57 protein-coding genes and 1 pseudogene (1 of these 58 cut by a window edge) are annotated in these 55807 nt (G+C 62.0%); 26 read left to right on the top strand and 32 right to left on the bottom strand.

Annotated elements, in window-relative coordinates; genetic code table 11:
- The 5 genes from lgt to VWZ81_RS01700 all read left to right on the top strand — a co-directional run.
- On the top strand, positions 1–307 hold the 3' end of the coding sequence (gene lgt, locus VWZ81_RS01720) for a prolipoprotein diacylglyceryl transferase (RefSeq protein WP_416541894.1). The gene continues 596 nt to the left of window position 1, outside the view; only the last 307 of its 903 coding nucleotides appear in the window; its start codon lies beyond the left edge, outside the window; its stop codon occupies positions 305–307.
- On the top strand, positions 304–1371 hold the full coding sequence (locus VWZ81_RS01715) for a class I SAM-dependent methyltransferase (RefSeq protein WP_416541893.1): 1068 nt from the start codon (positions 304–306) through the stop codon (positions 1369–1371). Before lgt ends, VWZ81_RS01715 begins: the two co-directional genes overlap by 4 nt.
- Positions 1368–2135 carry a peptidoglycan editing factor PgeF gene (pgeF, locus tag VWZ81_RS01710; protein ID WP_416535010.1) on the top strand — a complete coding sequence of 256 codons (768 nt, stop codon included), beginning with the start codon at positions 1368–1370 and terminating at the stop codon, positions 2133–2135. Before VWZ81_RS01715 ends, pgeF begins: the two co-directional genes overlap by 4 nt.
- A gap of 195 nt (positions 2136–2330) precedes the next feature.
- A complete protein-coding gene (locus tag VWZ81_RS01705) occupies positions 2331–2483 on the top strand; it encodes a hypothetical protein (RefSeq protein ID WP_340546220.1) in 153 nt (50 codons plus the stop codon).
- Positions 2484–2757: 274 nt separating this feature from the next.
- Positions 2758–3534 (top strand): Hint domain-containing protein, encoded by a 777-nt coding sequence (locus tag VWZ81_RS01700; protein ID WP_416535008.1) that lies wholly within the window; start codon positions 2758–2760, stop codon positions 3532–3534.
- A gap of 111 nt (positions 3535–3645) precedes the next feature.
- On the opposite strand, the gene VWZ81_RS01695 is transcribed toward VWZ81_RS01700, so the two are convergent.
- Entirely contained in the window at positions 3646–4146 is a 501-nt protein-coding gene (locus VWZ81_RS01695) for an Lrp/AsnC family transcriptional regulator (protein ID WP_340546222.1), read from the bottom strand.
- A gap of 241 nt (positions 4147–4387) precedes the next feature.
- On the opposite strand from VWZ81_RS01695, the gene trxB reads away from it, so the two are divergent.
- From trxB to VWZ81_RS01680, 3 genes are all read left to right on the top strand, one after another.
- Complete coding sequence (trxB, locus tag VWZ81_RS01690; protein WP_416535007.1) at positions 4388–5329, top strand: thioredoxin-disulfide reductase; 942 nt, start codon at positions 4388–4390, stop codon at positions 5327–5329.
- A 5-nt stretch (positions 5330–5334) separates the two neighbouring features.
- Positions 5335–5667, top strand: a complete 333-nt coding sequence (locus VWZ81_RS01685; protein WP_416539132.1) for a ribonuclease E inhibitor RraB — start codon at positions 5335–5337, stop codon at positions 5665–5667.
- Positions 5668–5851: 184 nt separating this feature from the next.
- Positions 5852–7927, top strand: coding sequence for a bifunctional sulfate adenylyltransferase/adenylylsulfate kinase (locus tag VWZ81_RS01680; RefSeq protein ID WP_416541892.1), 2076 nt, complete (start codon positions 5852–5854; stop codon positions 7925–7927).
- Positions 7928–7990: 63 nt separating this feature from the next.
- Here VWZ81_RS01680 and VWZ81_RS01675 read toward each other — a convergent pair whose 3' ends face one another.
- The 4 genes from VWZ81_RS01675 to VWZ81_RS01660 all read right to left on the bottom strand — a co-directional run bounded on the left by VWZ81_RS01675 (position 7991) and on the right by VWZ81_RS01660 (position 10640).
- Complete coding sequence (locus VWZ81_RS01675; RefSeq protein WP_416541891.1) at positions 7991–8854, bottom strand: hypothetical protein; 864 nt, start codon at positions 8852–8854, stop codon at positions 7991–7993.
- 13 nt (positions 8855–8867) lie between these two features.
- A complete protein-coding gene (locus VWZ81_RS01670) occupies positions 8868–9749 on the bottom strand; it encodes a PhzF family phenazine biosynthesis protein (protein WP_416541890.1) in 882 nt (293 codons plus the stop codon).
- A gap of 247 nt (positions 9750–9996) precedes the next feature.
- Positions 9997–10221 (bottom strand): DUF1150 family protein, encoded by a 225-nt coding sequence (locus tag VWZ81_RS01665; protein WP_340546228.1) that lies wholly within the window; start codon positions 10219–10221, stop codon positions 9997–9999.
- Between the two features lie 5 nt (positions 10222–10226).
- A complete protein-coding gene (locus VWZ81_RS01660) occupies positions 10227–10640 on the bottom strand; it encodes an Hsp20 family protein (RefSeq protein ID WP_072505182.1) in 414 nt (137 codons plus the stop codon).
- Positions 10641–10818: 178 nt separating this feature from the next.
- On the opposite strand from VWZ81_RS01660, the gene VWZ81_RS01655 reads away from it, so the two are divergent.
- The 3 genes from VWZ81_RS01655 to VWZ81_RS01645 all read left to right on the top strand — a co-directional run bounded on the left by VWZ81_RS01655 (position 10819) and on the right by VWZ81_RS01645 (position 12740).
- Entirely contained in the window at positions 10819–11043 is a 225-nt protein-coding gene (locus tag VWZ81_RS01655; protein ID WP_340546229.1) for a YdcH family protein, read from the top strand.
- Between the two features lie 127 nt (positions 11044–11170).
- Complete coding sequence (gene purE / locus VWZ81_RS01650; protein WP_416541889.1) at positions 11171–11671, top strand: 5-(carboxyamino)imidazole ribonucleotide mutase; 501 nt, start codon at positions 11171–11173, stop codon at positions 11669–11671.
- On the top strand, positions 11664–12740 hold the full coding sequence (locus VWZ81_RS01645) for a 5-(carboxyamino)imidazole ribonucleotide synthase (RefSeq protein WP_416541888.1): 1077 nt from the start codon (positions 11664–11666) through the stop codon (positions 12738–12740). Before purE ends, VWZ81_RS01645 begins: the two co-directional genes overlap by 8 nt.
- A 150-nt stretch (positions 12741–12890) precedes the next feature.
- On the opposite strand, the gene VWZ81_RS01640 is transcribed toward VWZ81_RS01645, so the two are convergent.
- From VWZ81_RS01640 to VWZ81_RS01610, 7 genes are all read right to left on the bottom strand, one after another.
- Positions 12891–14039, bottom strand: coding sequence for an alpha-D-ribose 1-methylphosphonate 5-triphosphate diphosphatase (locus tag VWZ81_RS01640; protein ID WP_416541887.1), 1149 nt, complete (start codon positions 14037–14039; stop codon positions 12891–12893).
- Positions 14036–14869, bottom strand: coding sequence for an esterase/lipase family protein (locus VWZ81_RS01635; protein ID WP_416541886.1), 834 nt, complete (start codon positions 14867–14869; stop codon positions 14036–14038). Before VWZ81_RS01635 ends, VWZ81_RS01640 begins: the two co-directional genes overlap by 4 nt.
- A gap of 98 nt (positions 14870–14967) precedes the next feature.
- Positions 14968–15849: a DMT family transporter gene (locus VWZ81_RS01630; protein ID WP_416541885.1), complete on the bottom strand. Its 882-nt coding sequence runs from the start codon at positions 15847–15849 to the stop codon at positions 14968–14970.
- 92 nt (positions 15850–15941) lie between these two features.
- Positions 15942–16835, bottom strand: coding sequence for an HNH endonuclease (locus tag VWZ81_RS01625; RefSeq protein WP_416541884.1), 894 nt, complete (start codon positions 16833–16835; stop codon positions 15942–15944).
- 307 nt (positions 16836–17142) lie between these two features.
- Positions 17143–18792 carry a chaperonin GroEL gene (groL, locus tag VWZ81_RS01620; RefSeq protein ID WP_416534997.1) on the bottom strand — a complete coding sequence of 550 codons (1650 nt, stop codon included), beginning with the start codon at positions 18790–18792 and terminating at the stop codon, positions 17143–17145.
- Positions 18793–18867: 75 nt separating this feature from the next.
- On the bottom strand, positions 18868–19155 hold the full coding sequence (locus VWZ81_RS01615) for a co-chaperone GroES (RefSeq protein WP_340546237.1): 288 nt from the start codon (positions 19153–19155) through the stop codon (positions 18868–18870).
- Between the two features lie 169 nt (positions 19156–19324).
- Positions 19325–20035 carry a DUF2161 domain-containing phosphodiesterase gene (locus VWZ81_RS01610; protein ID WP_416541308.1) on the bottom strand — a complete coding sequence of 237 codons (711 nt, stop codon included), beginning with the start codon at positions 20033–20035 and terminating at the stop codon, positions 19325–19327.
- Between the two features lie 213 nt (positions 20036–20248).
- Here VWZ81_RS01610 and VWZ81_RS01605 point away from each other — a divergent pair, with 213 nt between their 5' ends.
- Positions 20249–21169: a manganese-dependent inorganic pyrophosphatase gene (locus VWZ81_RS01605; RefSeq protein ID WP_416541883.1), complete on the top strand. Its 921-nt coding sequence runs from the start codon at positions 20249–20251 to the stop codon at positions 21167–21169.
- Positions 21170–21835: 666 nt separating this feature from the next.
- On the opposite strand, the gene VWZ81_RS01600 is transcribed toward VWZ81_RS01605, so the two are convergent.
- Positions 21836–23803, bottom strand: coding sequence for a methyl-accepting chemotaxis protein (locus VWZ81_RS01600; RefSeq protein ID WP_416541882.1), 1968 nt, complete (start codon positions 23801–23803; stop codon positions 21836–21838).
- A 140-nt stretch (positions 23804–23943) separates the two neighbouring features.
- Between VWZ81_RS01600 and VWZ81_RS01595 the strand changes: the two genes are divergently transcribed.
- The 5 genes from VWZ81_RS01595 to VWZ81_RS01575 all read left to right on the top strand — a co-directional run bounded on the left by VWZ81_RS01595 (position 23944) and on the right by VWZ81_RS01575 (position 27919).
- Positions 23944–24819 (top strand): TIGR01459 family HAD-type hydrolase, encoded by an 876-nt coding sequence (locus VWZ81_RS01595; RefSeq protein ID WP_416541881.1) that lies wholly within the window; start codon positions 23944–23946, stop codon positions 24817–24819.
- Positions 24820–24965: 146 nt separating this feature from the next.
- Positions 24966–25409 carry a MaoC family dehydratase gene (locus VWZ81_RS01590; RefSeq protein ID WP_416534992.1) on the top strand — a complete coding sequence of 148 codons (444 nt, stop codon included), beginning with the start codon at positions 24966–24968 and terminating at the stop codon, positions 25407–25409.
- A gap of 75 nt (positions 25410–25484) precedes the next feature.
- Positions 25485–26417 carry a bifunctional riboflavin kinase/FAD synthetase gene (locus tag VWZ81_RS01585; protein ID WP_340546243.1) on the top strand — a complete coding sequence of 311 codons (933 nt, stop codon included), beginning with the start codon at positions 25485–25487 and terminating at the stop codon, positions 26415–26417.
- A complete protein-coding gene (locus tag VWZ81_RS01580) occupies positions 26414–26884 on the top strand; it encodes a YcgN family cysteine cluster protein (protein ID WP_340546244.1) in 471 nt (156 codons plus the stop codon). Before VWZ81_RS01585 ends, VWZ81_RS01580 begins: the two co-directional genes overlap by 4 nt.
- Positions 26885–27919, top strand: coding sequence for a threonine aldolase family protein (locus VWZ81_RS01575; RefSeq protein ID WP_416541880.1), 1035 nt, complete (start codon positions 26885–26887; stop codon positions 27917–27919). It abuts the gene before it with no gap.
- A gap of 67 nt (positions 27920–27986) precedes the next feature.
- Here VWZ81_RS01575 and VWZ81_RS01570 read toward each other — a convergent pair whose 3' ends face one another.
- Positions 27987–28889, bottom strand: a complete 903-nt coding sequence (locus VWZ81_RS01570) for a LysR family transcriptional regulator (RefSeq protein ID WP_416541312.1) — start codon at positions 28887–28889, stop codon at positions 27987–27989.
- Positions 28890–28981: 92 nt separating this feature from the next.
- Here VWZ81_RS01570 and VWZ81_RS01565 point away from each other — a divergent pair, with 92 nt between their 5' ends.
- Positions 28982–29410 (top strand): hypothetical protein, encoded by a 429-nt coding sequence (locus VWZ81_RS01565; RefSeq protein ID WP_416541879.1) that lies wholly within the window; start codon positions 28982–28984, stop codon positions 29408–29410.
- A gap of 114 nt (positions 29411–29524) precedes the next feature.
- Here the strand turns inward: VWZ81_RS01565 and VWZ81_RS01560 are convergent, their stop codons facing one another.
- The gene (locus VWZ81_RS01560; RefSeq protein ID WP_416542440.1) at positions 29525–30379 is read right to left on the bottom strand and encodes an alpha/beta fold hydrolase; all 855 of its coding nucleotides are present in this window, start codon (positions 30377–30379) and stop codon (positions 29525–29527) included.
- A 215-nt stretch (positions 30380–30594) separates the two neighbouring features.
- Between VWZ81_RS01560 and VWZ81_RS01555 the strand changes: the two genes are divergently transcribed.
- Positions 30595–31614, top strand: coding sequence for a ribose-phosphate pyrophosphokinase (locus tag VWZ81_RS01555; RefSeq protein WP_340546248.1), 1020 nt, complete (start codon positions 30595–30597; stop codon positions 31612–31614).
- 138 nt (positions 31615–31752) lie between these two features.
- On the top strand, positions 31753–32130 hold the full coding sequence (locus tag VWZ81_RS01550; protein WP_416541878.1) for a GFA family protein: 378 nt from the start codon (positions 31753–31755) through the stop codon (positions 32128–32130).
- Here the strand turns inward: VWZ81_RS01550 and VWZ81_RS01545 are convergent.
- The 7 genes from VWZ81_RS01545 to VWZ81_RS01515 form a co-directional block, all read right to left on the bottom strand.
- Entirely contained in the window at positions 32127–32477 is a 351-nt protein-coding gene (locus VWZ81_RS01545; RefSeq protein ID WP_416541877.1) for an H-type lectin domain-containing protein, read from the bottom strand. The genes VWZ81_RS01550 and VWZ81_RS01545 overlap by 4 nt on opposite strands.
- Before the next feature lie 183 nt (positions 32478–32660).
- Positions 32661–33074 (bottom strand): F0F1 ATP synthase subunit epsilon, encoded by a 414-nt coding sequence (locus VWZ81_RS01540; protein ID WP_340546251.1) that lies wholly within the window; start codon positions 33072–33074, stop codon positions 32661–32663.
- An 11-nt stretch (positions 33075–33085) separates the two neighbouring features.
- Positions 33086–34510 (bottom strand): F0F1 ATP synthase subunit beta, encoded by a 1425-nt coding sequence (gene atpD, locus VWZ81_RS01535; protein ID WP_340546252.1) that lies wholly within the window; start codon positions 34508–34510, stop codon positions 33086–33088.
- A 20-nt stretch (positions 34511–34530) separates the two neighbouring features.
- Positions 34531–35412 carry a F0F1 ATP synthase subunit gamma gene (locus tag VWZ81_RS01530; RefSeq protein ID WP_340546253.1) on the bottom strand — a complete coding sequence of 294 codons (882 nt, stop codon included), beginning with the start codon at positions 35410–35412 and terminating at the stop codon, positions 34531–34533.
- 14 nt (positions 35413–35426) lie between these two features.
- The gene (gene atpA, locus VWZ81_RS01525) at positions 35427–36965 is read right to left on the bottom strand and encodes a F0F1 ATP synthase subunit alpha (protein ID WP_340546254.1); all 1539 of its coding nucleotides are present in this window, start codon (positions 36963–36965) and stop codon (positions 35427–35429) included.
- Positions 36966–37526: a F0F1 ATP synthase subunit delta gene (locus tag VWZ81_RS01520; RefSeq protein WP_340546255.1), complete on the bottom strand. Its 561-nt coding sequence runs from the start codon at positions 37524–37526 to the stop codon at positions 36966–36968.
- A 584-nt stretch (positions 37527–38110) separates the two neighbouring features.
- Positions 38111–38857, bottom strand: a complete 747-nt coding sequence (locus tag VWZ81_RS01515; protein ID WP_340546256.1) for a class I SAM-dependent methyltransferase — start codon at positions 38855–38857, stop codon at positions 38111–38113.
- 65 nt (positions 38858–38922) lie between these two features.
- On the opposite strand from VWZ81_RS01515, the gene gloB reads away from it, so the two are divergent.
- From gloB to VWZ81_RS01495, 4 genes are all read left to right on the top strand, one after another.
- The gene (gloB, locus tag VWZ81_RS01510; protein ID WP_416541876.1) at positions 38923–39696 is read left to right on the top strand and encodes a hydroxyacylglutathione hydrolase; all 774 of its coding nucleotides are present in this window, start codon (positions 38923–38925) and stop codon (positions 39694–39696) included.
- 182 nt (positions 39697–39878) lie between these two features.
- Positions 39879–42200, top strand: a complete 2322-nt coding sequence (gene clpA, locus VWZ81_RS01505) for an ATP-dependent Clp protease ATP-binding subunit ClpA (RefSeq protein ID WP_340546258.1) — start codon at positions 39879–39881, stop codon at positions 42198–42200.
- 6 nt (positions 42201–42206) lie between these two features.
- Complete coding sequence (locus VWZ81_RS01500) at positions 42207–43172, top strand: M23 family metallopeptidase (protein ID WP_416541875.1); 966 nt, start codon at positions 42207–42209, stop codon at positions 43170–43172.
- A 207-nt stretch (positions 43173–43379) separates the two neighbouring features.
- A complete protein-coding gene (locus VWZ81_RS01495; RefSeq protein WP_416541874.1) occupies positions 43380–43949 on the top strand; it encodes a DUF2087 domain-containing protein in 570 nt (189 codons plus the stop codon).
- 16 nt (positions 43950–43965) lie between these two features.
- Here the strand turns inward: VWZ81_RS01495 and VWZ81_RS01490 are convergent, their stop codons facing one another.
- The 3 genes from VWZ81_RS01490 to VWZ81_RS01480 all read right to left on the bottom strand — a co-directional run bounded on the left by VWZ81_RS01490 (position 43966) and on the right by VWZ81_RS01480 (position 47728).
- Positions 43966–45933, bottom strand: coding sequence for a peptidoglycan -binding protein (locus VWZ81_RS01490; protein WP_416541873.1), 1968 nt, complete (start codon positions 45931–45933; stop codon positions 43966–43968).
- A 3-nt stretch (positions 45934–45936) separates the two neighbouring features.
- On the bottom strand, positions 45937–47118 hold the full coding sequence (locus tag VWZ81_RS01485) for a biopolymer transporter ExbB (protein WP_340546262.1): 1182 nt from the start codon (positions 47116–47118) through the stop codon (positions 45937–45939).
- A 79-nt stretch (positions 47119–47197) separates the two neighbouring features.
- Positions 47198–47728: a gamma-glutamylcyclotransferase gene (locus VWZ81_RS01480; RefSeq protein WP_416541872.1), complete on the bottom strand. Its 531-nt coding sequence runs from the start codon at positions 47726–47728 to the stop codon at positions 47198–47200.
- A 67-nt stretch (positions 47729–47795) separates the two neighbouring features.
- Here VWZ81_RS01480 and VWZ81_RS01475 point away from each other — a divergent pair, with 67 nt between their 5' ends.
- Positions 47796–48797 (top strand): DUF2125 domain-containing protein, encoded by a 1002-nt coding sequence (locus VWZ81_RS01475; protein WP_416549200.1) that lies wholly within the window; start codon positions 47796–47798, stop codon positions 48795–48797.
- Here VWZ81_RS01475 and VWZ81_RS01470 read toward each other — a convergent pair.
- From VWZ81_RS01470 to hisC, 3 genes are read right to left on the bottom strand one after another with little or no spacing between them, the layout of a single operon-like run.
- Positions 48794–49669 carry an extensin family protein gene (locus VWZ81_RS01470; RefSeq protein ID WP_340546265.1) on the bottom strand — a complete coding sequence of 292 codons (876 nt, stop codon included), beginning with the start codon at positions 49667–49669 and terminating at the stop codon, positions 48794–48796. The two genes, VWZ81_RS01475 and VWZ81_RS01470, sit on opposite strands and share 4 nt — an antisense overlap.
- Positions 49666–50586 carry a prephenate/arogenate dehydrogenase family protein gene (locus VWZ81_RS01465; protein ID WP_416541870.1) on the bottom strand — a complete coding sequence of 307 codons (921 nt, stop codon included), beginning with the start codon at positions 50584–50586 and terminating at the stop codon, positions 49666–49668. Before VWZ81_RS01465 ends, VWZ81_RS01470 begins: the two co-directional genes overlap by 4 nt.
- Entirely contained in the window at positions 50583–51668 is a 1086-nt protein-coding gene (gene hisC / locus VWZ81_RS01460) for a histidinol-phosphate transaminase (RefSeq protein ID WP_340546267.1), read from the bottom strand. Before hisC ends, VWZ81_RS01465 begins: the two co-directional genes overlap by 4 nt.
- A 152-nt stretch (positions 51669–51820) precedes the next feature.
- On the opposite strand from hisC, the gene VWZ81_RS01455 reads away from it, so the two are divergent.
- Complete coding sequence (locus tag VWZ81_RS01455) at positions 51821–52282, top strand: Lrp/AsnC family transcriptional regulator (RefSeq protein ID WP_340546268.1); 462 nt, start codon at positions 51821–51823, stop codon at positions 52280–52282.
- A gap of 62 nt (positions 52283–52344) precedes the next feature.
- On the opposite strand, the gene VWZ81_RS01450 is transcribed toward VWZ81_RS01455, so the two are convergent.
- The 4 genes and pseudogenes from VWZ81_RS01450 to VWZ81_RS01435 all read right to left on the bottom strand — a co-directional run.
- On the bottom strand, positions 52345–52929 hold the full coding sequence (locus tag VWZ81_RS01450; RefSeq protein ID WP_416539151.1) for a PA14 domain-containing protein: 585 nt from the start codon (positions 52927–52929) through the stop codon (positions 52345–52347).
- 206 nt (positions 52930–53135) lie between these two features.
- A complete protein-coding gene (rpsD, locus tag VWZ81_RS01445) occupies positions 53136–53756 on the bottom strand; it encodes a 30S ribosomal protein S4 (protein ID WP_072505221.1) in 621 nt (206 codons plus the stop codon).
- A 280-nt stretch (positions 53757–54036) separates the two neighbouring features.
- On the bottom strand, positions 54037–55122 hold the full coding sequence (locus VWZ81_RS01440; RefSeq protein ID WP_416541869.1) for a Hint domain-containing protein: 1086 nt from the start codon (positions 55120–55122) through the stop codon (positions 54037–54039).
- Positions 55123–55372: 250 nt separating this feature from the next.
- Positions 55373–55663, bottom strand: a pseudogene (locus VWZ81_RS01435) (transposase); the annotation flags it as partial.
- Positions 55664–55807 lie beyond the last annotated feature (144 nt).

The following is a 55807-nucleotide window of genomic DNA, read 5'->3' as shown; positions in this document are numbered from 1 at the left end:
TGAGGCGCTGCTGGAAGGGCTGATCCTTGGTGCGGTGCTCTTGTGGCTGGTCTACCGGCGCGCGGCGCTGACCCACCCAGGCCGGGTGACCGGCGTGTTTCTGGCAGGCTATGGCGCGGCGCGCTTCGCGGTTGAATTCATGCGCCAGCCCGACGCCCAATTCGTAACCGCAGAGAACCCCCTGGGGCTGGCCTGGCATATCGGCGGCTACGGTCTGACCATGGGACAGCTGCTGTCGCTGCCGATGATCGCCATCGGCCTCATTCTGGTGCTGCGCAGCCGACGCATGGCGGTGGTTCCGGCATGAGCCTGAGCGACCATATCACTGCCCGCATCCGTGCCGAGGGGCCGATTTCGGTCGCGGATTACATGGCCGAGGCGCTGCTGCATCCAAGCTATGGCTATTACACCACCCGCGACCCACTGGGGGCCAAGGGGGATTTCACCACAGCCCCGGAAATCAGCCAGATGTTCGGAGAGCTGATCGGGCTGGCGCTGGCACAATGCTGGCTGGATCAGGGCCAACCTCAGCGGTTCACATTGGCCGAACTGGGTCCCGGTCGCGGCACCCTGATGGCTGATCTGCTGCGCGCCACAAAAGGCGTGCCCGGGTTTCACGCCGCCATGCAGATTGCCCTGCTGGAGGCCTCCCCCACCCTGCGCGCCCGTCAGGCGAGGCAACTGGCAGGCCATGACCCGGTCTGGTACCCGAATATCGCCGAGCTGCCCGAGCAACCGCTGTTTCTAATCGCAAATGAGTTCTTTGATGCGCTGCCGGTGCGGCAATTTCTGCGCGATGGCGATGGCTGGCGCGAAAAATCAGTGGGTCTTCAGGATGGCACGCTCAGCTTTGGCCTTGGCGCGGTGGCGCCACAGCCCGCGCTGGCGCATCGCCTTGAGGACACCCGCGACGGTGATCTGGTCGAGCAGTGTGAAGCCGCGCAACCGATGGTTCAGACCATCGCCACCCGGATCGCGCGCTACGGCGGAACCGCGCTTATTGTCGATTACGGCGATTGGCGTTCGCTGGGGGATACGTTGCAGGCCCTGCGCGCCCATGCGCCAAGCGATCCGCTGAAGGATCCGGGCAGCGCCGATCTGACCACCCATGTCGATTTCGAAGCGCTTGCACTGGCTGCGAAATCTGCGGGCTGTGCCTATAGTCGGCTGACCCCGCAAGGCGTGTTTCTGGAGCGTCTGGGCATCACCGATCGGGCACAGGCGCTGGCGGCGCGGCTAAACGGCGACGCGCTGCAATCTCTGATTGCGGCGCATCGACGGTTGACGCATCCTGAGGAAATGGGAAACCTGTTCAAGATACTGGGGATTTTCCCCGAAGAGACCGCACCCCCACCGGGATTGAACGCATGACGCTGGAAATTCTCATCTCCGAGCTGCTCAATGGCACCAAACACGGCTTCTTTACCCGTCGCGGCGGGGCCTCTTCGGGTATTTTTGCCGGATTGAATTGCGGGCTTGGCTCGTCGGATCAGCGCGAAGCGGTGCAGATCAACCGGATGCGCGTCGCCGCAGCGATGGAGGCATCGCCCGAGGCGCTTGGCCGGGTGAATCAGGTGCATTCCGCCAATGTCCTGACCATCTCCGATCCCCGGCAGGACAATATTCAGGGCGATATTCAGGCTGATGCCATGGTCACCAATGTGCCCGGCGTGGTGCTGTCGATCCTGACCGCCGACTGCCAGCCGGTTCTGTTTCACGACCCGGAGGCCAATGTGGTCGGCGCAGCTCATGCCGGGTGGCGCGGCACGCTTGATGGCGTGCTGGAGGCCACATTGGACGCGATGGAACAGCTGGGCGCGCGGCGGCAGGCCACCCGCGCGGTTATCGGCCCGTCGATCTCGCAGCGCGCCTATGAGGTCGGCCCTGAGTTCTTTGACGACTTCATGATGCAGGATCCGGAAAACGCACGGTTCTTTGCCAATGGCGAGGGCGATCGCTACCTCTTTGATCTGCCCTCCCTGGGTCTGCACAAACTGCGCAGCGCCGGCGTGGCCGAGGCCGCATGGACCGGACATTGCACTTACTCCGACCCGGAACGGTTCTATTCCTTCCGCCGCGCGACCCATCACAAAGAGGTCGACTACGGGCGCCTGATCTCCTGCATTCGCCTGTAGGCGCCGCGACCTGCAATTCGCGGCCCAATGTGACCACCGAAGCGCGCCCGCGCGGGGGCTGAGTGCGCGCGGATCACTGCGGCGTTCCTGTGATTTCCACAGATCGGCCACATTCCCGGCGCATTGGCAGGCGACAAAAGACGGGACTAAAGCGCGGGCCGCAGAATGCTGCCCCGCTCCTACAGGAGACGCCTCATGAAACCAAAATCGCGCTTCATCAAATCCATTGTAGCTGCCGCCAAGACCGAAGAGGTGCGCCTACCCTGGACGCGTGGCGCCACCCGGCAGATCGCGATTGAGCGGCGTCGCGAGACTCTCCGGCGCCCGGCCCAGGCCAAGAGCGCCTGAGATCATTGAAGAGGCGTCCCTGCAATCTCGACGGCCCCCTCTCACGACGGGGCCGGGAATACCCGCCTGACACCGTCCACCGGTGATCACCTCCGGCGGCGGCCTCTGCCCAAGACAGGACCGCCGCATTTACCTGCCCGATTGGGCGCATTGCCCCGGACCGCGCGTATTGCGACCGGGGCGCCCGACAGGGACCAAGCGATTCCGGCGCGCCTTCTGCTCATCGCGCTGCCGGGGTTGATGCAAGTACAGTCATGAGAGAGGCACGTTCGCCATGACCATACCCCAGTCGCTGCGACGCGCAGCTGCCAATGCGGTCGAAGCCAATGCTCTGCTACAGGACCCTGCTGCCCAGCGCGGCGGGACCCGGCCACAGCTGCGCCGTTACGATGTCTGTAGCCTGCTGCCAAACGGCCAGATCGCCGAGACACGCCATGTCGCACCGTCGCTGCCATTGTTCGAAGACGCCTTTACCGCCTTTTGCCGCGGATCCCTGATCGAGACCACGCAGGGGCCCATTGCAATCGAGGATCTGCTGCCGGGCGATGAGCTGATCACCTTTGATGGCGATCCCCTCCCCCTGTTGTGGAAAGGCAGCACCAGCCTTGTCCCATCGCGCAGCGGGCAGCACGGTCGCAGCCACCGGCTGACCAGCTTTACCGCCGATAGCCTTGGCGAGGCAAAGCCGATGTCGACGGTTGTCGCAGGCCCCGCCGCGCGGCTGTTGCAACGGGCACCTCTGCCGGGGATCAAGCTGGACAATGCCGCCTCGCTGGTTCCGGTGCAGCAATATCATGACGGGATGAGTATTTTCGAAACCGCGCCCCCGACCGCCGTGGACCTCTTTCATCTGTGCCTGCCGCGCCATGCGGCGATCAGTGTCGGCGGTCTGCCGTTCGAAACCTATCACCCCGGCCCGGAGGCCCTGAAACTGGTGAGCCACGCCATCCGCACGCTCTATCTGAACCTGTTTTCGCATGTCGAATCGATCGCAGGCTTCGGCCCGCTGGCCTATCCCCGGATCCTGCTGCAAGATCCCGATATGAATTAAGCCGGGTCCGCCGACCGCTGCGGCGGTCGCCCCAAACGAAAAAAGCGCCCGCATTGCGAGGCGCTTTTTCTGATCAGACTGGCCTGACCGATTTCTGCGAGGCTCTGCCCCTCAGGCTTCGCGCGCGAGCCGTTGCTCCAGCACATCAAAGGGAACGCCGGGTTCGTCCTTGGCCCCCCGGATCACCAGCGACGTCTTGACGCTGGCCACATTCGGCGTCGTCAGCAGATCGCCGGTCAGAAAGCTCTGGAAGGTGCTGAGATCGGGCGCGACGCATTTCAGGATGAAATCCACCTCGCCGTTCAGCATGTGGCACTCGCGCACCAGCGGCCAGTCGCGGCATTTCGCTTCAAAGGCGCTCAGCTCGGCCTCGGCCTGGCTCTCCAGCCCCACCATGGCAAAGACCTGCACTTCGAACCCCAGTTCGCGTGCGTTGACCTCCGCATGGTATCCGCGGATCAGCCCGGCCTCCTCAAGCGAGCGCACCCGGCGCAGGCACGGCGGTGCGGAAATACCCACACGCTTGGCCAGTTCAACATTGGTCATACGACCGTCGGCCTGTAACTCCGACAAAATCTTGCGATCAATCGGATCAAGGCGTGTTGTGACCATCTGGAAGCTCCTGTTGAATTTTCCGTTTGTTATACCAGCATCCGTAACGCACGCAATATTATTTCAGACGCGCGCAACAATATTTGCCGTTGACAAGATGAGACCTCAGCATCTTAGCCCAGGCATCAAAACCGGGGGCATCCGACATCGCTGAAGCCGGGGCTTTAAGACATCGCCGGGTGCAGTTATATGCATTGCCTGACGGCGGCAAGACCGCCCTTTCATCGACTGGGGAAATGAGATGAGCGACACGCGCCACACCAAGGTTCTGATCATCGGGTCCGGCCCGGCAGGCTACACCGCCGGCGTCTACGCCAGCCGCGCCATGCTGGAGCCGATTCTGGTTCAGGGCATTGAGCCGGGCGGCCAGCTGACCACGACTACCGAGGTAGAGAACTGGCCTGGCGACACCGAGGTTCAGGGCCCGGATCTGATGGTGCGGATGCAGGAGCACGCCAAGACGATGGGCTGCGAGATCATCGGGGACATCATCACCGATCTCGACACCACCTCGCGCCCATTCGTGGCCAAGGGTGACAGCGGCACCGTCTACACCGCCGATGCGGTCATTCTGGCAACCGGCGCGCGCGCCAAATGGCTCGGCCTGCCGTCCGAGGAGAAGTTCAAGGGCTTTGGCGTCTCCGCCTGCGCGACCTGCGATGGTTTCTTCTATCGCGGCCAGGAGATTGTGGTGATCGGCGGCGGCAATACCGCTGTGGAAGAGGCGCTGTTCCTGACCAATTTTGCCTCCAAGGTGACGCTGATCCACCGCCGCGACGAGCTGCGCGCAGAGAAAATCCTGCAAGACCGCCTGATGAAGAACGAGAAGATTGAGCCGCTGTGGTTCCACCAGCTGGAAGAGGTGATCGGCACCGAGAACCCGCTGGGCGTCGAGGGCGTGCGGGTGAAGAACGTGAAGACCGGCGAAATCACCGAAATCTCCTGCAAGGGCGTCTTTGTCGCCATCGGCCATGCGCCTGCCAATGAATTGGTCAAGGACGTGCTGGAAACCCACAATGGCGGCTATGTGAAGGTAACGCCCGGCACCACCGAAACCTCCATCCCCGGCATTTTTGCCGCTGGTGACCTGACCGATCACAAATATCGTCAGGCGGTGACCTCCGCCGGCATGGGCTGCATGGCGGCGCTGGATGCCGAACGCTTCCTCGCAGAGCAGGAGTGAGCGCGGTGGCGCATGATTTCGACACCCAGAAGGCCGAGACATTCTCGGCCTTCTCCGATTTGCAGGCCGAGGGTGACCTGCCGTTTGAGGCGGATCTTGATCTGTTCTTTGTCGCTGAAGAGGCCAAGGACTGGATGCCCCTTGCCGAGGCACTGGCCGATCTGGGCTTTTATACCCAATGGGCAGAGGCCGAGGGCGATGATCCCGCCACATTGATCGCGACGATGCCCGAACAGATCCTGTCCGCATCAGCGATCTGGATGGTCGAAGAGGTCGCAACCCGGACTGCACTTGACCATGGGTTTCGGCCAGACGGCTGGGGATTTGCCGAGGATTGAGCCCAAGGCAGCCCCGGCTGCCAGACCCCTGTCCCGGCCCGTCGGGGACAACAGACCGCCCGTTCCGCTTGCGTTGCAATAGGGGAACGGCGGTCTTTTTCGCGAAACTCAAAAGCGTTTTGACTTTGCTGCGACTGCAAAGCATGACATGTGTTCACCCATGAACACACTTTGAGTCGACCCGATGCCATCCCGATCCACACCACTCAGCCATGAGGACGAAGACCTGCTCTTTCGTATCCTCAGCCAGCTCGACAAGGCGCCAGACGCCTCGCAGCGGACGACGGCGACGGCTGTCGGGATATCACTTGGGCGGCTCAATGCACATCTACGCGCAGCCGCAGAAGCCGGTCTTGTCAAGGTCAGCCATCGCGCAGGTCCCGACAAACGTCAACGCTTCGCCTATGCGCTTACCACCCGAGGTGCTGCCGAAAAAATCCGGCTCACCGATCAGTTTCTCGCCCGCAAGTTCGCCGAATACGACGCGCTTCACGCTGAACTCACTGGGACCACCAGTGGCCTCGTCCCCTTCAAGTACAGGACCAAGTTGATGCAGAATAATCTTGCCCCCATCCCGGAGCTTTATGTCTCCTATGACTCCGCCCAAAAGCTGAAGGTCGAGGCCGCAGAGCTGAAGAGCCATGACCTGAGCCCGCGCCAGATCTGCGATCTGGAGCTGCTGATGAACGGCGGCTTCAACCCGCTGAAAGGGTTTCTGAGCGAAGCAGACTACAACGGCGTTGTCGAAAACATGCGCCTTGCGGACGGCACCCTCTGGCCGATGCCGATCACGCTGGATGTGTCCGAGGATTTTGCCGCATCGCTGGAAATCGGCGAAGACATCGCCCTGCGCGATCAGGAAGGTGTCATCCTTGGCACCATGACCGTGACCGATCGCTGGGAGCCGAACAAATCGCGCGAAGCCGAAAAGGTGTTCGGCGCTGATGATGACGCCCATCCGGCGGTCAACTACCTGCATAACACCGCAGGCAAGATCTATCTGGGCGGCCCGGTGACCGGCATCCAGCAGCCCGTCCACTATGATTTCCGCGGACGTCGCGACACTCCGAACGAGCTGCGCGCCTATTTCCGCAAACTGGGCTGGCGCCGCATCGTGGCCTTCCAGACCCGCAACCCGCTGCATCGGGCACATCAGGAACTGACCTTCCGCGCCGCGCGCGAGGCCCAGGCCAACCTGCTGATCCACCCGGTTGTCGGCATGACAAAACCGGGCGACGTCGATCATTTCACCCGCGTACGCTGCTACGAGGCGGTGCTGGACAAGTATCCGGCGGCCACCACATCCATGTCGCTCTTGAACCTGGCAATGCGTATGGCCGGCCCGCGCGAGGCGGTCTGGCACGGGCTGATCCGCAAAAATCACGGCTGCACCCATTTCATCGTTGGTCGCGATCACGCAGGCCCCGGCAAGAACTCCGCCGGTGAAGATTTCTACGGCCCTTATGATGCGCAGGATCTGTTCCGCGAGCATCAGGAAGAAATCGGCATCGAAATGGTCGACTTCAAACACATGGTCTATGTGCAGGAACGCGCCCAATACGAACCCAACGACGAGATTGAAGATCGCGACAATGTCACCATCCTGAACATCTCCGGCACCGAACTGCGCCGCCGCCTGCAAGAAGGCCTGGAGATCCCCGAGTGGTTCTCCTTCCCCGAGGTTGTGAATGAGCTGCGCAAGACCAAGCCGCCACGTTCCAAGCAGGGCTTCACCGTGTTCTTCACCGGGTTCTCCGGCTCCGGCAAATCCACCATTGCAAATGCTCTGATGGTCAAGCTGATGGAAATGGGCGGCCGTCCGGTGACGCTGCTCGATGGCGACATCGTGCGGAAAAACCTCAGCTCCGAACTGGGCTTCTCGAAAGAGCACCGCGACCTCAACATCCGCCGCATCGGCTATGTGGCCTCCGAGATCACCAAGAACGGCGGCATCGCCATCTGCGCGCCGATCGCGCCTTATGCCACTACCCGCCGCGCCGTGCGTGAGGATGTGGAGCAGTTCGGTGCTTTCCTGGAGGTGCATGTTGCGACCTCGATCGAGGAATGCGAGCGCCGCGACCGCAAGGGTCTCTACAAGCTGGCTCGTGAAGGAAAGATCAAGGAATTCACAGGGATTTCCGATCCCTATGATGTCCCCGTTGATCCGGAGCTGCGTGTCGAGACCGAGAATGTCGACGTCGACAACTGCGCCCATCAGGTTCTGCTGAAGCTGGAGAACATGGGGCTGATCGCAGGCTGATCCACCCGCAAGACTGACAGAAGGCCGCCCGATCGGGCGGCCTTTTTCGACTCACACATGGGGTTAAAGGCTGGCCCGAAGCGCCTCCGCCGCGCGGCGCTCAATACTGCCATATCGCGCAGCCTCCGGCTTAAGCGCCCTGAGCGTCGGCAGCCGCGCCGTGTAATCATCCTGCGATATCATCGCGATGGCCGCGCGTATCTCTTCGCCGGTCGAGCAGATCATCATTCCGGCAGGATCAAAGAAATCGCTGATATTCGGGCAGCCCCAATAGATCGGCACCGTTTCGCAGAGAACCGCGTCGATGAGCTTCTCTGAGAAATAATTCCGTTCGCGGACATTCTCGATCACCACACTATAGCGGTAGGGCGCCAGCCCGTCGGATTTTGTCTCAAACGGCTGGTATCCACGCCCGAGGATGGCCACCTCGGGCGTGCTGCGCCTCAGATGTTCGACCACGTCATGGCGCAGCTTGTGGCCCGGATGGTTCCGCTTGGCTGAGGCGATGATTGAAAGATCGGCATGTTTCTCTATCACCAGCTCCTGCCACTCAGGCACCCATGTGGTGCCGAAGGGCAGGAAAAGCCCGTTGCCGATGCCTGCCAGCAAGTCCTCATTATAGCTGAACACCCGAAAGAACTGCCGCCAGGTCCAGGGCAGCAGCCGGTGGTGCAACGACGACATGATTTTGGGCTCCATCACCATCATGGAGATCCCCGCCCGACAGGGCCAGCGCCCCGGCAGGTGCATTCCGGTTTTTGCCCAGACAATCAGATGGTCTTGCGCTGCAAGATCCGAGACCCGCCCGCCGATCAGATCGCCGGGGCAACCGAACGGCCAGTGCAGGCTTGCAAGCTCGCGATTGGCAAAGGCCCGGTTCAGCTTTGCCCCATAGGGCACCACCGCAATGGCAGGCTCGCGCGTCACAGTCCGCCCTCTGTCAGCCGAGGTCTGGCAGATCTACGGTGCCGCGCATCAGAACATAGCCCCGGCCCGCCACCCGCACGCCCTCAATCGCATCCGCCGGGCCAACCCGCGTCACCACAGCCTGACCGGGACGGCCAAGACCATGTCCCTGCTCGGCAATGAAACGGTCGGGCTCCATCAGACCGTGGTGCCACAGATAGGCGGCCATGGCGCCGGTCGCCGAACCGGTAAATGGATCCTCCGGCGGGCTCGGCGGGGCCATCAGCAGCCGCGAGAATGTGTCCCCCTCGGCGGTGGCACCGCTCAAGGTCACCAGAAACGGTTCCATCATGTCGATACCGTCGGCACCCATTGCCGCCCCCAGCCGGGCCAGAGCCGGCACATCCAGCGTCGCGGCCTCAAGCGCGGCACGGTCCCGCAACACCGTGATACAGAACGGCAATCCGGTCGACACCCGCTGCGGTCGGCCAACAATCGCCTCCACCGGCAGCGAAACCGCCGCCGCGACCAGCTGCGGATCGGCAAAGGCGCCGAATTCTGGCGCGATCTGGGTCATTTCAATGAGATCATCCGCCATGCTCACCCGCACCAGACCGGCTCCGGTCTCCAGCGTGATCGCATCGCCCTCCATCAGGCCACGGTCGCGCAAGGCTGCCACGGTGGCAATGGTCGGATGGCCTGCAAAAGGGATCTCGCGGCTGGCGAGGAAATAGCGCACCCGCACATCGGCAACCTGTGACGGGCCGGTGAAGGTGCATTCCACCAGCGAGGTCTCGCGCACATAGGCCATGCAGATCTCATCGCTCAGCCCGGCGCCGCCATGGACCACCGCGCAGCCGTTGCCACCAAAGGCCCGGCCCGAAAAGGCATCTACCCAGTCAAAATCGTATCGCAATGTACCCTCCCCGGCGTGATCACGGTCCTGCGTCAGCAAGATCACGCCGCACGCGGCATCGCAAGCGGATTTGGGCCCGGAGTTGCCGCCTGCCCCTTTGATTGCACCTGCGCGCAGCGCCTGCCGGACAGCCTGAGAGCCCCGCCGCAGCTGTCAGCCACCCAACAAAAAGGGCGCCATGGGTATGGCGCCCGATCCGCTTGCAATCACCTGCGCTGGCGTTGCTCACGCCGTGCGGCAGTATCTATTAGTGCACCGGCACCGGCGCATAATCATGCTGCCGCGCCAGAACAAAGGCCATTTTCCGGTCGCTGACCAGGGCCAGCTGTTCACCAGCGGCATCATGCACCGCATAGAGGTGGCTGCGCCCGGCGGCACCGGCCTGAACCTCCGCAGGGAGATCCGCGACATCAACCGCCTTGACATAGACAATGCGGCTGTCGGCATCGTTGAACTGATAGGCTGTATGCATCTGTCTTACCCCTTCTTGATATTGATCGTCTGAACCACGGTTTCGGGCCGCGATCGGGTCAGGTCGACATGCAAGAGGCCATTTTCCATAATGGCCTCCCCCACCTCGACCCCATCCGCCAGCACAAACATGCGCTGAAACTGCCGCGCGGCAATGCCCCGGTGCAAAAACACCCGGCCATCGCTGTCATCGCTCTGGCGTCCCCGGATGACCAGTTGACGGTCCTCGACGGTGATCGCCAGATCCGCCTCGCCGAAGCCGGCCACCGCCAGCGTGATGCGATAGGAATGATCTGAGGTTTGTTCGATATTATAGGGAGGATAGCCCTCGTTCCCGGATTTGGCCGAGCGTTCCAACAGGCGTTCCAGCTGCTCAAATCCCAACATATGCGGATACGAGCCAAGTGTGAGTTTAGACACGGGTTTCGTCCTTGATTCTAAAGCGACGTATGGTGACGGCCCCATTATGGCGACCGCTTCCCTAAGAATATGGATGTTTTATCTGTTTTCACAAGCCCAAGGCACCGCGGCGCTGGCGCAAAAGCCTCTAAAAGCGTAATATTCGCCAAAGATTAACCCGCCAGCCGACGAGTCGCCAATGAACGCACCAACCGATATCTCCATGAAAACCGATGATGTTTTACAGGTGGAGCTGGAGGTCTTTCGCAGGCAACACCGCGATCTGGACGAAGCAATCGTGGCCCTGCAGGAGCGCGGGACCAGCGATCAGCTGACCATTCAGCGATTGAAGAAGCAGAAGCTGATCCTGAAAGACAAGATTGCCTTGATCGAAGACCGGCTGACACCGGATATCATCGCCTGATCCCCGATCCAGCCAACGCGCCCGACAGCTCCAATGCCGCATTGCGCGATGCACAGGGTTCTCTATAGTGCGCGCTTCCTCCAACCCAGCGGGTTCGCAGGCCCGCGGCATGACAGGATCCGAGCCTATGCCAGAGCATACCGCCGACATCAAAGTGGGCATCATCATGGGCAGTCAGTCCGACTGGCCAACCATGAAAGAAGCCGCCACCCTCCTCGACGAACTGGGCGTGCCTTATGAGGCCAAGATCGTCTCGGCCCATCGCACCCCGGACCGGCTGTGGAGCTATGGCAAATCTGCCGCCGAACGTGGTCTGCAGGTGATCATCGCAGGCGCCGGCGGGGCCGCCCACCTCCCCGGTATGGTCGCGTCGAAAACCCGCATTCCGGTGGTTGGTGTGCCGGTTCAGACCCGCGCCCTCTCCGGTGTTGATTCGCTTTATTCCATCGTGCAGATGCCCAAGGGCTTCCCGGTTGCGACCATGGCCATCGGCGCCGCCGGTGCAGCAAATGCCGGATTGATGGCCGCCGGAATTCTGGCCTTGCAGGATCCCGAACTTGCCCGGAGTCTCGACGACTGGCGCGCGGCTCTTTCCGCTTCGATCCCAGAGGAACCGGTTGATGACTGATCGTTTGAACACAGGCGCCACCATCGGCATTCTCGGTGGTGGCCAGCTGGGCCGCATGTTGTCGGTCGCCGCCTCCCGTCTCGGCTTTCGCACGCATATCTTCGAGCCGAGTGCAAATCCCCCGGCCGCAGATGTCGCCCATAAGGTGACAACCGCGAGCTATGAGGACGCGGACGCGCTGGCAGGCTTTGCCGCCTCTGTTGATGTGATCACCTATGAGTTCGAGAACATCCCGACGTCGGCGCTGGACCTGCTGGAACAGCACAAACCCATCCGCCCCGGCCGTGAGGCCCTGCGGATCAGCCAGGACCGGTTGACCGAAAAGACCTTTCTGCAGGATCTCGGCCTGAGCACCGCAGCTTTTGCCGATATTGCCGATCAGGCCAGCCTAGACGCGGCGCTGGCAACAATCGGCACCCCCTCGATCCTGAAAACACGCCGCTTCGGTTATGACGGCAAGGGGCAGGCCCGGATCAAGGCGCCTGAAGACGCAGCCACCGCGCTGAGCGAGATGGCAGGCGCCCCTTCGATCCTGGAAGGGTTTGTCACCTTCAGCCATGAGATTTCAGTGATCGCCGCGCGCGGCGTCAGCGGCGAGATCGCCTGTTTTGATCCCGGTGAGAACGTTCACCGCGACGGCATTCTTCATACAACGACAGTGCCCGCGCGCCTCAGCGCCGGACAGCGTATGGACGCGGTCCTGATGGCGGGCAAGATCCTGAATGCGCTGGAATATGTGGGCGTCCTCGGGGTCGAACTCTTTGTCACGCCACAGGGGTTGATCGTGAATGAAATCGCTCCCCGGGTGCATAATTCCGGCCATTGGACGCAGAATGGCTGCGCCGTGGATCAGTTTGAACAACACATCCGCGCAATTGTTGGCTGGAGCCTTGGCGATGGGCAGCGGCACAGCGATGTGGTGATGGAGAACCTGATCGGTGCCGATGTGGACCGGATCCCTGAGCTGGCTCAGGAAACCCGCTGCGCCATCCATCTCTACGGCAAGACCGAAGCCAAGCCGGGCCGCAAGATGGGCCATGTGAACCGGGTGCAGCTGCCACAGACCTGACCAATTGGGGCTCTGCCCCAAACCCCGGGATATTTTGAGCCAGAAGATGGCGGCAGGGCAGTAAAAGCGGCCCGGCCGGTTTTACGCGCCGCAAAGAGGGCCATCCGGCCTGATGCGCGGCGCTCCCCTCCCGGCGACGCGGCGGATCTGTCAGACCAGAAAGCGGCCTGCCACATCGCCGTTCATATAGCTGACCCTGCCGCCCGAGAGCGTGGCTGCAACACCACCCTGGGCGTCAAGGATCACGAGATCGGCGCGTTGTCCGGGCCTTAGCTCTCCGCGATCCTCCAGCCCGAGGATACGCGCCGGGCCTGCTGACACCAGCCTCCAGGCTGAAGCAAAATCCAGAACACCGGTTTTCTCAAGCATCAGAGCCGCCCGGCGCGGACTGGGGTAGTGATAGTCGGAGGCGAGCGCATCGCAGAGCCCCATGGCGATCAGATCAAGCGCCGAGGCATTGCCCTTGTGTGAGCCTCCGCGCACCACATTGGGTGAGCCGAGGATGACAGGGTCGCCCGCTGATGTCGCGGCCTCTGCGGCCTCCATTGTTTCGGGAAACTCGGAGATCCGCGCGCCGCGGTGGCGCCAGGTGATGCGGTCATCCGCTGTATGGTCATCATGGCTGCCCAAACAGACGCCTGCGGCCTGAAGCTTTGCGGCCAGCTGATCCAGCGCCGCGGGCACTTCGGGTCTGCGGGCATGCATCTGCTGCAACATCTGCCAGTGAACCTCCGGATTACGCCCTGCCTTGAGCGCCTGGCCGGTCAACCGCGGGGGCTTTTTTCCTTGCGCAAGCCGGTCATGAGGTAGGTGATCGTTGAAGACGACATAGGGGACCTGCCACCCCGCGATCAGTGCCGGCAGATCATCGTAGGCCTCCAGCAGGTGGATTTCAAACCGCAGCTGCGGAATCAGATCGGTAACGACACGGGGTTTTGCGGATTTGATCCCTTCAAAGACCTGATCTGCAAAGTCGGGACCGCGCAGCCCCCCCTCCCAGGAGTAGAACTGGGCAAGAACACCGGTTGTGATGCCGTTTGCCGCCAGTTCTGCCTCTGCGGCGATCACCCCTTCGACCATCTGTTTCATGGCACCGCGCCGGGGCGCGAGGTGACGTTCGAACCCATCGCCGTGACAGTCAACGATCCCCGGAAGGATCCGATATCCGGTCAGGTCAATCTGCCGCCCCGCCCGCTCGGCCTGGATCCGACCTGCTGCCAGCGCCAGCACGCCACCGCGCTCCATCCCGTCCGGGCGCAGTACATCTGCACCGGTCAATGTCAGTTCAAGCGTGCTCATGGCCGGGCCTCCCCTTGCAGCTGATCCCCATCGGCGCTGCACCGACCACCGGCACAGGCCTCCTCTATCTCACCCGTGATGGACTCAAACCATGTCAGATCGGGGTCAAAGCGCCCCCTGTCGAGGAAATGCAACGCCTGCGCAATGACCTGCGGATTATTCATCATGAAAGTATGGGTCACGGGCAACACGATGTGATCCGCCATGCCCTCCAGATATGTGCTCTTCACCGACACCTTGCCGTCATCCGGCCCCGGAATGATGGCCGAAAACACCGGGTTGAGCGAGAAGCGCCCGGCGATGATCCCAACCGGGAAACTGGCAGCAGGCAGCTGGTTGGGCAGGCTGTCCTCGCCGGTTCCCAGCTGCAGCCCCGCAGGCCCGTTCAACAGGCCAAAGACCTCCCAGTCGCCCAGTTCGTCCACCAATTCGCTGCCGTGGTTGGGAGGGGCCAGCATCACCACCCGCCCCAGCGCCTCTGGCCGGTTTTCCCGCAACCAGTGGCGCAGCAGGATGCCGCCCATCGAATGGGTGATAAAGTGGATCTGCTCGCCTTGTGATATCTGCTCCGCACATTGCCCGACCGCATCCGGCAGCGTCTCCGCGGCAAGCACCGCCACCGGTTTGTCGGTTGACGGGTACCCGGGTGTCACGACCTTGACGCCGCGCGCCTCCAGCACCTGCCCCATAACCGCCAGCGAGATTTCGCTGCGCGCCAGACCGTGCAGCAGGATCGCGCAATCTGCACGGGCCAATCCCGGAGCAAGACACAGGATCGCGGCGACACATGCCGAAATACTGGCTAAGAAAGTGGTGGAATGTCGGGTCATTGTGCTCGCGGTCTCAAGGGGTCGTGACACCGCAGATAGGGGCATTTCACCTCAACGGAAAGAGCAGACCGCGATTCCCAGAGCCGTGACGCGGCGCCTTAGCCCTCTTTGCCCGCCGGGATGCCAGCCGCCCGCCTGCGCCCCGGCCCAGACAGGACGACGATTGCAATACCGCCCAGAACAGTGATCGCGCCAATGGTCAGCTGCAGGCCAATCACCTCTCCCAGCACAACCGCACCGGCGAGGATCGCGATCACCGGCACCGACAGCTGAACCGTGGCAGCCACGGCGGGCGCAAGCTGTGGCAAGACGTGATACCAGAGCGCATAGCCAAGGCCCGAGGTTACTGCGCCGGACACAATGGCCAGCACCACGCCCCATGGAGAGATGACGACGTCCGCGCCGAAGATCAGCACTGCGGGCACCATGATCACGCTCGCCGCCGCGAAATTCACAGCCGTTGCCGCCAGTGGCGCCTTTGCGCCCCGTCCGAGCAGACTGTAGCCCGCCCATCCAAGACCGCCCAGCGCCATCAGGCATGAGGCCCCCAGCGGCGCCGCTGGCACACCGTCGGTCGGCCAGACCACCGCAGCAAGCCCGACCAGAGCAATTGCCGCGCCAGCGACCTGCCCCGGCGCGACCGGACTGCCCCGCAGCGCCCCCCACAGGAACATCGACACCTGCACCACGCCGAACAGGATCAGCGCGCCAAGCCCTGCATCCAAGTCCTCATAGGCGATGGAGAACCCGACGATATAGGTCGTAAGCGCCGCCGCCCCCCAGAAGGTCTGGCGTCGATCACGTCTCAGCGACAGCCCGCTGAGGGCACAGAGCCCAACCAGCGTGACCGCCCCGGACAGCACGCGCAAAAGGCCAAAGCTTGTAGCCTCCATATGCCCGCCTCCGATCGCCAGTCGGCTGAGGATGGAATTGGCGGCAAAGGCCACCATGGTGAGGAAGACAAGAAGAAACAGGCGCATGAACTGGCTGCTATCGTGCAAACCAACTTCGGGCCAGTGATATTTTCGTGTCAGAGATCTAGCTTCGACTGAACATGTGCCCCGAAGCGCCTCTAACCCTTAAAGACATTCTCCCGATGCCAGCGGAGATATGATCTGTGTGGTTTGAATGCGGGGTTCACAGGCTCAATCAATCGCCGGTCCGGCAGCAGCAAACGATCCAGCGTCGCGTCATCCACCGCCTTCTTCGCAACAAGCACCTCATTGTCGTCACTGATCGACAAAAGACCTCGGTCAAACATCCAATGCACCGTTCCCGACAGGGCCAGCCCATTGCGCACCGTGTCCGGACCAGATTCCGAAACCGGCACGATATGGGCGGCCTCGACCTCCGGCCGCCCGCCGCCATTGCGCAACTCCAACCCCGACACCGAACAGCGGCCGCCATAGGCATGTTTGACCTGTCTTGCAAAACTGCGATCCCGGAAGGCCCGCTGGGACAGCAGCATTTCGCGAGGTCCATTTGGGGATTCAAAAGCGACCTGTGCTTCGGCAAAACCAGGTTCCGCGGTGAAATCCCCGGTTCGCGGAATGGCATTCGGCTCTTCGCGCGCAGTCAGGCCGGCATTGATAATGCGCGCAAAATCCGCGTCGGAGATCAGCCGCACCGCGCTTGTGTTGCTGCCGCGCGACCGTGGCAGCCCGGTTTCATAGGGTCCTTGCCCCTCTACCCATCGGGGAACAAAATTCTCAAAGGACAGCTCGCTGCCTGTGTCCAGCAGCGCATAGGCCAATGCTGGGTCCTCAGGGTCATCCTGCACCTTCAGGACACGCTGTACAGCATGGTACCCTTTACCGCCGCCGCGCCGCCCCTCGTAGAAGATGACCCAGTCGCCCACGGTTTGCTCGACCCGGCTCAAATAGAGCTTCTTCGGGAAATGATACGCTTTTCCAGGCTGGTCGTCATAACCCGAATGCGAGGACTGAATAAAAACTGCTTTGACCATGGCGGCAACTTTAGGCCTTTGTTTCGAAAACGAAAAGAGAAGAGACAAGAGGCATCATCCCCTCTTTCTGGCCAAACATGCCGACGCTGCGACGCCCCCCCCTCATTCACCTTTCCAAAAATACTCCCGCCGGAGGCAGGCCCGCAAGGCGGGCCTTCTCTCTCCCCGCCGAAATGAAAAGGGGCCGCCCGACGGCAGCCCCTAATTCTTCCAGTCATCAGCGGTGGGCTTCCGGCGAATTGGCCCAGATAACAAACCTGCAGCCAATCGCCTTTTGCCTCATCCCAAATCCCAAGGGGATTTGTGATTACATCATGCCGCCCATGCCGCCCATGCCGCCCATGTCGGGCATGCCGCCACCTGCCGCGCCTTCTTTGGCGGGCTTGTCGGCAACCATGGCTTCGGTGGTGATCAGCAGGCCTGCGACCGAGGCTGCATCTTCCAGCGCGGTGCGGGTCACTTTGGCGGGGTCGATCACGCCGAAGGAGAACATGTCACCATATTCATCAGTCTGGGCGTTGTAGCCAAAGCTGCTGTCAGAGGATTCACGGATCTTGCCCGCAACCACGGCACCGTCAACACCGGCGTTCTCGGCGATCTGGCGCAGCGGCGCTTCGATGGCCTTGCGAACGATCATGATACCGGCGTTCTGGTCGGAGTTTGCACCTTCCAGACCGTCCAGTGCCTTGCCGGCCTGAACCAGAGCAACACCACCACCAACGATGACGCCTTCCTGCACGGCTGCGCGGGTTGCGTTCAGAGCATCGTCGACGCGGTCTTTGCGCTCTTTCACTTCCACTTCGGTCATGCCGCCGACGCGGATCACGGCAACACCGCCTGCCAGTTTGGCAACGCGCTCTTGCAGCTTCTCACGGTCGTAGTCAGAGGTGGTCTCTTCGATCTGGGTGCGGATCTGGGCAACGCGTGCTTCGATCTCGGCCTTCTCGCCAGCGCCGTCAACGATGGTGGTTTCGTCTTTGGTGATTTCGATTTTCTTGGCGGTGCCCAGCATGTCCATGGTGACGGACTCGAGCTTCATGCCCAGATCTTCGGAGATGACCTGGCCGCCGGTCAGGATTGCGATGTCCTGCAGCATGGCCTTGCGGCGATCGCCGAAGCCCGGAGCCTTGACAGCAGCAATTTTCAGACCGCCGCGCAGCTTGTTGACAACCAGGGTTGCCAGCGCTTCGCCTTCGACGTCCTCAGCGATGATCAGCAGCGGTTTCTGCGACTGGATCACCTGCTCAAGCAGCGGAACCATTGCCTGCAGCGACGACAGTTTCTTCTCGTGCAGCAGGATCATGCAGTCGTCGAGTTCTGCAACCATCTTGTCGGGGTTGGTGACGAAATAGGGCGACAGGTAGCCGCGGTCGAACTGCATACCTTCGACAACAGTGGTCTCGGTTTCCAGACCCTTGTTTTCTTCGACGGTGATAACACCTTCGTTGCCGACTTTCTGCATCGCGTCAGCGATCTGACGGCCGATTTCTGCTTCACCGTTGGCGGAGATGGTGCCAACCTGCGCAACTTCGTCGCTGTCCTTCACGTCGCGGGCCGAGGCTTTGATCGCTTCAACAACCTTGGAGGTTGCCAGGTCGATGCCGCGCTTCAGGTCCATCGGGTTCAGACCGGCTGCAACCTGCTTCAGGCCTTCTTTGACGATGGCCTGGGCCAGAACGGTTGCGGTGGTGGTGCCGTCACCGGCTTCGTCGTTGGTGCGGGAAGCAACTTCCTTCACCATCTGGGCGCCCATGTTCTCGAACTTGTCTTCCAGTTCGATTTCCTTCGCCACGGACACGCCGTCCTTGGTGATGCGCGGTGCGCCGAAGGATTTGTCCAGAACCACGTTGCGGCCTTTCGGGCCCAGGGTCACTTTCACGGCGTCGGCCAGAATGTTGACGCCACGCAGCATACGGTTGCGGGCATCGGTGTCGAATTTGACGTCCTTAGCAGCCATTTTTTACTCTCCTAGAGAAATTCTGTGGGTTTAAGCGATCAGAGATCAGAGCAGACTTGGGAAAAACCCGGTGTCTTACTCGATGATGCCCATGATGTCGCTTTCCTTCATCATCAGCAGCTCTTCGCCGTCGACGGTGACCTCGGTGCCGGACCATTTGCCGAACAGGATCTTGTCGCCAGCCGAAACAGCCATTGCGATCAGCTCGCCGCTGTCCTTGCGTGCGCCTTCGCCGGTTGCGACGACGACGCCTTCGCTCGGCTTTTCCTTGGCGGAATCAGGGATGATCAGACCACCGGCGGTTTTTTCTTCGCTTTCGGTGCGACGGACCAGCACGCGGTCATGAAGCGGTTTCAATGCCATCTTTGTAGCTCCTTAAAGGCTCAAAGGTTGTTGTCTCGCCCCCCTGCTCCCCGCAGAGGGTGTTAGCACTCAATACTGCCGAGTGCTAACGAAGGAATAGCTAGGCAGGGCGTGCGGTCCTGTCAACAGGTTGGTTGGGAAATATTATGGCAATATTCTGCCGCGGCCATCACGCAGGGCCCACCTCGGCCGCTGTCCCATCGTCGGCCCCCAGCGCTTCCCAGCTATGCGCCCAATGAACCAGCCCCGCCTGACCGGCCTCGGTCAGTTGATAAATGCCGGTGGCGACCCGCATGAACCAGCCATAGTGATTGCTCGCCATGATCCGGGTGGCCTGCGGGACGCCCGCTGCCCTAGCCACTGCGGCCCCCTTGCTCGGCCCGTGGTCTGCCAGATGGGCGGCACAGCGCAGGGCGTCCTGGCGATAGGCGGTCACGATCCCGTGGCGAGTGGCCCCACCGGCATTCGGATCCCCCTGCAGGCGCTGGAATTCGCGCAGCAGCCGCGCCTGTTTCTTGGCAGATTTTCGCGGCGCATAAGGCCCCGGATCACACTGGACCTCCGTCCGACCATCCGGCAGAACCGTGATCAGCCCCAGCCCTAGACGCCGACACATCGCCAGATTGTCCTTCAGCACCCGCCGCGCCTGGCGGCCAGCGGGTTTCGGCACAGCGATATAAACGAGGTCGCTCAGCGCAAGCCGCGTGATCGCCTGATGGAACAGCGACAGTGAAAACCGCAACTTCAGCTCGACAATAACCGGTGGTTCATCGCCCCGGCAGGCAACCACATCAGCGGCCCCCACCTCCCCCTTCACGGTATACCCCTGCTGTTCCAACAGGGCCTTCACGGGCGGATAAAGCTGATCTTCGCGGGTCATGGCGCAATGCTACCCCCAGCCGCAGCCGAGGAAAAGCCATTCGCCAAATCAGGGCTATGATCCGCAGCCATTGGCGCCCTTGGCGCGCCTGCGCTGCCCTGGTCTGCACGGACGGCATAGCTGCATTGACGAGACAACGGGCCGGGGTGACAAGATCGCCGCCCCCACCTATAAGACGCGCAAAATTCCGGCATCTGCATAGGACACACTTCAATGACTACCTTCGTCTTCGGCCATAAATCCCCCGATACCGATTCCACCGGCTCCGCCATCATCTGGTCGTGGTATCTGAACCAGATCAAAGGCGTCGAAGCCGCTCCGAAATTGCTGGGCGAGCCCAACACCGAAGCGGCCTTCATGCTGCAACACTGGGGGCTGGAAAAGCCGGAGATCATCAGCGATGTGGCCGATGATCAGCCTGTCGTCATCGTCGACACCAACAACCCGGCTGAACTGCCCGCCAATATCAATGGTGCTGACGTTCGTGCGATCATCGACCATCATAAACTGGTCGGCGGGCTGGAAACCAAAGGCCCCATCGACATCCGCATCGAGCCGGTCGCCTGCACCGCGACCATCATGTGGAAAATGATCGGCAGCGATCTGGCGCAGGCACCACGCGACATCAAAGGCGCGATGCTGACCTGCATTCTGAGCGACACGCTGGAATTCCGCTCGCCGACCACCACCCAGGAAGACAAAGCCGTGGCCTATAGCCTGGCCGAAGATCTCGGCGTCGATATCGCCACCTATGCCGCCGAGATGTTTGCCGCGAAATCCGATGTTTCGGCCTTCTCCGACGCAGAGCTGCTGCGGATGGATTCCAAGGAATACGCGGTCGAAGGCACCAAATTCCGGGTCTCGGTTCTGGAAACCACCGCTCCCGCCGTGGTGCTGGATCGCAAGGCGTCGCTGATGGAAACCATGACAACCGTCGCTGCCGAAGATGGCGTTGATCAGGTTCTGCTCTTTGTGGTGGATATCCTGAAGGAAGAAGCCACCCTTCTGGTGCCCAACGACCTGGTGAAAACCCTCGCCGCCAAGAGCTTTGGCGCCACAGCGGAGGGCGATAGCGTTGTGCTGCCGGGGATCATGAGCCGCAAGAAACAGATCATCCCCAATCTGGCAATCTAAGGCCCGGCGCCTTCGAGCCTATGAAATGCGAAAGATGCGGGTCTTCTAAGGAGGCCCGCATCTTTTATGATGGACCTGCAGTAGCCGGCGGTCCGATCTCCGGGTGATACCACCGCGTGTTTCGATCGACCGGCAACCAGGTGCTGGTAGCACGCGCAGAGCGATCGCCACCCTCTTGCGGATCCCCGCGGACCTCTGTTTGCCGCATCTGCGGTGCGCATTGACCAATTGCTGTGGTTGCCCGTGTCGCGGTCCCCGGATGACACTCCAGCAAATCACGCCTCAGGGCGAAAGTAAGTCACGGATACCTAAGTCATCCCAGCCCGCCCCGGTGCAAAAGGGGCCAAAGCGCCGCGACCGGCGTCAGCGCCTCGGCAAAGGAGCCAGCACCGCCAGAGGTGACGTGGATCTATCGACCGGCATTGGCATTTCCGTCATGCAAAGGCATTGGCGCAGGCAATCCTGCCATAAAGTCGCGGGCGCCCGATTCGCTCACAGGCATCGGCTGACCGAGGCCGGTCGGTTCAGATTGCACCGGGCGAAGCTGACGCCCGATCCCAGGTGACAGGCCGCCACGCGCGGCAGGCGGCAAGCCTGAAACCGGCGCGTGGTCAGCTGCCTACCGTTCCCCACAGACGACTATCAGGCGCTCAGGCCGTCAGGCCGTCAGGCGAAATTGGCAACCGCATCCCGATCCGCCCAATCGTCACCGGCATCCCCTGCTTTCGACCCCACGGACTTGTGCAGCGATGCGCGGTCGGTGTCCCAGTCATCGATGCCATCGCCGGAAACAGGCCCATGGGCGGAGACTTCGTTATAGTCTTCCCAACGCTCCTCATCCGGGTGACCTGCTTCGACAACGGCCGCTGCGCGCTCCGCCGCTGAGGGTGCGCGGCCTGCGGCACCATCTGCTGAGAGCAGAACAAACTGGCTGACGATCTGGTTCAGACCATAGGTCTCGCTGTTCATCTTCAGGATGGCAGCGCCGGATTCCTCAACCATCGCGGCATTCTGCTGGGTGACATTGTCCAGCTGGGCAACACCGATATTGATTTCGTTCAGCCCCTGCGCCTGCTCACCGGATTCCGAAGAGATACCAGAGACAAGCGTGGCGATATTGACCACCTCGCCGACAACCTGTGACAGGGCCTTGCCGGCGCTATCGACCTTCTCCACGCCCTCTTCCACTGTTCTGGTGCTGGCCGAAATCAGCGACTTGATCTCATTGGCGGCATCCGATGACCGTTGCGCCAAGGCGCGCACCTCGGAGGCGACGACGGCAAAACCGCGGCCGACCTCACCTGCCCGCGCCGCCTCGACACCAGCGTTCAATGCCAGCAGGTTGGTCTGGAAGGCAATGTCGTCGATCACGCCGATGATCTGCGAAATCTGCCCGGACGAGCGTTCGATCTCATTCATCGCCTCGATCGCGCCCTCCACGACCCGGCCGCTGTTTTCAACATCCTTGCGCGCGGAATCCACAGCGCTTTCGACGGCTTTGGCGTTCTGGGCGGAGTTGTTGACACTGACCGTCATTTCTTCCAGTGCGGCAGCCGTTTGCTCCAGCGTGGCCGCCTGGCTTTCGGTGCGGGCAGACATGTCTTCAGCACCGGACCGGATTTCATCGGATTGCGCCTGGATCGCGGCGCTTGCCTTGACCACCTGGGCCATCACCTCATTCAGTTTATCGACCGTTTCGTTATAATTCATCCGCAGCGGATCATAGGCCTCGCCAAAGCTCTCTGCGATGCGAACGCTGAAGTTCCCGGACGCCAGCGCCTGCAGGCCCTGACGCAGCCGGTCGATGACATGCTCACCCTCCACACGCAGCGTATTCTGTTTCTCCAGCTCGCTGATGACCCGGGCCGACACACGGTCGATATCGCGGGCGATCTCGCCAAAATCGTCACCGCGCATCCGCTCAGCGACCTTGATGCCAAAATCCCCTTCTGCGACTTCGCGCAGGGCTTCGCGCAGCCGATCAATCGGGCGCACAGTGTTCATGGTCATCTTGCGCGCGTTATAGAGCGTCACCAAGACCAACAGGGCGGATGTTCCCAGGAGGACATAAAGCAGAAGCATGTCATGTGCCCGCGCCGCCTTTGCGGTTTCGACCGCCGAGGTTTCAATCCAGTCACTCAACGGGTGCAATTTCTCATTGAGGGCCGCGTAACTGTCCTGAAAGGCATCGACAGCAGCCTCCGCGGCGACCGGGTCGGTGACGGCCAGCTCTGCCAGGGCGACGCCCTGACCGACAAAGGTATCAACCTCCGCCACCATCCCCTCGACCTGCGCCAGCGCCTTTGGTGGCAAGGAATCGTTTTTCAACAATTCCAGATTCTTGCGAAGCTCCTCGCTGGCCTGGACCACTCGTGCGCGCAGCGCCTCTTTCTCGGCTGCGGTCGCATGATCCCCGGCAAACACGAGATAGATCACTTCCGCGTGCAACTCTTCATGCAGGAGGTCGACCTTCAGCTCGTGGCGCACCGTTTTGGTTACATCAATCTGCCGCTCAAGCTCCAGTTCGCTTTGCCACAGGCTGTAGACAGATATCAGAGCCAATATAACAATCGCAAAAACGGATACCGCACCCGAAATAATAAATCGGGTTTTTGTTGACATCGTTCGAAACATTACCGCACACCTCTGGGTTGTAGCCTCGACCTGTTCTACGCCTCTGTTGTTAAAAAACCGGAAACATCGCCGATCTGGTCAAATTCCGCAGGCTCTGGCATAGCTTGAACAGCCGAAATCCCATGTGAAAGACCTGTCCCATGACCCGACTCATTGCCTCCCTCGCCGAGGTCTCAAGCCAGTACAAAGCCCTGTTTGTCGATCTTTGGGGCTGTGTGCACAACGGTATCACCGCCTACCCCGAGGCCGTCGCTGCCTTGCAGGCCTTTCGCGCGGCAGGCGGTGTTGTTGTGCTGGTGACCAACTCGCCCAAGCCAAGGGCGGGGGTTGCGGCACAGCTTGGCGACTTCGGCGTCCCTCAGGATGCCTATGACACCATTGCCACCTCCGGCGATTCCGCACGCGCCGCCATGTTCAGCGGTGCCGTTGGCCGCAAGGTCTATTTCATGGGGGAATGGGAGCGCGATGCCGGCTTCTTTGAGCCGCTGAAGATGCTGGACGATCCGATTGATGTGACCCGCGTTCCGTTGAAGGAGGCCGAGGGCATTGTCTGCTGCGGCCCCTTCGATACGCAGGCCGACCCGGATGTGAACCGCCCCGACTTCCTTTATGCCAAGCAGATGGGGCTGAAACTACTCTGCGCCAATCCCGATATCGTGGTTGATCGCGGCGAGACGCGCGAATGGTGCGCCGGGGCGCTGGCGCGGCTTTATACGGAAATGGGCGGCGAGAGCCTGTACTTCGGCAAGCCCCACCCGCCGATCTACGATCTGGCGCGGCGGCGTCTGGCGGAGCTGGGCCTGGATATCGCCGACCGTGACATATTGGCGATCGGTGACGGCCCCCACACCGATATCTCGGGCGCAATGGGCGAAGGTCTGGACTCACTCTTCATTACAGGTGGACTTGCAGCAAAAGAGACCAAAACCGACCACCAGCCCGATGAAGCCGCGCTAAGCACCTATTTGGAAAAGGAAAAATCTGCACCGACCTATTCTATCGGCAGATTGCGCTAACGGAGAAAACACTTGCCTTTCTGCGACTGCAAAGTAATAAAGTTGCCGTAACAAGTCTGCATTTGCCCGATTGTTTCAGGTTCGACCCGCAACCCATAGACAGCACCGCGCAATTTTTCGCAGAGCAACGGCAACAGGAGAGGCATATGTTGGACAATTTTCCGCGCGGAACGATCTGCATCGAAGATATCGAAATGGGGATGGTCCGCTATCTGCGCAAAGAGGTGACGGACAAGGATATCGAGATGTTTGCCGAGGTCTCAACCGACCATAACCCGGTGCATCTGGATGAAGATTACGCGCAGGACACCATGTTTCAGGGGCGCATCGCCCATGGGATGCTGACTGCCGGGTTGATCTCTGCCGTAATTGGCGAGCAACTGCCCGGCCATGGCACCATCTACATGAGCCAGTCCCTGAAGTTTCTTGCCCCCGTCCGCCCCGGCGATCTCGTGCTTGCGGAGGTCGAGGTGACCGGCATCGAGATCGACAAACGCCGGGTCAAGCTGGATTGCCGCTGCATGGTGGAGGGCAAGAAGGTGCTGGTCGGCGAAGCCATGGTGATGGCGCCGTCACGCAAGTTCGACTGACGCGATGGCCGCCAAGCTGTGGCGCCCCGTGGCATGGCTCTTGCAAGCGCGCCCCGGCGCAGCTAGGCAGTGGCCATGCGCATTATCCGTGACTTTCAATTCGTAGATCCAAAGGATCGTGGGGCCTCTGCCGCCATCGGCAATTTCGATGGTGTCCATCGCGGCCATCAATCGGTCATCGACCTGGCCCGCGACGCTGTGCCCGAGGCGCCGCTCGGGGTCCTGACCTTCGAACCTCACCCGCGGGAGTTCTTCGCCCCCGATGCCCCGCCGTTTCGCCTGATGTCGGCCGAAGCCCGGGCATCGCGGCTGGAAAAACTGGGGGTGGAGCGTCTCTACCAGTTGAATTTCAATGCCGCCCTCTCCGGTCTCACGCCCGAGGGCTTTGCCCGCAAGGTGATTGCCGACGGTCTAGGCCTGCGTCATGTCGTCGTCGGCTCGGATTTCTGTTTCGGCAAGGGTCGCGCCGGCTCTGCCGACGATCTCCAGCGTTTTGGCGACCAGATGGGGTTCGGCGTCACCGTGGCGCCGCTGATGGAATATTCCGAGGACACGGTCTCCTCCACCGCCATCCGCCGCGCGCTCAGCGACGGGCGGCCGCGCGATGCCGCCAATATGCTCGGCCATTGGCACCGGATCGAAGGCGAGGTCATTGGCGGCGAACAACGCGGCCGCGAATTGGGCTATCCCACCGCGAACATGTCGATCGACGGGCTGCATCAGCCCGCCTTTGGCGTCTATGCCGTGCTGGTCGATGTGCTGGATGGCCCCTATCGGGGCAGCTATCATGGCGCAGCCTCCGTCGGAGTGCGCCCGATGTTCGATGGCAGCCATCCCAATATTGAAACCTTCCTGTTCGATTTCACCGGCAACCTCTACGGCGCGACGCTGTCTGTGGGGCTGGTCGAATACCTGCGCCCGGAAATGACCTTTGACGGGCTGGAGGGGCTGCTGGCCCAGATGGACGCTGATTGCATCACGGCGCGCCAGCTGTTGGCGGCGCTATGAGCCAGGGCATTGACCGCAACGGGCTGGGCAAGCGCTTCTGGGAAAAGAAGCCGCTGACAAAGCTCAACAACCGCGAGTGGGAAGCGCTCTGCGATGGCTGTGGCAAATGCTGCCTGAACAAGCTGGAGGATGAAGACAGCGGCGAAGTGGCGCTGACCCGGGTTGCCTGCCGTCTGCTGGATGATGCCACCTGCCGCTGCGCCCATTACGAGAACCGCCATCAGTTTGTCCCCGAATGTATCGTGCTGAAGCCCGACAATCTGGACACCCACGCCTATTGGATGCCACAGACCTGCGCCTATCGCCTGCTCTGGGAAGGCAAGCCGCTGCCCGACTGGCACCCGCTGATCACCGGTGATCCTGCAAGCGTGCATGAGGCCGGTGTTTCGGTGCGGGGCTGGACCGTATCGGAATTCGACACTCCCGAAGAAGACTGGGAAGAGCATATAATCGAGGAGCCGCTCTAAATGCATTTCGCCTCTGACAACTCCGGTCCGGCCAATCCTGAAATTCTGGCAGCCCTTGCAACGGCCAACACTGGCTATGCCATGGGCTACGGTGCAGATGACGAGATGGCACAGGTCACCACCCGCATCCGCGAGATCTTTGACGCCCCGGACGCAGCGATCTACCTCGTCGCAACCGGCACGGCCGCCAATGTACTGGCCCTTTCGACCCTGTCGCAGCCCTGGCAGACGCTGTTCTGCACCCGACAGGCCCATATCAACGTCGATGAATGCAACGGGCCTGAGTTCTACACCGGCGGCGCCAAGCTGACGCTGGTGACCGATGCTGACAAGATGACCCCCGCCGATCTGCGCCAAGCCCTTGAGGGCGAGGAAAATCGCGGCGTCCACGGGCCGCAGCGCGGTCCCGTCTCGATCACGCAGGTGACGGAATTTGGCACGGTCTATTCGGTCGAAGAGCTGCGCGCGCTCTGCGAGGTTGCAAAATCCTACGGTCTGCCGGTGCATCTGGATGGTGCACGTTTCACCAATGCGCTGGTGACGCTGGGCTGCACCGCCGCCGAGATGACCTGGAAGGCAGGCGTGGATGCGGTGTCTTTTGGCGGCACCAAAAACGGCTGCATGGGGGTTGAGGCGGTGATCTTCTTTGACCCTGCCAAAGCTCAGGAGTTCGAATATCGCCGCAAACGCGGGGCGCATCTGTTCTCCAAGCATCGCTATCTGTCAGCGCAGATGCTGGCCTATCTGACCGATGATCTCTGGCTGCACAACGCCCGCGCGGCAAATGCCAAGGCAGCGCGTCTGGCGGACGGGTTGCGCAGCAAAGGCGCCCGGTTCAGCCATGATCCGCAGGCCAACATGATCTTTGCCGCCCTGCCACGCGCCACCCACCAGCGGCTGTTCGACGCCGGCGCGGTCTATCACCTTTGGGACGGCGGCCTGGAAGGCGCAGCGGACGAAGAGGTCACCGCGCGGTTCGTCTGCGACTGGTCCATAGAAGACGACCAAATAGACGCGTTTCTCGCGCTTCTCTGACACATATCGCGGTTGGGCCGCCACCTCCTAATGGGACGCCGGTTTGCCGCCCACCGGCGGCTCCCGGTCACATCGGCTCAGCGGTCATCGCAGGCCCGCCACCCGGAGCGCTGCCACCCCCGGCGCCAGCACCCATGAAGCTCTGGCGGCTCAGGAAATGCCGCGCCATAGCGTCGGCAAATCCTGTTTTGCGATAGCCGACACCAACCACCCGCGTTACCGGGTCGACGTCCGAAATCTCCCGCAGCACAATGCCCCTGTGAGCATCGCCATGGGACATTGGCATCAGCGCCATTCCCAAACCGGCAGCCACCAGATCCATCAGCTGGGCATCATGTATCGCGCTGGCCGCCACCCGCAGCCCCGTCCCGCCGTCATCCCGCGCCAGTTCAGCCAGATACCGGTCCGCGCTGGGGCAATAGGGGCGCGCAATCAGGGCCTCATCCGCAAGATCTGCCAGCGTCAGCTGCGGTTTTGCCACCAGAGGATGCCCGGAGGGCAGACCGAGACCATAGCGCTCCTGCCAGAGCGGATGAAAACCGCAGCCCCGTGGCAGGCAGCTCTCAGCCGCAAAATGCAGATCCGCCTGCGTGGGATCCTCGGTAAACTGAAACTGCGCCTGTGGTTCCGCCCGCCGGATCCGGGCCAGCCCATCCTCAAATGCCGCCATCAAGACGTCGGGCGCGCAGAACACCCTTACCGTTTGCGCGACATGCCCCTTTAGCCGCGCCTCAAGCTGGCTCATCTGCGCCAGCACCCCACCTGCCTGCTGATAGAGTTCGTGCCCGAGCGCGGTTGGCGTCAGACCATCCCGACCGCGCCGAAACACCGGGCCGCCATACCGTTGCTCAAGTCGGGCAATTGCCGCCGAGACCGAGGGCTGGCGCACCTCGCAGGCCCGTGCCGCAGCACTGAAGGTTCCCATTTCATAGGCAGCCCGGAAATATCGTAGCGGTGTCAGATCATCCATAGCTTCAAACTATAACATGGATAGCCTCCAGAGCAATTCCCTATAGTCGGTATCTTTGCCATCCTGTCGGCACCACTCAACAGGAGAGCATCATGTCCGCAACCACCCTCGCCCCCGCGCCCCAAGCCGCAACCGCCCCCGAAATCGAGCAGTTGCTGCGCCTGTTCGAGGCAGGCGACCCCGCCCTGATGGGCTTTATCGCGCCGGATATCGATTTTCGCATCGACCATTACCGCGACAGCGATGGCGTCGACGTCAGCTGGCAACAGGCCACCGATATCGAGGGCTTTGGCGTGATCCTGTCCCGGCTTGGCCCCGAAGTTTTCCCTCAGGGAACAAAAATCGTGGATCTGACATCACAGGATCTGGGGGATGGCTGGTATAACACCCGGTTCCAGCAGCGCTATCACTACGCCGTGCGGGATCGTATGGTGGAAAGCGTGACCTTCATCCTGTCCCATCAGAAGGACGGCAAGATTGACTATTTCCGCGAAACCGTCACCACGGTGACCGATCTCTGAGGCCAACTCACGCGCCCTGACGTCGCAAGCTGAAAAACCCGAAGCCGCCTCTGGCGCGCTTCGGGTTCTTGCTACGGGAACGCCCGCTCGGGGCCGCGCAGCATCGGTTAGGGCCTAGGCCTGCGCCAGCGCCACGTCCGGCCAGAAGCTTTGCAGCAGAGCCGCCGTCTCGGCCGGATGTGTGATCGGCAGCATATGTCCCGCCGCCTCGACCCTTCGGCAGGTCACCTCCGGCAGTCGTGCGGCAAGAGCGCGAATGACCTCATGCATGATGGGCTGGCTTTTGCCGCCATCAATCAGCAGACAGGGCATCGTCAGCAGCGCCAGCTTTTCCGGTTCCAGCACGCCCAGCATATCGTCGTAGATCTGCGTATCGCAGGCCATGACCGCTGGAAAACTGCGGACCATGGCGCTGCGGGCGCTTTCGGGCAAATCTGGCCATTTCGGATGGCCTGCTCCCCAGGCCCGGTTGAACAGGCGAGTCGCCTGCTCCACATCACCGTTGAGATAGGTTTCGCGAACGGTCATGTGGTCCCGGCGCAGCGCCTCAAGCGCCTCGGGATCGGTCGTCGTCGCTGTCCCCAGCGAAAAAAACACAGGTTCGATCATCACCAGAGAGCGCACCAGGTCAGGCCGCATCTGCGCCATTGCCAGCGCCACCGTGGCACCAAAGGAATGGCCCAGCAGGTCAATCGGCCCGTCCTTGGCCAGATTCTCCGACTCGATCAGGGCCAGCCCGGCCTCGGCATTGCGCAGTTGCAAAAGCCCCTCACCGTCCCAATCGGGACTGCGCCCGTGCGACAGCATGTCGAAACTTGAGATCGTCACATGTTCTTCCAGAATGGTCGCCAGACCACGCCAGGCACCGGAATGGGCAAGGGAGCAATGGACTCCCAGAACCTGCCGATTGCCGCGACCAAAGGAATGGGTGACCACGGGCTGCGCCAGCCCGGCCGAGATTTCCGCCATCATGACTGCCCTTTTGCGGTCGCGATGCCACCGTCAACCAAGGTCCTTCTTCGCTGCTCCTCTGCGCAACTCCAGCAGGTTTCCCCTGCCCTGTCGTTTGCCACCATGGGCCTGTTCTCCCGCATTAAATCTAGGCGCGACGGTACGCCCATGCTAAGCGGGGTTCAACATCACGAATCTGTCACACTGCCATTGCTGCCTGGGGATAACAGCCAATGCCGACTTTGAACGAACCCAAGCTGATTGCTGGGAACGCCAATCTTCCGCTTGCCGAAACCATTACCCGCCGCATGTCGATGCACCGCGGCGTTGATCAGGGCCTCGTAGATGCCCGGGTCGAGCGGTTCAACGACGGCGAAATCTTCGTCGAGGTTTATGAGAACGTCCGCGGTGAGGACATGTTCATCATTCAGCCGACCTCGAACCCGGCCAATGACAACCTGATGGAGCTCTTGATCATCGCAGATGCCCTGCGCCGCTCCTCTGCCCAGCGTATCACCGCCGTGATCCCTTATTTCGGCTATGCCCGCCAGGACCGCCGCACCAAGGCCCGCACGCCGATCTCGGCCAAGCTGGTGGCGAATATGCTGACCGGTGCGGGCATCGAACGGGTTCTGACAATGGACCTGCACGCGGCCCAGATCCAGGGCTTCTTCGATATCCCCGTCGACAACCTCTATGCTTCGCCGATTTTTGCTCTGGATGTGAAAAACCAGTTCAAGGACAGCATGGACGAACTCATGGTCGTGTCACCGGACGTCGGCGGTGTGGCCCGCGCCCGTGAACTGGCAAAGCGCATCAACGCGCCTCTGTCGATCGTCGACAAACGCCGCGAGAAAGCCGGCGAGGTCGCCGAAATGACCGTGATTGGCGATGTCACCGACAAGATCTGCCTGATCATCGACGACATGTGCGACACAGCCGGCACCCTGTGCAAGGCGGCGCAGGTGCTGCTCGACAATGGGGCCAAGGAGGTCCACGCCTACATCACCCATGGTGTGATGAGCGGCCCGGCTGTTGAGCGCGTGACAAACTCGGTGATGAAATCGCTGGTGCTGACCGACACCATTCAGCCGACCGAAGCGGTCCTTGGCGCGCCGAATATTCGCATCCTGCCGACCGCGCCCTTGTTCACTCAGGCCATTCTCAATATCTGGCACGGCACCTCCGTGTCCTCTCTGTTCGAGGACAAGACGCTGGTTCCGATCTACGAGTCGCTGTCGCGCAACGGCTAAACCGCGCCGCCAATCGGCCAAGCTCTTTGACCCCACACCCGGAACCCGGCGCGTGGGGTTTTTCGTCTTGCCGCTATCGACGGCACGCCGCCCAGCACGCTAGGCTTGGCGCGTGGCTTAAAGCGGGGAGGCAGGAGGATGCAGCACCATCAGGGCAGCTGCCTGTGCGGCGCCATCCGTATCAACGCCTCCGGTGCGCCGCTCCGGGTTGGCATCTGCCATTGCAGCGACTGTCGCAAGCACCATGGCGCGTTGTTCTACGCGGCTGCGATTTTCCCGGCATCGGCTGTCACTGTTGATGGCAGGCCGCAGCATTACAGGGGGCGCCATTTCTGTGGTATCTGCGGCTCGTCGGTTTTTGCCCGAAGCGGCAATGAGATCGAACTGCATCTGGGTGCGCTCGAAACCACGGACGGGCTGCTGCCAAGCTATGAAGGCTGGTGCCTGCGCCGCGAGAGCTGGCTGCCCGCGTTTCCGGGTCTGACCCGTTTTGACCGCGACAAAGACCCGTGTTAGGGAACGTCCCAGTCATCGGCAAAGGGCAGCGTTCCGATCGCCAGCCAGGAGGCCCGGATCCGCGCGACGCGGCTGTCATTCCAGGTGCGAAACACCACGTCAAATCCTTGGTGGGTGACCTTCTCGGCGACCAGCTCCGCCCGGATGGCGGCCCCTGAATCGATGTCCACCAGCGAGCTGGAGAGATGCACCGCAGGCAGTTCGGCAAAGGGCTCGGAAAAGCGCACCTCGCGACGGCGTTCGCGCGGGCCGGTTCCGGTCCACATGCTGCCGCCATTCTCGAACTCCGAGAAGATCTCGATATCGCCCTGATCCACCCCAAGGCGGGGGCTCTGTACACGTTTCATACTGTTTCCGCCCCCTGAACCCCTGCCCGATCTCTTCCCTGCCCGCTCTGCGCACCGCCCGACCTGCGCAAAGCCTGGTGCACAGGGCGCGGGCGAGTGCGCCGCCTGTCGTGCAACTCTGCCAAAAAACAAAACCGGCCCGCAAGGGGCCGGTTTATCGTGTTTTGCCATGGCTCTGACGGATCAGAGGCTCATGTGGGTGCCCAGGGCTTCCATGTCAGCGAGCAGCTTGGCCGCGTCTTCAACGAGACCATGCGGTTGATCGGTTTCCTGCACGGTCTTGTAGGTCGTGCGGGCCTCTTCAATCAGCTCGTCCAATTGCGCGCGCGTCAGCTGGTCCATGGGGATTGCCTTCTCAGCAAGGACAGACAGACCGTCAGCGCCGATTTCAGCAAAGCCACCGGTGACCAGATATTCCGATGTGCCTTGCGGGCCTTCAACCCGCAGGACACCCGGACGCAGCGTGGTGATGGTCGGCGCATGGTTGGCCATAGCCGTCATGTCGCCTTCCGCGCCGGGGATCATTACCGCGGTCACCGGGAGCGACGCCAGGCGGCGCTCCGGGCTCACGAGGTCGAATTGCATCGTATCAGCCATCAGGGCCCTCCTTAGGCCGCGTCAGCAGCCATTTTCTCGGCTTTAGCGATCACCTCGTCGATGCCGCCAACCATGTAGAAGGCGCCTTCGGGCAGGTGGTCGTATTCGCCAGCCACAACGGCTTTGAACGACGCGATCGTGTCCTCAAGCGGAACCTGCTTGCCGTCTGCGCCGGTAAAGACCTTTGCAACGTCGAACGGCTGGGACAGGAAGCGCTGGATCTTACGCGCGCGGGTCACGGTCAGCTTGTCCTCTTCGGACAGTTCGTCCATGCCGAGGATCGCGATGATGTCCTGCAGCGACTTGTAGCGCTGAAGGATCTGCTGAACGTCGGAGGCCACAGCATAATGCTCTTCGCCCACGATGGACGGGTCCATCAGGCGCGATGTGGAGTCGAGCGGGTCAACAGCCGGGTAGATACCCAGTTCCGAGATCGAACGGTTGAGAACGGTGGTCGCGTCCAGGTGGGCAAAGGTGGTTGCCGGTGCCGGGTCGGTAAGGTCGTCCGCGGGAACATACACAGCCTGGATCGAGGTGATCGAACCGTTCTTGGTGGAGGTAATGCGTTCCTGCATCGCACCCATGTCGGTGGCCAGCGTCGGCTGGTAGCCCACAGCCGAAGGAATACGGCCGAGCAGAGCCGAAACCTCGGAACCCGCCTGGGTGAAGCGGAAGATGTTGTCCACGAAGAACAGAACGTCGGTGCCCGACTGGTCACGGAACTGTTCCGCCAGGGTCAGACCGGTCAGAGCAACACGGGCACGCGCACCCGGAGGCTCGTTCATCTGGCCGTAAACCAGGGCCACCTGCGATTCTTCCAGGTTATCGGGCTTGATAACGTTGGATTCGATCATCTCGTGGTAGAGGTCGTTGCCTTCACGGGTCCGCTCACCAACACCGGCGAACACGGAGAAGCCCGAGTGCACTTTTGCGATGTTGTTGATCAGTTCCATGATCAGAACGGTTTTGCCAACGCCGGCGCCGCCGAACAGACCAATTTTACCACCCTTGGCGTAGGGGGCCAGAAGGTCGATCACCTTGATGCCGGTTACCAGCACTTCGGATTCGGTGGACTGGTCGCTGAACTCGGGTGCGGGCTGGTGGATCGAACGGGTCTCCGCTGCGTTCACCGGGCCCTGCTCGTCCACGGGCTCACCCACGACGTTCAGGATGCGGCCCAGGGTCGCGTTGCCGACGGGGATCGAGATCGGTGCGCCGGTGTCGGCAACAGCCTGACCGCGAACCAGACCTTCGGTCGCGTCCATCGCGATCGTACGGACGGTGTTTTCACCGAGGTGCTGGGCAACTTCCAGAACCAGGGTCTTACCATTGTTGTCGGTGGTCAGCGCGTTCAAGATCGCCGGCAGGTGGCCGTCGAATTGCACGTCCACAACGGCGCCGATGATCTGGGTCACCTTGCCTTTTGCATTTGCCATGTTTCGTCTCCGGTTTTCTTTTAGAGCGCCTCGGCGCCCGAAATAATTTCAATCAGCTCGTTGGTGATCACGGCCTGACGCGAGCGGTTGAACTCGATGGTCAGCTTGTCGATCATCTCGCCCGCGTTGCGGGTCGCGTTGTCCATCGCGCTCATCCGGGCACCCTGTTCGGAGGCCCCATTTTCCAGCAGCGCTGCAAAGATCTGCGTTGCGACGCCGCGCGGCAGCAGGTCGGCCAGAATGGCCTCTTCGCTGGGCTCGTAGTCATAAACCGCAGAGCTGGTCGCAGCCGCGTCTTCCGTGGCATCGAACGACGCCGGGATCACCTGCTGGGCTGTCGGCACCTGGGTCACAACGTTCACGAACCGCGCATAAAAGAGCGTCGCAACGTCGAATTCCCCGGCATCAAAGCGGGCCAGAACGTCCTTGGCGATGTCCTGCGCATTGGCATAGCCAACACGTTTGACGTCGCTCAGATCCACGTGGCCGACAAAATATTCGCCAAGGTCGCGCTTCATCGCGTCCCGGCCTTTTTTGCCGACTGTCAGGATCTTGACAGTCTTACCCGCCGCCTTCAGCGCCTGGGCTTCCACCCGGGCCAGCTTGGCGATGTTGGAATTGAAGCCCCCGCAAAGCCCGCGTTCGGCGGTCAGCACGACCAGGAGATGAACCTGGTCGCTACCGGTGCCGGCAAGCAGTTTGGGTGCAGAATCGCTGCCACCGACAGATGCGGCGAGCCCGGCCATAACGGCATTGAACCGTTCGGCATAGGGACGTGCATCTTCGGCGGCCTCTTGGGCGCGGCGCAGTTTTGCGGCCGCGACCATCTGCATGGCCTTGGTGATCTTGCGGGTCGATTTGACCGACGCGATCCTGTTTTTAAGGTCTTTAAGGTTAGGCAACGCCTGATCCCCCCTTAAGCGAAGTCAGCTGCGAACGCGTCCAGAGCTGCTTTGATCTTGTCGGCTGCATCACCCTTGATCTTCGGGTCTTCGTTGGTGATCCAATCCAGCAGGTCCTGGTGCTTGCTGCGCAGATGCGCCAGCAGGCCAGCCTCGTAACGGCCGACTGCTTTCACGTCGACTTTGTCGAGGTAACCGTTGGTACCTGCAAAGATCACACAAACGATCTCGGCGTTGGTCAGCGGTGCGTACTGCGGCTGCTTCATCAGTTCGGTCAGGCGGGCACCACGGTTCAGCAGCTGCTGGGTCGCGGCGTCCAGATCGGAGCCGAACTGTGCAAAGGCTGCCATTTCGCGGTACTGAGCCAGTTCCAGCTTAACCGGACCAGCAACGGATTTCATTGCATTGGTCTGAGCCGAGGAGCCCACACGCGACACCGACAGACCGGTGTTCACAGCAGGACGGATGCCCTGATAGAACAGTTCGGTTTCCAGGAAGATCTGACCGTCGGTGATGGAAATCACGTTGGTCGGAATAAACGCGGACACGTCGCCGCCCTGGGTTTCGATCACGGGCAGCGCGGTCAGCGAGCCGGCACCGAATTCTTCGTTCAGCTTCGCGGAACGCTCCAGCAGGCGGGAGTGCAGGTAGAAAACGTCACCAGGATAGGCTTCACGGCCCGGCGGACGACGCAGCAGCAGCGACATCTGGCGATAGGCCACGGCCTGCTTGGAGAGGTCATCATAAACGATCAGCGCGTGCTTGCCGCTGTCGCGGAAGTATTCGGCCATCGCGGTCGCGGCGTAAGGCGCCAGGAACTGCATCGGAGCCGGTTCGGACGCGGTTGCGGCAACCACGATCGAGTATTCCATCGCACCGGTTTCTTCCAGCTTCTTCACCAGCTGGGCCACGGTCGAGCGCTTCTGGCCGATCGCGACGTAAACACAGTACAGTTTCTTGGATTCATCATCACCAGCGGCGTCGTTGTAGACTTTCTGGTTCAGGATGGCGTCCAGCGCAACGGCGGTTTTACCGGTCTGACGGTCACCAATGATCAGCTCTCGCTGGCCACGGCCAATCGGGATCATCGCGTCAACCGATTTCAGGCCGGTTGCCATCGGCTCGTGAACCGATTTACGCGGGATGATGCCCGGTGCCTTCACGTCGGCAACCTTGCGCTCGGATGCGTTGATCGGACCCTTGCCGTCCAGCGGGTTGCCCAGACCGTCGACTACGCGGCCGAGGAGCTCGGGGCCAGCGGGAACGTCCACGATGGAGTTGGTGCGCTTGACGGTGTCACCTTCTTTGATGTCACGGTCGGAGCCGAAGATAACGATACCGACGTTGTCGGATTCGAGGTTCAGCGCCATGCCCATGATGCCGCCGGGGAATTCGACCATCTCGCCGGCCTGGACATTGTCGAGACCGTAGACGCGGGCAATACCGTCACCAACGGACAGCACGCGGCCAATTTCTGCCACCTCGGCTTCTTGACCAAAATTCTTGATCTGGTCTTTCAGGATCGCAGAAATTTCTGCTGCTTGGATACCCATTTATCCGACCTCTTTCATTGCGTTCTGTAGGGAGTTGAGCTTGGAGCGGATCGAGCTGTCGATCATCTTCGAGCCCACTTTAACGACAAGACCGCCAATGATGCTTTCATCGACGGTTGCATTGATCACGACCTTTTTCCCGGTGCGTTCGGCCAGTGTCTTGGCCAGCTTTTCGCTCTGGGTCTTGGTCAGCGCCTTTGCCGATGTGACATCGGCGGTAATCTCACCACGGGTTTCGGCCAGGCGTGCGCGCAGAGCCTCAAGCAGCGCAGGCACCACAAACAGGCGGCGCTTTTCGGCCATCAGCGACAGCGCATTTGCCAGAACCGGGGCCAGGCCCATTTTCTTGGCAATTGCGGTGATCGCAGCCCCCTGCTCCTGACGCGACACCAGGGGTGACGTGATCAGGTCGCGGAGATCTTCACTATCCGCCAGAGCGGCAGACAGGTCATTGATGCTGGTTTCAAGGCTATCAAGCGCCTTGCTCTCTTCGGCGATCTCAAAGATCGCGGTGGCATAGCGCGCGGCAATGCCTGCGGAGATCGAAGCTGGTTCGGACACGTCCACCCTTCCGATATTGGCCCCGGTTGGCTAACCCTTGCAGGTGGCGTCCGGGGGCGTGAGGTCTCCCCACAATCTGGTGGGGCGTCAAAATCAGCGTGGATGTAGCAGAGCGTTGGCAACCTATCAACTGCCTTGGACAGCGAGGTAAAAAAGGAAGTTTCAAGCGTTTTCAAGTGATTAGGCAATAACACTCGATGAAACGACAGAACATGCGTCAAAAAAACCGACTTTAGGCGTCAATTTTGCGATTCCAAATCAGCAAAAATCACGCCCTGAGGACAAAAAAACCTCCAAACCGTCGAAAACGAGCACTGAAAGCGCGATTTTGAACCATATGCGGGGAATCAAGCACCAGAGCACCCGAAGCCGCCTTCCGCAAGGTCATCCTGCGCCACCTGCCAAAGATTAAGAACCGCCTATTTCATAGCCTCTCATCGCGCCCCATTTTGCGCCACCTGTCCAGCCCGCAGACGTCGCGACGCGGCGTCGTTTGCAGGCGACCTGCCGTCACCCTGTGCATACGCCGCAAACGACATCGACGACCGCCCGGACGCATCCGCCCGCCCCTGAAATCGCCCCCGTCACGCCGGTTCGGGCATCGGATTGGACAACCCTTCCAGCACCCGGATCGGATTGGGACGGCGCAGGCGGGTCATCTCGCCGCGCTGGACATGCACCTGCTTGCTGACCTCCACCAGAAACGCACCGCCCCCCAGCATCGCCGGAAGACGATCCCCCATCCGCTCAAACAAAGGCCCGGACTTCAGCCAGAAGCGGCGCTGACTGGGCGGCAGATAAAGCGCGGCTGAGTGCCGCTCGACGGTGAACTGATGCAGGCGCAGCTGATTTTCCACCTGGCTCAGCGTATAGGGGCGGCCAAAGCCAAACGGGGTCACATCCGAGCGCGCCCAGAGACCGGCACGGTTGGGCACCACAAAGACGGCGCGCCCCCCCGGTCCCAGCACCCGCCAGCATTCCTCCAGCAGATGCGACGGCCGGTCCGAGGTCTCCAGCCCGTGCAGCAGCACCAGCCGATCCACATGCCCGGTTTCAATCGGCCAGGAGGTCTCTTCGCAGAGCACCGAAACATTGGGCAGCCCGGCCGGCCACTGCATCACCCCCTGCGGCCCGGGCATCAGCGCAATCACCCGCCGTGCCTCCGCCAGATAGGGGCGCAGCAGCGGTGCCGCAAACCCAAACCCCGCGACCGTCAGCCCGGCCGCCTCGGGCCATAATTCCAGCAGCCGACCGCGGATCGACGCCTGCGCCGCCCGCCCCAGGGTGCTGCGATAGTAGAAATTCCTCAGATCCTGAACATCAACATGCATTGCGGGCGTCCGTTGCTTGGGCCAATCTGAGGCCAGTCGCCGTCAGTTTACCCATCGAGAAGCGAATGACCATGCCCCTTGAAATCGTCACCCTGCCCTGCCTGTCCGACAACTATGCCTTTTTGCTGCACAATGCCGCCACCGGTCAGACCGCGCTGGTTGATGCGCCGGAAGCGGAGGCCATCAAGTCGGAGCTAGACAGGCGCGGCTGGGGGCTGGATCAGATCCTGCTGACTCACCACCACTGGGATCATATCGACGGGGTCGCCGACCTGCGTGCATCCTATGACTGCCAGATCGTCGGCGCGCGCGCCGATGCCCATCGCCTGCCGGATCTAGATCTGGCGGTGGCCGAGGGAGAGACCTTCAGCTGCCTCGGCGAGGAGATCCATGTGCTGGATGTCTCCGGCCATACCCTCGGCCATATTGCCTTTCACCTCCCGGCGTCCTCAGCGGTTTTCACAGCCGACAGCCTGATGGCGCTGGGATGTGGCCGCCTGTTTGAGGGGACTGCCGACCAGATGTGGCAGAGCCTGCAGAAACTCGCCGCCCTGCCCGGCGACACCACGGTCTATTCCGGCCATGAATACACCCAGTCCAATGCCCGCTTCGCGCTCACCATCGACCCGGACAACCCGGCGCTGCAACAGCGCTGCGCGGCGATTGATGCGGACCGTGCAGAAGGGCGACCAACAGTCCCGTCACGCCTGCAGGAGGAGCTGGACACCAACCCGTTCCTGCGGGCCCATCTCGACAGCGTCAAGGATGCCCTTGGCATGGGCGGGGCGCCGGCGACCAAGGTCTTTGCTGAAATCCGGGCGCGAAAGGACAAGTTTTAGGCGCCCCGGCTGCCGTTTCACGGCACAGTCACGAGAAATGTGACAAGAAATTGCAAGAAAGAACTTGAAGCCGGGCACGTATCAACCAAACTCTAATACTATCAGGACATGGTTGGACTGTGGAAGGCTAGGCATCCGTCCCACAGCCTCAACGCCAACCCAAGACCAAGAGGAGCACGCCCGTGCCTTCATTCTCGAGCACTTTGGAACAGGCCATTCACGCCGCGCTTGCGCTGGCAAACGAACGGCGTCACGAATTCGCAACCCTGGAGCATCTGCTTCTGGCCCTGCTGGATGAGCCGGACGCGGCCCGCGTCATGCGCGCCTGCAGTGTCGACCTCACCGAATTGCGTGCAACCCTTGTCGAATTTGTCGATGAGGATCTCGCCAATCTGGTCACCGACATCGACGGCTCCGAAGCGGTACCGACCGCTGCCTTCCAGCGCGTGATCCAGCGCGCCGCCATCCATGTTCAAAGCTCCGGCCGGACCGAGGTGACGGGCGCCAATGTGCTGGTCGCCATCTTCGCCGAGCGCGAGAGCGACGCGGCCTACTTCCTGCAGGATCAGGACATGACCCGCTATGACGCGGTGAATTTCATCGCCCATGGCGTGGCCAAGGATCCGGCCTTTGGTGAGTCCCGGCCCGTCACCGGCTCCCCCGAAGTCGAGGAAGAGCCCCAGCCCACCACCGAGGGCGACAAGAAAGAGAGCGCGCTGGCGAAATACTGCGTCGATCTCAATGAAAAATCGCGCGAGGGCGACATTGACCCGCTGATCGGGCGCAGCCACGAGGTTGAGCGCTGCATCCAGGTTCTATGCCGCCGCCGCAAGAACAACCCGCTTCTGGTTGGCGATCCCGGCGTTGGCAAGACCGCCATCGCCGAAGGCCTGGCGCGCAAGATTGTCGCCGGTGAAACGCCCGAGGTTCTGTCGGAAACCACCATCTACTCGCTGGATATGGGCGCGCTGCTGGCGGGCACCCGCTACCGCGGCGATTTCGAGGAACGTCTGAAAGCCGTCGTTACCGAGCTGGAAGATCACCCCGATGCAGTTCTGTTCATTGACGAAATCCACACGGTGATCGGCGCAGGCGCCACCTCCGGCGGGGCCATGGACGCGTCCAACCTGCTGAAGCCCGCGCTTCAGGGCGGCAAGCTGCGCACCATGGGCTCCACCACCTACAAGGAGTTCCGCCAGCATTTCGAGAAGGACCGCGCGCTGTCCCGCCGGTTCCAGAAAATTGATGTGAATGAACCGTCGGTCGAGGATTCCATCGAGATCCTGAAAGGGCTGAAACCCTATTTCGAGGACCATCACGGCATCCGCTTTACCAGCGATGCGATCAAATCTGCGGTGGAGCTCTCCGCCCGCTACATCAATGATCGCAAACTGCCGGACAAGGCGATTGACGTAATCGACGAGGCCGGTGCCGCACAGCATCTGGTGGTCGAAAGCAAACGCCGCAAGACCATCGGTGTGAAGGAGATCGAAGCGGTTGTCGCCAAGATCGCCCGCATCCCGCCCAAAAACGTTTCCAAGGACGACGCCGAGGTGCTGAAGGATCTGGAGCGCTCGCTGAAACGGGTGGTCTTTGGTCAGGACAACGCGATCGAGGCGCTGTCCAGCGCCATCAAACTGGCCCGTGCCGGTCTGCGCGAACCGGAAAAACCCATCGGCAACTATCTCTTTGCAGGCCCCACCGGCGTCGGCAAGACAGAGGTCGCCAAACAGCTCGCCGATACGCTGGGTGTGGAGCTTCTGCGGTTTGACATGTCCGAATACATGGAGAAACACGCGGTTTCCCGCCTGATCGGCGCGCCTCCGGGCTATGTCGGTTTTGATCAGGGCGGGCTGTTGACCGATGGTGTTGACCAGCATCCCCACTGCGTGCTGCTGCTGGATGAAATCGAGAAGGCGCACCCGGATGTGTTCAACATCCTGTTGCAGGTCATGGATAATGGCCAGCTGACCGATCACAACGGCCGCACCGTGAACTTCCGCAATGTCGTGCTGATCATGACCTCGAATGCCGGCGCATCCGAGCAGGCAAAGGCCGCCATCGGCTTTGGTCGTGACCGCCGCGAAGGCGAGGATACAGCCGCCATCGAACGCACGTTCACCCCGGAGTTCCGCAACCGTCTGGACGCGGTGATCTCCTTTGCACCGCTGCCCAAGGACGTCATCCTGCAGGTGGTCGAGAAATTTGTCCTGCAACTGGAAGCCCAGCTGATGGACCGCAATGTCTCGATCGAACTCACCCGCAAGGCGGCAGAATGGCTGGCTGACAAAGGCTACGACGACCGCATGGGCGCGCGTCCTCTGGGCCGTGTCATTCAGGAGCACATCAAGAAACCGCTGGCGGAAGAGCTGCTGTTTGGCAAACTCTCCAAGGGGGGCCTGGTCAAGGTCGGCATTAAGGATGGCAAACTGGATCTCAGGATCGAAGGCCCGGCCAAGCCTCGCATCTCGGGGGACAGGCCGCCGCTGCTTACGGCCGAGTAACAGCCAATGCGTCTTCTGCCCCTGGCATTTCTCTCCTCGCTCGCCGCGCCCGTCGCGGCGAGTGATCTCGTTCTGGACTGGCCGGTCGATTGCACCCTCGGCGACAGCTGCCAGATCCAGCAATATGTCGACCGCGCCATCGGACCGGCGACACAGGATTTCACCTGCAATACCCTCACCTATGACGGCCACAACGGTACGGATATCGCCCTGCCCTATCTCAGCGACATGGAGGCCGGCGTCACTGTCTTTGCCGCGGCGGATGGCACCGTGGTCGGCAGCCGCGACGGGATGGAGGACCGCTATTCCAGCGGGCCGGACGACCCCGCGATCGAGGGGCGGAAATGTGGAAACGGGGTTCTGCTGCGCCACGGCGGCGGCTGGGAAACTCAGTATTGCCACATGAAACGTGGGTCCATCCAGGTCAGCTCCGGCGACAGGGTCACGGCCGGCACACCGCTTGGGGAAATCGGCCTCTCCGGCAGCACCCAGTTTCCCCATCTGCATCTTTCCGTGCGCAAGGATGGTGTCACCATAGACCCCTTTGGCCCCCGGATGGACCAGGGCTGCGGTGCCGACATCGGCGCGCCGCTCTGGGCCGAGGAGATCACCTATCAGGCCGGCGGCTTTCTGGGCAGCGGCTTTGCCGACCATGTTCCGAAATATGCCACGGTCAAGGCCGGGATCGCCGATCAGTCGCCGCTGGCATCCGGCAGCGGCACAATCGTGTTCTGGGCCTATGCCTTCGGCGCCCGCAGCGGTGACCAGCTGGTGCTGCGTATCGACGGGCCGCAGGGCACCCTGCTGGAGCAGACCGAACCGCTGGAAAAAACCCAAGCGCAGCTGTACCGCGCCGCGGGCAAACGGATCCGTGGATCGGGGCTGCAACCCGGCCGCTACATCGCAACCGCGACACTGCTGCGCGACGGCCAGGTCGTAGATGATCAGCGCCAGGAAATGACGGTGAAATAGGGCTTCACCGACACGGCGGGGCCAAGCCCTCTTGGCCTTGCCGCTCTCAGCGGCTAATCTGCTGCCACGGTCGGCAGACACCGAGGCGTCGCTGTTCCCGCATGGGAGAGCTAAACCTGCCATATCACCGAACGGTTTCCATTGCAGATGGCGCCGCGTCGTCAGGACAGCGACCAACGACCCGCACAGGCGCCGATTGGATGCAATATGACCCGAAAACCGCTTCCCCTACAGGTGGATGACCTGTCCCATTTCTCCCGCGCCTTGTCCCGGCAACTGGGCGAGGCCAGCCCCTCGCATCTGACACTGATGAACATGCTCGCCCGCGCCGCCGGTTTTCAGAACCTGCAACACCAGCGCGCCATACAGGCAGCGGCCCGACGGCTGACGAAAACCACAATGGCGCCGGCGGCTGATCATCGGCTGATCGAACGCACGCTGGGCCATTTCGATGATCACGGGCGGCTGCTGCGCTGGCCGTCAAAACGCGCCGTGCAGACGCTTGCGCTGTTTGGGCTCTGGTCGGTCTTTCCGGCCGACAGGGCGTTGCAGGAGGCGCAGGTGAATGCGCTGCTGATCGGCGAACATCGCTTCAGGGATCCCGCAACCCTGCGGCGCACCATGATTTCCTGTGGATTGCTGACCCGGCAACGCGATGGCAGCGACTACAGGCGTATCGAACAGGAGCCCACCGCCGAAGCCAAAGCACTGATTTCGCGACTGGCAGCCCGCCGCAAACAGCGCACCCAGGCAGCAGCGCAGATCACGCGCCGGTAGCACCGGCAATGGCACCTCAGCGCTCGGTGAATTTCAGCTCGATCCGGCGGTTCTGCGCCCTTGCAGCCGCAGTCGGGGCTGGATTCACCGGCTGATATTCACCAAATCCATTGGCAGACAGGCGCTCGGGCGGGATGCCCAGCGCCTGCACCATGTAGCGCACCACCGACAGCGCGCGGCCCTGGCTCAGCTCCCAGTTATCGGCAAATTTCGGGTGCACCCCCAACGGGGTGTCATCGGTGTGCCCGTCAACCCGGATGATCCAGTTGATTTCCGGCGGAATGGCCGCTGCCACGGTCTGCAGGATCCCTGCGACCTTGGCGATTTCAGCCCGCCCTTCCAGCGACAGATCGGCGCTTCCGGGGGCAAACAGCACTTCCGAGGCAAAGACAAAACGGTCGCCTTCGATCCGCACCCCTTCCTGATTACCCAGCACATCGCGCAGCCTGCCAAAGAACTCTGAACGATACTGCTCAAGATCCTGCGCCTTGGAGCTGAGCTGCTCTGCCTCAGCCTCCAGTCGCTTGCGCTCACTCTCCTCCAGCAGCCGACGTCGGCGTTCCTCGGCGGCTGCCCGGGCCAGGGCAGCGTTCAGATCCTGACCAAGGTTCTGCATCTGCACCGACTGTGCTGTATCACGGGCTTTGTAATCGTCCAGCAGAGCCTGCAAACCGCCAAGCTGTTCGCGCAGGGCGGCGACCTGCTGGTTCAACAGTGCGGTCTGACGCCGCGCCTCCTCGGATATGGCCTGCTCGGCGTTCAGGCTCTCGCGGGCCTGTGCCAGCAGGGCGGCACGCTGCTCTGCAAGGCTCGCCAGCTCGGCGCTTTCGGCGGCCTGATCCTTGCCGTCGCTCAGGGCCGCCAGCAATCGCTGCTGCAACAGATCCCGGTCCGCAGCAGCTGCATTGGCCTGTTCCAATTTGCCCAGCGCCTCCAGCAGGCGCTGTTCCAATTCGGCCTGCGCCGCCGTGGTGGTTTCAAGATCCGATTGCGAGGTGTCGCGGCTCTGCCGCAGCCGGTCCAGCTCTTCCTGCAATGCCGCCACCTCGGTGTCGGCGCGTGTCTGTGTGGCATCGAGCTGCGCCAAGACACGGGTCAGCCGCTCGGCCAGAACATCCCGGTCCGCGGTCGCAGCCTGTGCGCTGTCGAGCGCGTCCAGAACCTCGGCCAGCCGCGCATCCAGCTGGTCCTTGGCCGTTTCAGCAGCGGCAAGCAATGTCAGCGTATCCTCGGCGGCCTGCCGCTGCGCCTCAAGCGCGAGGGTCATGGCGGTCAGTTCGGCATCCGCATCTTGCAGCCGGTTGCGCAGCGCCTCGGCGGCAGCCGCCTCCGCAAGGCGCGCTGCCTCGGCAGAGGTGAGCTCCGTTTCCAGCTGCTGCGCCGCTGCCGTGGCATCCGCCGCCGTAGTCTCCAGATCGGCAACCAGTGCCTCCAGCGCCTCGCGTTTGGCCGCAGCCAGCCGGGCCGCCTCCGTCTGGGCGTCGATTTCACTGCGGCTGGCAGCCAGCGCCTGCGAGAGCGCGTCACGCTCGCCTTCCAATTCAGACTGCGAGGCCTGCAACGCCGCGCGCTGTGCGGTCAGATCACTGATCGTGGCATTGGCCTCCTCCTGGCGAAGCAACAGCTGCGCAACCTGCGCCTCAAAATCGCTGATCTCTCCGCGCGCCGCCGACAGCTCCGCCTCGGCAGCCTCAAGTGCGCCCTGCGTGGTGCCGAGCGTCGCCGACAAGGCGCCAAGACGGGCCTGCAACTGACTGTTGGCCCGCTCCTCCAGCCCAAGCGCATCCGCCAGCGCCCCGACTTCCGCGGCCAGTTCATCCAGCTGACTTTCCTGCCCCGAAATCGTCTCGCGCAGCACAAACTGAACCACCATGAAGATGGTCAGAAGAAACATCAGGACCAGCAACAGACCCGTCATCGCATCCACGAACCCCGGCCAGATCGAGGCCTGAAAACGTTGTCCGGTGCGACGTGACAGGGCCATCGCTTAGTCCTCGGAGCCGCGTGCGGTGCGACCCAATCCACGCGGTCGGGCAAAGGCCTTGACCAGGAGGTCGATATCCTTGCGCAGCTCCGCCAGGCTCTCCTGACGGCCGGCGGAGATTTCTTCGAGGATGCGCAGCATCTGGACGTCGATAGAGCGCAGCCGCATCCGGCTTTCGGCATCCAACCCGACGTCGCCATGGGCGCGCATCAGTTCGGTCAGGGCCTCCTGCCCCACTGCGACCCGCTCCAGCGCCCGGGCCGTGCCTTCGGTTTGGTCCTGCCGCCGGTTCATATCTGTAATCGCATCCACCAGCTCGGACAGTTTCTGATCCACCCCGGCACGGGCTTCGGAGGTTTGCACAAACATCGACTGCAACGCGTCCATCTGCTCGGTCATGCTGTCCAGCACACCTGCAAGTGCCGTGTTTTCACCGCCGCCTGTCTCCTCGCCTGAGGAAAAGCTGACGCGGGTAAAAGACGACAGCCATTCTTCAAGCTCACGGTAGAACCGGTTCTGACCATGGCCTGCGAACAGCTCAAGCAGCCCGACGATCAGCGATCCCGCCAACCCCAGCAAAGACGAGGCAAAGGCAACGCCCATGCCGCCCAGCTGCGCCTCAAGCCCGGTCATCAGCCGGTTGAACACTGCGATCCCTTCCTCGCCTTCCTGCGGGGCGAGGCTGCGGATGGTATCGACCACCGCGGGCACCGTGGTCGCAAGACCATAGAACGTCCCCAGAAGGCCAAGGAAAATCAGCAGGTTAACGATATAGCGTGTAATTTCACGCTCTTCGTCGATCCGGGTCGCAACGGAATCGAGGATAGAGCGGGTCGAGGATGAGCCAAGCTGCATCCGCGCGCCCCGCGACCGCAACAGTGACGCCAGCGGTGCCAGCATCGACGGTGGGCGAACATCCTCTCTGGCGACCCCGGCAGCGAAAGCCTCGATCCAGCGCACCGACCCGATCAGTTGCAGCACCTGCCAGAAACAGGCCATCACGCCGAAAACAAACACCAGACCGATAAACCCGTTGAGCCAGGGGTTGGCTTCAAACACCGGCAAAACGCGCGGCAGCGCCACAAAGGCCCCGAACCCTGACAGCCCGAGAGCGATCAGCATCATGATAATCTGGCGTACCGGTTGGGAAAACTGCGGTCTGCTTTCGCGGTCTGGCTGCGCCATAGCTGTGGCTCCTGACACTTTTTTTTGGTGCTCTTGCAGAACCGGAGCCTATAGGCAAATCCTCAAAAGAGCCAAGGCTTTATGACGCAAGATCCCGCACACGCGCCGCAAGCCAATCCAAATCAGCGTCGCGAAGCCCGATCTCCGCCAGATGCTCGGCCGTATTGAACAGATATTCGGTATTGGGGCCACGTCCCCCAACCGCTTCGGCAATGATCTGCGCCTGAGTTTCGAGGCTAATGCCGCCGCAATATTGGATATGATCGGGATCAATCACATAGGTCACGGCGGTAACTTCCCCGCCGCTGGCCAGCTGCACCGTCAGATCCTTCTCCACATAGGCCGAGGAAATCAGCTCCCGCGCCCGCAGTTCCAGCAAGGTCTGCTCTTCGTGGCCAGCCTCGACTGCCAGCGCGATTCCGGTACAGGCCGCCCCTGCGATGGCATCCAGCGCCAGCACAAGACCGGGTTTCTCCTCGCTGCCGCGATGATGGATCGACTTCATGCAGAAGGACCGCGCATAGCCCGGCAGGGTCGCAACTTCGCGGCGGGCCACCGGAAAACCTGGATTCCACAACAAAGATCCGTATCCAAATACCCACATGGTCATGACGCTGGCCCTTTTTTGATCGCGGTCTATAAACATCAAATCCCACGTCCAGAAAAGAGGCCGAATGATGATCCGTTGGACAAAAATGCTGCTCATTTCGGTCTCCGTCTGGAGCCTCTACTGGGCGGTTGCCGCCTGGGGCCTGCGTCAGGGGCTGGATGGCTGGTTTGCCGAGCAGCAGCGGCAGGGTTGGCAGGCCGATTATGCCACGCTGCGCACCTCCGGCTATCCACTCTATCACCATCACCGGATCACCACCCCGGCCCTCGCCGATCCGGGCACCGGCACCGCATGGCGTGCCGATTGGCTCGACATCCGCAGCCTTGCACTCTGGCCCGGCACCGTGACGCTTCTGCTGCCGCCGACACCACAACGGTTCTCCTATTTCGACAGCACCGCGATCCTGCACACCGAGGGGCTGCGGGCCGAGCTGCAACTGGCACCGGGATCCGCGCTGGACCTGGAACAGCTGCACATGATGGCCAGAAACTGGACGGTACAGAGCAATGGCAAACCCGAGCTGAGCGGTCAGGCGGTCCTGCTGGAGATGACGCGGACCGATGCGCAGAACCACTACCAGATCCACGCCGATGCGCAGGGTGTGTCCCCTCACCCGCTGTTGCGCCAGCGGTTAGCGGCGACCGAGGGGCTTCCGGAGCGGCTGGAGACGGTCACGCTCGACATGAATGTGGGGTTCGACACCAGCTGGAACCGCAGCGCGATTGAGCTGCGCCGCCCGCAGCCGCGCCAGATTTCGCTGCATCTGGCCGAGGCCCGCTGGGGCCCGATGCGCATCAAGGCGACGGGCGAGCTGCGTCTGGATGAGACCGGCCTGCCAGAGGGCGATCTCGCGCTTCAGGTTGAAAACTGGCAGGACATCCTGCAAATGGCCGAAGCCTCAGGCAGCCTGCACCCGACTGCGCGCTCCGGGATTGAGCGGGTTTTGCGGGTCTTTGCCGGGCTTGGCGGCAACCATCGCGACCTTGATCTGCCGCTGACTTTGCGCTCCGGCTATGTCACACTCGGTCCGCTGCCGATCGGTCCAGCGCCACGTCTGATCCTGCGCTAGCGGCAATAAGGACCGCCGCGATGGCGGGCGACGTCCAGATGGAAATGATCCAGATGGTACCGGTCCGAAAGCGGCCCCAGCACGGTGCCAAACGGGCCACAGGCACCTTTCCACATCTTCCGCAGCCCCTTGCGCGTGGCGCGCGCGGTCCAGCCCTTCAGCACCGTGATCACCTTGCCGCTCTCCAGAACGAAGCCCGAGATATCAATCGCCTTGGCCCGACCATGTTCTGAGATCTTTGCGCCCGGCCGGTTGTTCCGGGTGCGGCAGGAATAATGCGCCGCCACCCTCAGGGCCACCACCTTGTCACGCCGGCCAAAGGCCTTGACCACATCCCGCTCCACCCATTTCTTGAGCGCGCGGGCGGTGTCGCAGGTCATCACCGACTGCTGGCTGAGCGTCACCCCGGCAACCGAGCGCACCCGCACCGCATTCTTTGCGCCGCAGCCGTTCAGACGCCCCGGTACGGCACCCACCTCTGCTCCCTGAATGTCGATATCACCGCAGACCGAGGTCTTGCGGCGTTTGCGTTTGCCGAACAGGATTTTCTCCGCCAGATCGCCGGGCCGCAGATGTGGACGCAAAGAGGCCTCTGGACCGGTCGGCATCATCGGCAGGCGCAGCGCAGCCATGGCGACGGCCTGTTCAGACGGCGGTCGCCCTTGCGGGCGCAGATCCGATGAAACGGTGACCGCAGCAGCGGCGGGCGTCGGCGTCAAAGCGGCGACAGCCGCCGGATCCGGGCGCGCATTGGGCCGCAGCGAGCGGTCAGGCGCATTGGCCGCAGTGGCCCCGGCGCTGACAGCGATCATGACGATCAGCCCGGCTGCCGTCGCAACCGCTTGCGCCCCCGACCGCCAGCCGCGCCTCATGACTTGGTCTCGCGGCCGAAGTTCGGCGCCGCCGTGTCCTGCCCGGCCTCGATAATGCCCCGGCGGATGGCCCGGGTGCGGGTGAAATACTGGTGCAGATGCTCCCCATCCCCGGTGCGGATGGCCCGTTGCAGGGCAAACAGCTCCTCGGTGAAACGTCCCAGAATTTCCAGCGTCGCATCCTTGTTGGTCAGGAATACATCCCGCCACATGGTCGGATCGGAGGCGGCAATTCGGGTGAAGTCACGAAATCCCGCAGCCGAGTATTTGATCACCTCGCTGTCGGTCACCCGGCGCAGGTCATCAGCCACGCCAACCATCGTATAGGCAATCAGATGCGGCGCATGCGAGGTCACCGCCAGAACCAGATCGTGGTGATCCGCGTCCATCTCATCGACGTTGGAGCCCATCCCCTCCCAGAGCCGGCGCAACCGGTCCACCGGGGCGCGCTCGCAGCCCTCAACCGGCACCAGCAGACACCAGCGGTTGTCATAAAGCTCGGCAAACCCGGCCTCGGGCCCGGAATGTTCGGTGCCCGCCAATGGGTGGGCGGGCACGAAATGCACCCCGTCGGGGATATGCGGCAACACCGCGTCGATCACATGGCGTTTGACCGACCCCACGTCGGAAACCGTGGCACCGGGTTTCAGCACCGGCGCAATGTCCGCCATCACAACATCCATCGCCCCCACAGGCACACAGAGCACGACCAGATCAGCGTCCTGCGCCGCCTCCGCAGCCGTCTCGCAGACACGATCACACAAGTTGATACGGCGCGCGGTCTCGCGGGTCTGTGCGCTGCGGGCATAGCCGGTGATCTCGCCTGCCAGCCCGCCACGGCGAATGGCATGTGCCATGGAGGAGGCGATCAGGCCAAGACCAATCAGCGCGATGCGGTTGTAGATCGGCGCGCTCATGCCGCGCCATCCTTGAACGCCTTCACAGCCGCAACCAGTTGCTTGCATGCGGTCTCATCACCCACGGTGATCCGCAGCGCTGCGGGCAGCTTGTATCCGCTCACCCGGCGCACGATCAGCCCGCGCGACTGAAGGAAGGCATCGCAGGCGCCCGCTTCTTCCGGGCTAGCAAAGCGCGCCAGAATGAAATTCGCACAGGAGGTGTCTGAGGGCACACCCAACTCTGCCAGCGCCTCGGCCAGCCAGCCGCGCCACCTGGCGTTTTCCTGACGGCAATGTTCGGTATACTCCGTATCCCGCACCGCTGCCTCCGCCCCGGCAAGCGCGGTGGACGACAGGTTGAACGGACCGCGCACCCGGTTCAGCACGTCAATGATGACTTTCGGCGCATAGCCCCAGCCGACCCGAGCGCCACCCAGCCCGTAGATCTTGGAGAAGGTGCGCGTCATCACCACATTGTCGCGGCTGGCCACCAGCTCAGCCCCGGCGTCATAATCTTCGACATATTCCGCATAGGCGCCATCCAGCACCAGCAGTGCTCCCCGAGGCAGACCATCGGCGAGCCGGGCCAGATCAGCGGTGCCGATCATCGTGCCGGTGGGATTGTTGGGATTGGCGATGAACACCAGCCGCGTGCGCTCGCTGCATCCGGCCAGCAGCGCATCGACATCGGTGACGCGTTCGCGTTCCGCCACCTCGACCGGGGTCGCCCCGGCCGCCAGGGCGCTGATGCGATACATGGCAAAGCCATGCTCGGTGAACAGAACCTCATCCCCCGGCCCCGCATAGGCCTGACAGAGAAAGGTGATAATCTCGTCACTGCCCGCCCCGCAGATGATCTGCTCCGCCGGCAGGCCGTAGACCTCGCCAATCGCCTGACGCAGGGCGCTGTGATCGGAACTCGGATACCGGTGCATCTGAGAGACCGCCGCCTGCATTGCCTCAATGGCTTTCGGGCTTGGCCCCAATGGGTTTTCATTGGAGGAGAGCTTGGTCACATTGCTCACCCCTTTCACATGGGCAGCCCCGCCCTCATAAAGGGCGATGTCCAATATGCCAGGCTGCGGCGCGATGTGGGTCATGGTAGATGCTCCTTGATGCCGCCTCGTAATAACCGCCTTGGCAGCAATGGGAAAGCGGCAAGACGCCTCTTGCCGGATTGCTCTGTCCCGGTCCCGTCCGTTGGCTGCACTGAGTGATTGAACTCCGCCATGCCCGCCGCCATGATGGGGCCATGACCCATAAGCTGGATAACATCGACCTGGCCCTGCTGCGCGCCCTGCAGCGTGACGCCAGCCTCTCGCAGCGCGATCTGGCAGAGCAGGTCGGCCTGTCGCAGAACGCCTGCTGGCGACGCCTGAAAACCCTGAGCGAAAGCGGCCTGATGCAGGGCACCACCGCCCGTCTGGACCGCAAGCAGCTGGGGCTGGATCTGGTGGTCTTTGTGATGCTGCGCACACGTCACCATTCGGCGGAATGGTTGCAGACCTTTCGCCGCCATGTGCTGACCATCCCCGAGGTGGTCGATTTCCACCGCATCGGCGGCGATTACGATTACCAGCTGAAGGTCGTGACCGAGGATATGGCCAGTTACGACAAGGTCTACCAGCGCCTGATCGAAGGTGTCGAGCTGGACAGCGTCACGTCGTATTTCGCCATGGAAGCCATCGCCGAAGGACGCCCGCTGCCGCTATAGCCGCAGGCGCCCGCAACCGGTCACCGCTAATCCGCAGTCGTGTCAGCTAATCCGCAGTCCTGTCAGCGGCCAAAAGCCTTGTTCGGCATCCAGGTGACACGGCTGCCCTGCGGCCCCATTCGCATATGCAGGCAGGAGGTATTCAGCCGCTGAAAATACAGCACATGGATCGGATACCAACCGGCTTGCGGCACCTCCACCTGCTGGGCAAAGGTCTCCTGACAGGTCTGCCGACCATCGAATTTGCCGACCACCTTGCCGCCGATCGTCGCCCGGATGCCATCATTGGTGAGGAAATCAATCGTATAGATGCCCGGCGCATCAAAACGCACATAGCCACGGATGTCAGCCGCGACATGCTCCGAGCGTTTGGAGGTGAGGGCATTCTGCCCGATGCTGGTGTCGCGATAGTCAAGCCCCTTGAGCGGCGGTCCGACCTCGGCTCCGGCCTCCAGCGCCTTGGCAGCGGCGCGCAGCGTCTTGACGTCGTCGGGATAGGCATAGCGCACCGACAGACCCGGCTTCAGCCCCGTCGGTTGCGGGTTGGCCGGGGTCAGACGCAGGGGCGCCGCCCATGAGAGTGTTGCTGTGAGTGTTGCGGTGACAGCTGCCATCGCAGCCATCCCCAGAATACGGGTCATTTTCATCGTCTACCTTCCTGTTCATCACCTCTGAGCGGGCGTCTGCAAAAAGGATAGGTCCGCAAAGGGGCAGCTGGCAATCGCAAATGGCGGCAGCGGCGGGTGGCGCCTGTCACCACAAGCAATCACCAGTGACCCTCCGCTGCGGTGGCAAATGAAAAAGGGGCCGCCAGATGGCAGCCCCTTTCTGTCGTGTCCGGTTCGGACAGGACTTAGTTCTTGGCGTAGAATTCGACGACCAGGTTCGGTTCCATCACAACCGGGTACGGCACGTCGGACAGGCCCGGTGCGCGCACGAAAGTGGCGGTCATCTTGGAGTGGTCGGCTTCGACGTAGTCAGGAACGTCACGCTCTGCCAGCTGAACAGCTTCCAGCAGTGCGGTCATTTGCTTGGACTTCTCGCGAACCTCGATCACATCGCCTTCCTTCACGCGGTAGGAGGGGATGTTCACGCGCTTGCCGTTGACCAGAACGTGACCGTGGTTCACGAACTGACGGGCCGCAAAAACGGTTGCAACGAATTTGGCACGGTACACAACCGCGTCCAGGCGGCGCTCCAGCAGACCAATGAGGTTTTCACCGGTGTCGCCTTTAACACGCTCAGCTTCGGCGTAGATGCGACGGAACTGCTTCTCGGTCAGGTCGCCGTAGTAGCCCTTGAGCTTCTGCTTGGCGCGCAGCTGGATACCGAAATCGGACAGTTTGCCCTTGCGGCGCTGGCCGTGCTGGCCGGGGCCGTATTCACGACGGTTCACCGGGGACTTCGGACGGCCCCAGATGTTTTCGCCCATACGGCGGTCAATTTTGTACTTGGCAGACGTGCGTTTGGTCACGGCTGATCTCCTTCAGTTTTGGTCGCACCCCAAAGGGCTGCATCGAAGGGCGTTGTCCTCTTGCTCCGTGTCGCGAAGGACCGGATGATCCTTGCGCTCTTCGGGCATGACAGGCATTCCCTTGCGGGAGCCGCCAACACCAATGAAGCCGCGTGTATAGACGAGGGCGAGAGAGAGTCAACCAGCTTTTCCGCCCCTATCACGCCTTGCCAAAGGCAGAGGGAAAAACGGCTCCGCCAGCGGCGCAGTCGCACGGTCTCAGCGCGCGGCCGACAAGCGGTCAGGCTGCTGCATGTCGCAGGATTGCCGCCTCCGGCTGGCTGAGATTGCGGCGCGCGAATTCGCCATAGCGCATCGCATCGACTTCCAGATCCGGCAGCTGCTGCAACAGCCGGGCGCGATCCTCATCGCGCAGCGCGCTCAGCGCCGCCTGGGCGGGGTGAAAGCTCTCCGTCTCGACCCCATTGGCCCACAGCACCTGATGCTCCGCCAACAAGACATGAATATAGGTGACCTCGCGCAGCTGCGTATCGACCGTAATCTCGCGACCATTGATCAGATCGCGCGCCGCAACCAGCACCTCGGGCGTGTTGAACAGGCTTTGCACATGCGGCCCTCGCAGCAGCATGCGATGGCTCGGCGAGACCAGCAGATCCGCATCGGGCCGCTCGATGCCAAGCGCCCCTCCCCTGATCCGCACCGGGCGCAGCTCGGGCGCGACGAACAGCCGTGCGCCGGTCATCCGCCGCGCGCCAATCCACTGGATCTGCTGGGCGCCGCTGTCGCGGGTCTGGATCCAGTCGCCTTCCCGCAGCTGTTCAACCGGTACCGCCCCTGCAGGGGTGCGCAGCATGGTTCCGGGGGTAAAACAGATCACGCCGGTATGCGACCGCACATCGCGTCGGTCGCCTGTGTCCAGCCGCACATCGACGACCCACAGATCCCTGTCGTTCGGAGGTTGAGAATCGACAAACATCAACAGCGGCCGCTGCACGGGCCCGACATCAATCAGCGTCACCGTGTAATTGCGCCGCCCGTCGGTCACCACGAAATAACGATCCCGCAGCACCGTCTCCGGGCGGTCCTCCTCCGGCCGGTCAGCCAGCCGGTCCCGCCCCTGCGGTCCGGGTTCAATCGCCAGCCCGACCAACCGGCGCACGGACCGCGCCGCATTGCGCCGCAGATCCCGCTCGGCATCGCCAGGTTCCAGTTCCAGGAGATTGCCAGGCCCGTCGACCCGCAGCGGCGCCCCGCGCCAGCGCCAGCTTGCCCCGGCGGCCAGTGCCGACACCGGCGCCGCCGGCAGACCATCCACTTCGGTCTGCCCCCACGAAATGACGTAGGTGCCTCGAAAGCCTGTTTGCATATGCTCGACTGCCTGTCTCTGGCGGTATTGTTGTTAAACCAACGTTAACAGAAACCGCCCGCCCACAAAAGCCACATCACCAGAACGGTTCACAGGCCCTCGTCCTTTATGGTCAAAGAGATGCAGCCGACGATTTCAAGACAGCTCATATGAGGAAGGACGAAAGGGATGGTGGGTGTCGGCTGGCAGGACTGGGAGCGACAAGGGCTGGAGCATTGCGTCTGCCGTGGGACCCCGCAAGCGTTCTTAGCAGACCGGCCTTGGCGAGCGCTTCGCCCAAAAAATCGTTTTCCAGCGTCAACTGGCCTATCTTCGCGTGCAACGATTTGACATCGATCTCGAGCTCCTTCGACGCCTTCAGATTGTCGTCAAAAACATCTGTCACGCGGTCTAGGAGCTGGTCTTTCCATTGCTTGATCTGGTTCGGATGAACGTCAAACTGCGTCGCCAATTCGCTCATCGTTTTGTCGCCCTTCAAAGCTGCCAATGCGACTTTCGCCTTGAATGCAGGGCTGTGGTTCCGTCTGGGTCGTCTTGCCATCGTTACTCCTTCGTCCCGGCACGCTGCCGGATCAGGAGCGGGAAATCCACCTAACTCAACTGTCCATATTTCTCGGGCCAAATCTGTGTTTCCACACATCCAGTGCTACGAACGCCAGAAGCGCCCCTTGGGGCGCCATGTTGT

Source organism: Phaeobacter sp. JH20_34 (assembly GCF_048056095.1).
In the GTDB taxonomy this organism is placed as follows: domain Bacteria; phylum Pseudomonadota; class Alphaproteobacteria; order Rhodobacterales; family Rhodobacteraceae; genus Phaeobacter; species Phaeobacter bryozoorum.
The sequence above is the reverse complement of the archived record's forward strand: the minus strand, read 5'-3'. Positions and strand labels throughout refer to the sequence as shown.

Bases quoted from the DNA above. Each gene is read 5' to 3' on its own strand.
- VWZ81_RS01715 (WP_416541893.1), top strand. From the start codon at position 304: ATGAGCCTGAGCGACCATATCACTGCCCGCATCCGTGCCGAGGGGCCG.
- pgeF (WP_416535010.1), top strand. From the start codon at position 1,368: ATGACGCTGGAAATTCTCATCTCCGAGCTGCTCAATGGCACCAAACAC.
- VWZ81_RS01705 (WP_340546220.1), top strand. From the start codon at position 2,331: ATGAAACCAAAATCGCGCTTCATCAAATCCATTGTAGCTGCCGCCAAG.
- VWZ81_RS01700 (WP_416535008.1), top strand. From the start codon at position 2,758: ATGACCATACCCCAGTCGCTGCGACGCGCAGCTGCCAATGCGGTCGAA.
- VWZ81_RS01695 (WP_340546222.1), bottom strand. From the start codon at position 4,146: ATGGTCACAACACGCCTTGATCCGATTGATCGCAAGATTTTGTCGGAG.
- trxB (WP_416535007.1), top strand. From the start codon at position 4,388: ATGAGCGACACGCGCCACACCAAGGTTCTGATCATCGGGTCCGGCCCG.
- VWZ81_RS01680 (WP_416541892.1), top strand. From the start codon at position 5,852: ATGCCATCCCGATCCACACCACTCAGCCATGAGGACGAAGACCTGCTC.
- VWZ81_RS01665 (WP_340546228.1), bottom strand. From the start codon at position 10,221: ATGCATACAGCCTATCAGTTCAACGATGCCGACAGCCGCATTGTCTAT.
- VWZ81_RS01655 (WP_340546229.1), top strand. From the start codon at position 10,819: ATGAACGCACCAACCGATATCTCCATGAAAACCGATGATGTTTTACAG.
- purE (WP_416541889.1), top strand. From the start codon at position 11,171: ATGCCAGAGCATACCGCCGACATCAAAGTGGGCATCATCATGGGCAGT.
- VWZ81_RS01645 (WP_416541888.1), top strand. From the start codon at position 11,664: ATGACTGATCGTTTGAACACAGGCGCCACCATCGGCATTCTCGGTGGT.
- VWZ81_RS01640 (WP_416541887.1), bottom strand. From the start codon at position 14,039: ATGAGCACGCTTGAACTGACATTGACCGGTGCAGATGTACTGCGCCCG.
- VWZ81_RS01635 (WP_416541886.1), bottom strand. From the start codon at position 14,869: ATGACCCGACATTCCACCACTTTCTTAGCCAGTATTTCGGCATGTGTC.
- VWZ81_RS01630 (WP_416541885.1), bottom strand. From the start codon at position 15,849: ATGCGCCTGTTTCTTCTTGTCTTCCTCACCATGGTGGCCTTTGCCGCC.
- VWZ81_RS01625 (WP_416541884.1), bottom strand. From the start codon at position 16,835: ATGGTCAAAGCAGTTTTTATTCAGTCCTCGCATTCGGGTTATGACGAC.
- groL (WP_416534997.1), bottom strand. From the start codon at position 18,792: ATGGCTGCTAAGGACGTCAAATTCGACACCGATGCCCGCAACCGTATG.
- VWZ81_RS01615 (WP_340546237.1), bottom strand. From the start codon at position 19,155: ATGGCATTGAAACCGCTTCATGACCGCGTGCTGGTCCGTCGCACCGAA.
- VWZ81_RS01610 (WP_416541308.1), bottom strand. From the start codon at position 20,035: ATGACCCGCGAAGATCAGCTTTATCCGCCCGTGAAGGCCCTGTTGGAA.
- VWZ81_RS01605 (WP_416541883.1), top strand. From the start codon at position 20,249: ATGACTACCTTCGTCTTCGGCCATAAATCCCCCGATACCGATTCCACC.
- VWZ81_RS01600 (WP_416541882.1), bottom strand. From the start codon at position 23,803: ATGTTTCGAACGATGTCAACAAAAACCCGATTTATTATTTCGGGTGCG.
- VWZ81_RS01595 (WP_416541881.1), top strand. From the start codon at position 23,944: ATGACCCGACTCATTGCCTCCCTCGCCGAGGTCTCAAGCCAGTACAAA.
- VWZ81_RS01590 (WP_416534992.1), top strand. From the start codon at position 24,966: ATGTTGGACAATTTTCCGCGCGGAACGATCTGCATCGAAGATATCGAA.
- VWZ81_RS01585 (WP_340546243.1), top strand. From the start codon at position 25,485: ATGCGCATTATCCGTGACTTTCAATTCGTAGATCCAAAGGATCGTGGG.
- VWZ81_RS01580 (WP_340546244.1), top strand. From the start codon at position 26,414: ATGAGCCAGGGCATTGACCGCAACGGGCTGGGCAAGCGCTTCTGGGAA.
- VWZ81_RS01575 (WP_416541880.1), top strand. From the start codon at position 26,885: ATGCATTTCGCCTCTGACAACTCCGGTCCGGCCAATCCTGAAATTCTG.
- VWZ81_RS01570 (WP_416541312.1), bottom strand. From the start codon at position 28,889: ATGGATGATCTGACACCGCTACGATATTTCCGGGCTGCCTATGAAATG.
- VWZ81_RS01565 (WP_416541879.1), top strand. From the start codon at position 28,982: ATGTCCGCAACCACCCTCGCCCCCGCGCCCCAAGCCGCAACCGCCCCC.
- VWZ81_RS01560 (WP_416542440.1), bottom strand. From the start codon at position 30,379: ATGGCGGAAATCTCGGCCGGGCTGGCGCAGCCCGTGGTCACCCATTCC.
- VWZ81_RS01555 (WP_340546248.1), top strand. From the start codon at position 30,595: ATGCCGACTTTGAACGAACCCAAGCTGATTGCTGGGAACGCCAATCTT.
- VWZ81_RS01550 (WP_416541878.1), top strand. From the start codon at position 31,753: ATGCAGCACCATCAGGGCAGCTGCCTGTGCGGCGCCATCCGTATCAAC.
- VWZ81_RS01545 (WP_416541877.1), bottom strand. From the start codon at position 32,477: ATGAAACGTGTACAGAGCCCCCGCCTTGGGGTGGATCAGGGCGATATC.
- VWZ81_RS01540 (WP_340546251.1), bottom strand. From the start codon at position 33,074: ATGGCTGATACGATGCAATTCGACCTCGTGAGCCCGGAGCGCCGCCTG.
- atpD (WP_340546252.1), bottom strand. From the start codon at position 34,510: ATGGCAAATGCAAAAGGCAAGGTGACCCAGATCATCGGCGCCGTTGTG.
- atpA (WP_340546254.1), bottom strand. From the start codon at position 36,965: ATGGGTATCCAAGCAGCAGAAATTTCTGCGATCCTGAAAGACCAGATC.
- VWZ81_RS01515 (WP_340546256.1), bottom strand. From the start codon at position 38,857: ATGCATGTTGATGTTCAGGATCTGAGGAATTTCTACTATCGCAGCACC.
- gloB (WP_416541876.1), top strand. From the start codon at position 38,923: ATGACCATGCCCCTTGAAATCGTCACCCTGCCCTGCCTGTCCGACAAC.
- VWZ81_RS01500 (WP_416541875.1), top strand. From the start codon at position 42,207: ATGCGTCTTCTGCCCCTGGCATTTCTCTCCTCGCTCGCCGCGCCCGTC.
- VWZ81_RS01495 (WP_416541874.1), top strand. From the start codon at position 43,380: ATGACCCGAAAACCGCTTCCCCTACAGGTGGATGACCTGTCCCATTTC.
- VWZ81_RS01490 (WP_416541873.1), bottom strand. From the start codon at position 45,933: ATGGCCCTGTCACGTCGCACCGGACAACGTTTTCAGGCCTCGATCTGG.
- VWZ81_RS01485 (WP_340546262.1), bottom strand. From the start codon at position 47,118: ATGGCGCAGCCAGACCGCGAAAGCAGACCGCAGTTTTCCCAACCGGTA.
- VWZ81_RS01480 (WP_416541872.1), bottom strand. From the start codon at position 47,728: ATGACCATGTGGGTATTTGGATACGGATCTTTGTTGTGGAATCCAGGT.
- VWZ81_RS01475 (WP_416549200.1), top strand. From the start codon at position 47,796: ATGATCCGTTGGACAAAAATGCTGCTCATTTCGGTCTCCGTCTGGAGC.
- VWZ81_RS01470 (WP_340546265.1), bottom strand. From the start codon at position 49,669: ATGAGGCGCGGCTGGCGGTCGGGGGCGCAAGCGGTTGCGACGGCAGCC.
- VWZ81_RS01465 (WP_416541870.1), bottom strand. From the start codon at position 50,586: ATGAGCGCGCCGATCTACAACCGCATCGCGCTGATTGGTCTTGGCCTG.
- hisC (WP_340546267.1), bottom strand. From the start codon at position 51,668: ATGACCCACATCGCGCCGCAGCCTGGCATATTGGACATCGCCCTTTAT.
- VWZ81_RS01455 (WP_340546268.1), top strand. From the start codon at position 51,821: ATGACCCATAAGCTGGATAACATCGACCTGGCCCTGCTGCGCGCCCTG.
- VWZ81_RS01450 (WP_416539151.1), bottom strand. From the start codon at position 52,929: ATGAAAATGACCCGTATTCTGGGGATGGCTGCGATGGCAGCTGTCACC.
- VWZ81_RS01440 (WP_416541869.1), bottom strand. From the start codon at position 55,122: ATGCAAACAGGCTTTCGAGGCACCTACGTCATTTCGTGGGGGCAGACC.